Source organism: Moraxella sp. K23 (assembly GCF_041154765.1).
Lineage (GTDB): Bacteria > Pseudomonadota > Gammaproteobacteria > Pseudomonadales > Moraxellaceae > Faucicola > Faucicola tetraodonis.
Window position 1 is genome coordinate 1 of the sequence record NZ_AP031598.1, and the last position, 49,233, is coordinate 49,233.

43 protein-coding genes and 3 pseudogenes are annotated in these 49,233 nt (G+C 41.1%); 27 read left to right on the forward strand and 19 right to left on the reverse strand.

The genetic code is table 11. The annotated features are described in order from the left end of the window. Window positions 1–207: 207 nt before the first annotated feature. Window positions 208–2,583 carry an FdhF/YdeP family oxidoreductase gene (locus tag ACAM37_RS11585; protein WP_369626912.1) on the reverse strand — a complete coding sequence of 792 codons (2,376 nt, stop codon included), beginning with the start codon at window positions 2,581–2,583 and terminating at the stop codon, window positions 208–210. A gap of 119 nt (window positions 2,584–2,702) precedes the next feature. Here ACAM37_RS11585 and ACAM37_RS11590 point away from each other — a divergent pair. Continuing rightward, a pseudogene (locus ACAM37_RS11590) lies at window positions 2,703–3,398 on the forward strand (IS5 family transposase); the annotation flags it as partial. A 47-nt stretch (window positions 3,399–3,445) separates the two neighbouring features. Here ACAM37_RS11590 and ACAM37_RS11595 read toward each other — a convergent pair. Further along, window positions 3,446–4,755: pseudogene (locus tag ACAM37_RS11595) on the reverse strand (IS3 family transposase). Between the two features lie 101 nt (window positions 4,756–4,856). Here ACAM37_RS11595 and ACAM37_RS11600 point away from each other — a divergent pair. Continuing rightward, window positions 4,857–5,165 (forward strand): contact-dependent growth inhibition system immunity protein, encoded by a 309-nt coding sequence (locus ACAM37_RS11600; RefSeq protein ID WP_219333897.1) that lies wholly within the window; start codon window positions 4,857–4,859, stop codon window positions 5,163–5,165. A 232-nt stretch (window positions 5,166–5,397) separates the two neighbouring features. Further along, the gene (locus tag ACAM37_RS11605) at window positions 5,398–5,976 is read left to right on the forward strand and encodes a deaminase domain-containing protein (RefSeq protein WP_099808751.1); all 579 of its coding nucleotides are present in this window, start codon (window positions 5,398–5,400) and stop codon (window positions 5,974–5,976) included. Between the two features lie 144 nt (window positions 5,977–6,120). Here ACAM37_RS11605 and ACAM37_RS11610 read toward each other — a convergent pair. The 4 genes and pseudogenes from ACAM37_RS11610 to merR form a co-directional block, all read right to left on the reverse strand. Next, window positions 6,121–7,286, reverse strand: a protein-coding gene (locus tag ACAM37_RS11610; RefSeq protein ID WP_369626913.1) for an IS3 family transposase whose coding sequence is annotated in 2 segments (ribosomal slippage) — window positions 6,121–7,013 and window positions 7,013–7,286 — 1,167 coding nt in all. Because the reading frame shifts where the segments join, the coding sequence is not laid out codon by codon here. Window positions 7,287–7,368: 82 nt separating this feature from the next. Further along, window positions 7,369–10,212: pseudogene (locus tag ACAM37_RS11615) on the reverse strand (Tn3 family transposase); the annotation flags it as partial. Between the two features lie 39 nt (window positions 10,213–10,251). Then, window positions 10,252–11,214 carry a site-specific integrase gene (locus tag ACAM37_RS11620; RefSeq protein WP_007116059.1) on the reverse strand — a complete coding sequence of 321 codons (963 nt, stop codon included), beginning with the start codon at window positions 11,212–11,214 and terminating at the stop codon, window positions 10,252–10,254. Window positions 11,215–11,297: 83 nt separating this feature from the next. Continuing rightward, entirely contained in the window at window positions 11,298–11,705 is a 408-nt protein-coding gene (merR, locus tag ACAM37_RS11625) for an Hg(II)-responsive transcriptional regulator (protein WP_007116058.1), read from the reverse strand. A 71-nt stretch (window positions 11,706–11,776) separates the two neighbouring features. Between merR and merT the strand changes: the two genes are divergently transcribed. Together merT and merP are read left to right on the forward strand one after the other, a co-directional pair. Next, complete coding sequence (gene merT, locus ACAM37_RS11630; protein ID WP_040403539.1) at window positions 11,777–12,127, forward strand: mercuric ion transporter MerT; 351 nt, start codon at window positions 11,777–11,779, stop codon at window positions 12,125–12,127. A 13-nt stretch (window positions 12,128–12,140) separates the two neighbouring features. Further along, a complete protein-coding gene (gene merP, locus ACAM37_RS11635) occupies window positions 12,141–12,416 on the forward strand; it encodes a mercury resistance system periplasmic binding protein MerP (RefSeq protein ID WP_040403538.1) in 276 nt (91 codons plus the stop codon). A gap of 82 nt (window positions 12,417–12,498) precedes the next feature. On the opposite strand, the gene ACAM37_RS11640 is transcribed toward merP, so the two are convergent. After that, window positions 12,499–12,729: a hypothetical protein gene (locus tag ACAM37_RS11640; RefSeq protein ID WP_177343784.1), complete on the reverse strand. Its 231-nt coding sequence runs from the start codon at window positions 12,727–12,729 to the stop codon at window positions 12,499–12,501. On the opposite strand from ACAM37_RS11640, the gene merA reads away from it, so the two are divergent. From merA to ACAM37_RS11655, 3 genes are all read left to right on the forward strand, one after another. Further along, a complete protein-coding gene (gene merA / locus ACAM37_RS11645) occupies window positions 12,679–14,301 on the forward strand; it encodes a mercury(II) reductase (protein ID WP_076776533.1) in 1,623 nt (540 codons plus the stop codon). The two genes, ACAM37_RS11640 and merA, sit on opposite strands and share 51 nt — an antisense overlap. Before the next feature lie 11 nt (window positions 14,302–14,312). After that, window positions 14,313–14,948, forward strand: coding sequence for an organomercurial lyase MerB (gene merB, locus ACAM37_RS11650; protein WP_007116054.1), 636 nt, complete (start codon window positions 14,313–14,315; stop codon window positions 14,946–14,948). Window positions 14,949–15,137: 189 nt separating this feature from the next. Next, the gene (locus tag ACAM37_RS11655; protein ID WP_007116053.1) at window positions 15,138–16,160 is read left to right on the forward strand and encodes a DNA-binding protein; all 1,023 of its coding nucleotides are present in this window, start codon (window positions 15,138–15,140) and stop codon (window positions 16,158–16,160) included. 304 nt (window positions 16,161–16,464) lie between these two features. Here the strand turns inward: ACAM37_RS11655 and ACAM37_RS11660 are convergent, their stop codons facing one another. After that, the gene (locus ACAM37_RS11660) at window positions 16,465–16,917 is read right to left on the reverse strand and encodes a MerR family transcriptional regulator (RefSeq protein WP_036594787.1); all 453 of its coding nucleotides are present in this window, start codon (window positions 16,915–16,917) and stop codon (window positions 16,465–16,467) included. A 105-nt stretch (window positions 16,918–17,022) separates the two neighbouring features. Between ACAM37_RS11660 and ACAM37_RS11665 the strand changes: the two genes are divergently transcribed. From ACAM37_RS11665 to dsbD, 4 genes are all read left to right on the forward strand, one after another. Continuing rightward, a complete protein-coding gene (locus ACAM37_RS11665) occupies window positions 17,023–19,035 on the forward strand; it encodes a heavy metal translocating P-type ATPase (protein ID WP_007116051.1) in 2,013 nt (670 codons plus the stop codon). A 72-nt stretch (window positions 19,036–19,107) separates the two neighbouring features. Next, window positions 19,108–19,812 (forward strand): DsbA family protein, encoded by a 705-nt coding sequence (locus ACAM37_RS11670; protein ID WP_007116050.1) that lies wholly within the window; start codon window positions 19,108–19,110, stop codon window positions 19,810–19,812. Window positions 19,813–19,862: 50 nt separating this feature from the next. Then, window positions 19,863–20,405 carry a signal peptidase II gene (gene lspA, locus ACAM37_RS11675; RefSeq protein WP_007116049.1) on the forward strand — a complete coding sequence of 181 codons (543 nt, stop codon included), beginning with the start codon at window positions 19,863–19,865 and terminating at the stop codon, window positions 20,403–20,405. A gap of 73 nt (window positions 20,406–20,478) precedes the next feature. Further along, window positions 20,479–22,440 (forward strand): protein-disulfide reductase DsbD, encoded by a 1,962-nt coding sequence (gene dsbD, locus ACAM37_RS11680; protein ID WP_369626914.1) that lies wholly within the window; start codon window positions 20,479–20,481, stop codon window positions 22,438–22,440. A 131-nt stretch (window positions 22,441–22,571) separates the two neighbouring features. Here dsbD and ACAM37_RS11685 read toward each other — a convergent pair whose 3' ends face one another. The 3 genes from ACAM37_RS11685 to copM all read right to left on the reverse strand — a co-directional run bounded on the left by ACAM37_RS11685 (window position 22,572) and on the right by copM (window position 25,901). Continuing rightward, complete coding sequence (locus ACAM37_RS11685) at window positions 22,572–24,785, reverse strand: heavy metal translocating P-type ATPase (RefSeq protein ID WP_159675756.1); 2,214 nt, start codon at window positions 24,783–24,785, stop codon at window positions 22,572–22,574. A 112-nt stretch (window positions 24,786–24,897) separates the two neighbouring features. Then, on the reverse strand, window positions 24,898–25,110 hold the full coding sequence (locus ACAM37_RS11690; protein ID WP_007116046.1) for a heavy-metal-associated domain-containing protein: 213 nt from the start codon (window positions 25,108–25,110) through the stop codon (window positions 24,898–24,900). 41 nt (window positions 25,111–25,151) lie between these two features. Further along, window positions 25,152–25,901 (reverse strand): CopM family metallochaperone, encoded by a 750-nt coding sequence (gene copM, locus ACAM37_RS11695; protein ID WP_007116045.1) that lies wholly within the window; start codon window positions 25,899–25,901, stop codon window positions 25,152–25,154. Between the two features lie 108 nt (window positions 25,902–26,009). Between copM and ACAM37_RS11700 the strand changes: the two genes are divergently transcribed. Together ACAM37_RS11700 and ACAM37_RS11705 are read left to right on the forward strand one after the other, a co-directional pair. After that, a complete protein-coding gene (locus ACAM37_RS11700; protein WP_050325870.1) occupies window positions 26,010–26,402 on the forward strand; it encodes a MerR family DNA-binding protein in 393 nt (130 codons plus the stop codon). Between the two features lie 220 nt (window positions 26,403–26,622). Beyond that, a complete protein-coding gene (locus tag ACAM37_RS11705) occupies window positions 26,623–27,495 on the forward strand; it encodes an alpha/beta fold hydrolase (RefSeq protein WP_369626906.1) in 873 nt (290 codons plus the stop codon). A 497-nt stretch (window positions 27,496–27,992) separates the two neighbouring features. Here the strand turns inward: ACAM37_RS11705 and ACAM37_RS11710 are convergent, their stop codons facing one another. After that, a complete protein-coding gene (locus ACAM37_RS11710) occupies window positions 27,993–28,163 on the reverse strand; it encodes a hypothetical protein (protein WP_156652131.1) in 171 nt (56 codons plus the stop codon). 227 nt (window positions 28,164–28,390) lie between these two features. Continuing rightward, window positions 28,391–28,879 (reverse strand): hypothetical protein, encoded by a 489-nt coding sequence (locus ACAM37_RS11715; RefSeq protein WP_007117405.1) that lies wholly within the window; start codon window positions 28,877–28,879, stop codon window positions 28,391–28,393. A 156-nt stretch (window positions 28,880–29,035) separates the two neighbouring features. Between ACAM37_RS11715 and ACAM37_RS11720 the strand changes: the two genes are divergently transcribed. Then, window positions 29,036–29,278 carry a helix-turn-helix domain-containing protein gene (locus tag ACAM37_RS11720; protein WP_007117406.1) on the forward strand — a complete coding sequence of 81 codons (243 nt, stop codon included), beginning with the start codon at window positions 29,036–29,038 and terminating at the stop codon, window positions 29,276–29,278. Window positions 29,279–29,346: 68 nt separating this feature from the next. Here ACAM37_RS11720 and ACAM37_RS11725 read toward each other — a convergent pair whose 3' ends face one another. Both ACAM37_RS11725 and ACAM37_RS11730 read right to left on the reverse strand, forming a co-directional pair. Then, window positions 29,347–31,899, reverse strand: a complete 2,553-nt coding sequence (locus tag ACAM37_RS11725; RefSeq protein ID WP_099834583.1) for a relaxase/mobilization nuclease domain-containing protein — start codon at window positions 31,897–31,899, stop codon at window positions 29,347–29,349. Beyond that, entirely contained in the window at window positions 31,899–32,360 is a 462-nt protein-coding gene (locus tag ACAM37_RS11730) for a MobC family plasmid mobilization relaxosome protein (RefSeq protein ID WP_065253144.1), read from the reverse strand. Before ACAM37_RS11730 ends, ACAM37_RS11725 begins: the two co-directional genes overlap by 1 nt. A gap of 252 nt (window positions 32,361–32,612) precedes the next feature. Between ACAM37_RS11730 and ACAM37_RS11735 the strand changes: the two genes are divergently transcribed. Then, entirely contained in the window at window positions 32,613–33,179 is a 567-nt protein-coding gene (locus ACAM37_RS11735) for a hypothetical protein (RefSeq protein ID WP_099808775.1), read from the forward strand. 234 nt (window positions 33,180–33,413) lie between these two features. Here the strand turns inward: ACAM37_RS11735 and ACAM37_RS11740 are convergent, their stop codons facing one another. Together ACAM37_RS11740 and ACAM37_RS11745 are read right to left on the reverse strand one after the other, a co-directional pair. Further along, on the reverse strand, window positions 33,414–33,794 hold the full coding sequence (locus ACAM37_RS11740; RefSeq protein WP_369626907.1) for a hypothetical protein: 381 nt from the start codon (window positions 33,792–33,794) through the stop codon (window positions 33,414–33,416). Between the two features lie 34 nt (window positions 33,795–33,828). Further along, window positions 33,829–34,113 (reverse strand): hypothetical protein, encoded by a 285-nt coding sequence (locus ACAM37_RS11745; protein ID WP_227522814.1) that lies wholly within the window; start codon window positions 34,111–34,113, stop codon window positions 33,829–33,831. A gap of 177 nt (window positions 34,114–34,290) precedes the next feature. On the opposite strand from ACAM37_RS11745, the gene ACAM37_RS11750 reads away from it, so the two are divergent. Further along, window positions 34,291–34,530: a helix-turn-helix domain-containing protein gene (locus ACAM37_RS11750; protein ID WP_007116192.1), complete on the forward strand. Its 240-nt coding sequence runs from the start codon at window positions 34,291–34,293 to the stop codon at window positions 34,528–34,530. 110 nt (window positions 34,531–34,640) lie between these two features. On the opposite strand, the gene ACAM37_RS11755 is transcribed toward ACAM37_RS11750, so the two are convergent. After that, window positions 34,641–36,008 carry a replication initiation protein gene (locus ACAM37_RS11755; protein ID WP_076776949.1) on the reverse strand — a complete coding sequence of 456 codons (1,368 nt, stop codon included), beginning with the start codon at window positions 36,006–36,008 and terminating at the stop codon, window positions 34,641–34,643. A gap of 794 nt (window positions 36,009–36,802) precedes the next feature. Here ACAM37_RS11755 and parA point away from each other — a divergent pair. From parA to ACAM37_RS11805, 10 genes are all read left to right on the forward strand, one after another. Continuing rightward, window positions 36,803–37,435, forward strand: coding sequence for a ParA family partition ATPase (gene parA, locus ACAM37_RS11760; RefSeq protein ID WP_007117279.1), 633 nt, complete (start codon window positions 36,803–36,805; stop codon window positions 37,433–37,435). A 7-nt stretch (window positions 37,436–37,442) separates the two neighbouring features. After that, a complete protein-coding gene (locus ACAM37_RS11765) occupies window positions 37,443–37,661 on the forward strand; it encodes a hypothetical protein (RefSeq protein WP_157797051.1) in 219 nt (72 codons plus the stop codon). A 214-nt stretch (window positions 37,662–37,875) separates the two neighbouring features. After that, on the forward strand, window positions 37,876–40,737 hold the full coding sequence (locus ACAM37_RS11770) for a class I SAM-dependent DNA methyltransferase (RefSeq protein ID WP_369626908.1): 2,862 nt from the start codon (window positions 37,876–37,878) through the stop codon (window positions 40,735–40,737). Window positions 40,738–40,884: 147 nt separating this feature from the next. Further along, complete coding sequence (locus tag ACAM37_RS11775; protein WP_060996076.1) at window positions 40,885–41,175, forward strand: type II toxin-antitoxin system RelB/DinJ family antitoxin; 291 nt, start codon at window positions 40,885–40,887, stop codon at window positions 41,173–41,175. After that, window positions 41,172–41,441, forward strand: a complete 270-nt coding sequence (locus tag ACAM37_RS11780; RefSeq protein ID WP_082741501.1) for a type II toxin-antitoxin system YafQ family toxin — start codon at window positions 41,172–41,174, stop codon at window positions 41,439–41,441. The genes ACAM37_RS11775 and ACAM37_RS11780 overlap by 4 nt, the downstream gene beginning before the upstream one ends. A 50-nt stretch (window positions 41,442–41,491) precedes the next feature. Continuing rightward, complete coding sequence (darT, locus tag ACAM37_RS11785; protein ID WP_309593613.1) at window positions 41,492–42,142, forward strand: type II toxin-antitoxin system toxin DNA ADP-ribosyl transferase DarT; 651 nt, start codon at window positions 41,492–41,494, stop codon at window positions 42,140–42,142. Window position 42,143: 1 nt separating this feature from the next. Next, window positions 42,144–43,235 (forward strand): type II toxin-antitoxin system antitoxin DNA ADP-ribosyl glycohydrolase DarG, encoded by a 1,092-nt coding sequence (gene darG / locus ACAM37_RS11790; RefSeq protein WP_369626909.1) that lies wholly within the window; start codon window positions 42,144–42,146, stop codon window positions 43,233–43,235. Window positions 43,236–43,352: 117 nt separating this feature from the next. After that, window positions 43,353–45,575, forward strand: a complete 2,223-nt coding sequence (locus ACAM37_RS11795; RefSeq protein WP_369626910.1) for a DEAD/DEAH box helicase — start codon at window positions 43,353–43,355, stop codon at window positions 45,573–45,575. 9 nt (window positions 45,576–45,584) lie between these two features. Next, window positions 45,585–46,919: a GIY-YIG nuclease family protein gene (locus tag ACAM37_RS11800; RefSeq protein ID WP_369626911.1), complete on the forward strand. Its 1,335-nt coding sequence runs from the start codon at window positions 45,585–45,587 to the stop codon at window positions 46,917–46,919. Between the two features lie 355 nt (window positions 46,920–47,274). Beyond that, on the forward strand, window positions 47,275–48,207 hold the full coding sequence (locus tag ACAM37_RS11805) for a hypothetical protein (RefSeq protein ID WP_099808754.1): 933 nt from the start codon (window positions 47,275–47,277) through the stop codon (window positions 48,205–48,207). An 82-nt stretch (window positions 48,208–48,289) separates the two neighbouring features. Here ACAM37_RS11805 and ACAM37_RS11810 read toward each other — a convergent pair whose 3' ends face one another. After that, complete coding sequence (locus tag ACAM37_RS11810) at window positions 48,290–48,856, reverse strand: recombinase family protein (protein ID WP_201666660.1); 567 nt, start codon at window positions 48,854–48,856, stop codon at window positions 48,290–48,292. Between the last annotated feature and the right edge of the window lie 377 nt (window positions 48,857–49,233).

Here is a 49,233-nt window from a genome sequence, read left to right on the forward strand (position 1 = left end):
TTAATATTTAAAGAAAATCTATAACATTTATTTATGGGTTTAATTTTCGACAGTAAGTTTATTACTCATCTTAAAAAACGCGTAAATATTCAATTTTTCAGCCTGTTTTTTCAATCATCACTTTTTTATTCAATGATACTTTTTTATTTAATGATACTTTTACATTTAACAATCATCCATAGGGTTTTTTAAGCAACCCTATGATCATTAAGCACATTTTCTCAGTCTAACCGACACGGTTTTAAAGGCAGGCATGCCTGATTTTTTATCAAAATCTGTCATCGCAATCAGTGGATTGGCTTCAGGGTAGTACATGGCTAGATTGCCTTTAGGGATATCATACAAAATGACTTGAAAGCCTGTGACTTTTCGCTCAATACCATCGCCGTATTCACTTTGGATAGTCACCTTATCACCTGCTTTTAAATCCAATCTATCAGCATCATCAGCATTCATAAAAATTACTTGCCGCGTGTCAAAAACGTTGCGATAGCGGTCATCCAACCCATAAATGGTGGTATTGAATTGGTCATGAGAACGGATACTGGTGAGTGTTAATAAATCATCGGGCTGAGCCGTCAATTTATCTGCATAAATCTCGGTTAACGGTGTAAAGAAAAAGGTGGCTTTACCAGATTGGGTCTGCCATTCATAACGGTTGGCAGGATGCGGTAGATGAAAGCCTTGTTTGGTATAGACTTTTTGGTTAAAGTTATCAAAGCCTTCAATGGCTTTAGCAATGTCATTACGAATTCGGTCGTAATCTTCTACATACCAAGCCCAACGAATCGGGCTATGCCTAAGTGTAGCCGCAGCGATACTTGCGATAATCTCAGTTTCAGCGCGCAATTTATGTGAAACAGGCTGACGCGCTCCTTGTGACAACACCACATTACACATGGAATCTTCAATACTAATGTATTGGTTATTGTCGCCTTGCTTATCAATTTCAGTTCGTCCTAAACAAGGTAAAATAATGGCTTCTTTACCATGAATCAAGTGGCTACGATTGAGCTTGGTCTGTATCTGTACCGTTAACTCACAGCCGCGAATACCCGCTTCTGTACGTGCTTTATCGGGGGTTGCCACTGCAAAATTGCCCGCTAGGCTCATAAATACTTTAACCTTGCCTTGTTGCATGGCTTCAAGGGTCTCTACAACGTTATAGCCATGCGCTCTAGGGGACTTAATGCCAAAAACTTTGTCGATTTGATCAAGTAGCTTATCTGAAGGCTTGTCCCATACACCCATGGTACGGTTACCTTGAACATTACTATGCCCACGAATCGGCGCAAGTCCCGTCCCTGTCTTGCCAATATGCCCCATAACCAAGGCTAAATTTGCCAACATATGCACATTGTCCGTACCATGACGATGCTGGGTGATGCCCATACACCATGTTAAAATAGGACGTTTACTCTCTCGATAAAGCTGGGCTAGTTGCTCAATTTGCTGCGCGTCTAACCCTGTAATATGATAAATGGTTTGCCAATCGGTCGCCCTTACCCCTGCAATCATTTCATCAAAGCCTACGGTCTGGGCTTGAATAAAGTCATGATCAAAAATAGTGGCTTTAACGTTATCCCGTGCCTCGCGATCCCAATTATCTAAATGCTTGAGTATGCCCGTCATTAACGCATAGTCTGAGCCAATGTTTAGCTGGAAAAAATAGTGACTAAGTGGCGTGCTACCATTTGTCAGCATTTGGCTTGGGCGTTTTGGATCTTGAAAACGCGTAAGTCCCCGCTCTTTAAGCGGATTAATCACAATGATTTTGCCACCACGCTCAGCGACATTTGCCAATGTTTCTAGCATACGTGGGTGATTGGTACCTGGATTATGCCCAAAACTCCACACGCTGTCACAATGCTCAAAGTCATCCATTACGATGGTTGCTTTACCTAAGCCGATACTATCTTTTAACCCCACACTGCTTGCTTCATGGCACATATTGGAGCAATCTGGCATATTGTTCGTGCCATAGCATTTGGTAAATAACTGATACAAAAACGACGCTTCATTACTGGCTCGACCAGAGGTATAAAAGACAGCTTCATTCGGGTCATCCAATCGATTGAGATGACTGGCAATCAACTGATAAGCAGCTTCCCATTCGATGGGTTCGTACTCATCAGTCGCCGCATTGTACTGCATAGGCTCAGTCAAGCGTCCTTGGTTTTCCAAGAAATAATCACTTTGCGCGAGCAGTTCAGTGACGGTATATTTGGCAAAAAAATCAGCCGTCACAGTTTTTTTGGTGGTTTCAAATGCCGTTGCTTTAGCCCCATTTTCACAAAAATTAATGGGCTTTTTTTTGCCGTTTGGAAATGCACAACTTGGGCACTTAGTGCCAAATGGCTGATTTAGGTCTAATAATGTGATTGGCGCACGGGTCAATGCCTGCTGCTTTCGCATATTACCTTGCACGGCTATCAACGCACCCCAACCCCCAGCTGGCCTAATAAGCGCATCAAGTTTATTATCGGTTTGGTTCAAATCGGTGGTATGAGTCAAACCATGAGGAAGATTGACATAGTCAAAAATTTGATTCGTCAACGTATGGAAGGGTTGCATTAATCGCATGGCGTTTTCCAAAATATTTGAGGAGAGATAAATTAGAAACCTTTGCACGAACAAATAAACAAAAGTTTGTAAAATTGATATAATAAAGTAAAATTAACCAGATAGCGAAAGATACCAATATAGCATGGAAACAAACAGGGCAACTCTCCCTAGCAGACAGTCTCATTAACGCTCACAAAGCCATCAAAGAATTAGATGAACTACATAACCTAATCAACTGGCAAACTATCGAGCAAACCTTACGCCACGTTCATAGCAGTGATCGTGGCGAAAGTGCCTTTCACCCTGTCATCATGTTTAAAATCTTACTACTACAAAAACTCTATAACCTATCCGACCCAGCCATGGAAAAACAACTGGCAAGAGATTTACTATTTCGTCGCTTTGTTGGTCTATCGCTTACCGATAACGTACCCGACCACAGCACCATCTGGCGATACCACAAACACTTAGGTGAACTTTGACTCATTGAACCCTTATTCAACCAAATCAATGAGCAACTAGCCGAGCAAAATATCATCATCAAAGCAGGCAGTGTTAGCATCATTGATGCCAGTATCGTTGAAGCCAAAAACAAACGAGCTAAAAAAGGCAAACATACCGACAATACCCAAGATAACGAAGCTGCATACGTCAGTAAAAAAGACAGCACAGGCAAAGTAAAAACCACCTACGGCTTTAAAATCCATCTTAATTGTGATGAAGACAGCTTTGTCAAAAAGATTCAAACTACCCCAGCCAATGTCCATGATTCACAATGTTTTACCACGCTTTTAACAGGTGATGAATCTGCCGTTTACGCCGACAGTGCGTATAATGACCCCTGCTGTCAACAACGGAATAAAACACTTGGTAGATTATGTCAGGCAGCCTGACGATAAAAGTCTTGGAAACCCCCGCAGGTGATTTAAATCCTAACCCTTTTTGTATTCTCTGACGGTTGTAAAACATCTCAATATATCGAACGACATCTTTAATGGCTTCATTCCGAGTTTCATAGACTTTGTGGTAAACCAGCTCGTTTTTTCTTGTGAAGCAGTGCTTCTCACCCAAGAAGCTCTCAATCGGAGTGTTATCATAGCATGAACGAGGAATAGCAAAGCACTGCTTTACCCGAGTGCAAGGCGAAGGCTATGCCTGAGTACCTTTTCGGCTCATAGAACTAGCCAAGGTATGTTTTTGAATGATTTGGCGGTATTGATGACTGCAATACTGACTTCCTCGATCAGAATGCACGATAAGCCCCCTAGCAGGTCGTTTATACTTAATCGCATTTTTTAGAGCCTTACAAACTAAATCAGCGGCCATACGTTTATTTAACGCATATCCCACAATTTCTTTGCTGTACAAGTCTTTGACTGCTGACAAGCACACCCAGCCTTCATTGGTCCAAATGTAGGTAATATCGCTGACCTGAGGAGCACTGCTCCGCAAGAATCTTTTCGATGTTAGGAGCTGCCACGTCAAACTGCTGTTCTAGCAGATTTGGATAAACAGGCTTATTATGATTTGAGTCAGTAGTCGTTTTAAATCGCTTGTGACGTTTGCAGTAAATACCATGTTCTTGCTTGATTTGCCGTACCATGTATAAGCTGATATTATGTCCTTGATTGGTTAAGTGCTGATTCAAGCGCTCATGACCATAGCTTTGCTTTGTATCTATGTGAGCGGATTTGACCAATAGTTCACAGCGATTGTGGTGCTGTTTTCGCTTGCTGATGCCTCGCTTTAACCAATCATAGTAGCCTGATAGGCTGACTTCAAATAACCTTGCCATGCGTTATATGCAGTATTTCAATCGATTCTCTTGCATAAAGGCGTACTTGGCTATTGGTACTCAAGCATAGCTCTCACTTTGCGTCGGGGCAAAGCAGTGCTTCGCTTATTCCTCCTCATTGGCAAAATACGCCGTTGCCTTTTTTAAGATTTCTCGTTCTTCTTGAGCGATCTTGAGTTGTTTTTTAAGGTCTTTGATTTCATCCAAGGCGGCTATAATTTCAGGGTTATAGTTTTGTGCGCCTGCAAGTACACCGCTTTCAGCCTTTCTGTGCCAGTTCGCTAATGTGTTCATCGGTATGCCGAGTTCTTTGGCGTTTTGGCTGATATTGTTTTGATTTTGGCAATGGCTTCGGCTTTAAAGGTGTCGCTGTATTCTACTCTTTTCTTACTCATGGTAAATTCCTGTTTAGGTTGTTAGTTTACCAAATATTTTCTTCCGTTTTTTTCAGCATACATCATATTGACCGCATATCCAGAACCTTAAGGAAATTTATATAAGCAACTATAAAACTTTTGATTATTTTGTAAATGCATATTTTCACCAAGACTGGAGAGAAGAAGCCAAAAATTCAGAAGCAATATTAGAATTATTTCTAACGAGTGAAGATATAGAAAATATTAGAAGTCTAAAAAAAGATGTTGAAAATATAATAGAGAATGAAGACATTAATCAATTTTTTACTAAGAATGTAAGATACTTTGATCCAAAATATGATTTGTTAGAAAATGGAATATGGCAAGGGGTAAGCAATGAGGCTTGGCTCAAATTTGTCGACAATAAATTGGATATATTTTTATCTTAAGCGGGGTCAGTACTTAATTCGTGTAAAATAGCATACTAAGGACTTTAGTCGAGTTTCTTAAGGTGGTTTATATTTGTCTAAAAAACGCTAGTTTTCTAGACAGTTCCATTTCCACAAAAAATCAGGGGCAAAAAGCCCCCATTTTTGTAAATTAACTTGTCTATTAAATAGTGTCTAACAAACCCACTCATCTAGCTTTAAAACAAAAACTTGGGTCAGCCGGTATCAATCAATGAATGATGCCCTTATTAACAATAATATTAGTAGAGATGATTCAAATTTCTTTTCAGAAACCTATACTAAATTAAGAGATAGAGCAGCTGAAATCAGAACCCATTCTCCTTACTTATATGAGAATGGTAAACTTCTAAGTAATGTTGCTACTGCTACAATTAGAATAGATGGTCAACTCCCACAAAATGTTCAATCAGTGTCCATGTATGGAAATCCAAATAACGGTCAAGTATTTCAAAATGGCTATAAGAATTTAAATAGAAGTCAATTAATTAGAGATGGCTATGTTGCATTAGATAATAGTCAACCAATTTTAAAACCTGTTAATAGTCCTACTTCTAATATAGAGAGAGCAAATGATACAGAATATAAAATTTTAGAGAATTTCGCTCAACAGCACAAAGATAATACGAATATTAGCGGTTCAATTGATATATTTACGGAGCGACCACCTTGTAAAAGTTGTAGCAATGTTATACAAAAACAATTTAGTCAAATATATCCTAATAGAGGGTCGGCTGGGATTCGCGTAAAATTCCGCAAAAACAAGTATAACCTATTGAATATTATCCTATAAAATGCGGATTTTATAATTCATTGGTGGGACTTTCTGATCTAAGTTCAGCGTGTAATCACCATAGCGATTAATGTGCTCTGTGCGATATGGTGCTAAACCTGCCAGTATCTCTTTAAGGTACTCCCCAATGTCTAGACCAAATAATCACAAAATTAAGATAGAATTGGGTTGATAAAGCACAGTATTAACCGAACTATTGTTATCTAAATAAACCTGTGCAGGGGTATGGTAATCAAGCGACTGATGCAATCGCTCATAGTTGTAAAACTCAAAATAGTCTTTCAAACCAACTCTGGCTTGACTGACCGTATCAAACTGGCGTAAATACACACATTCGTATTTCACTGATCGCCACAGTCTTTCTACAAAGATATTATCCAACGCCCTGCCGCGACCGTCCATGCTTACAGCAATGCCCGAATCAATGAGTGGCGTGGTAAATCTTGGACTGGTAAACTGCGAGCCTTGATCCGTATTAAAAATCTCACAGCGTAACCCATTGTGCAGTAGTTTACCCACCGTATCAATGCAGAAATCTGCCTCAAGCGTGGTAGATAGCGACCAACCTAAAACATAACGGCTGTACCAATCAATCACCGCCATCAAATACACAAACCCTTTAGACAGGCGAATGTATGTGATATCGGTACTCCACACTTGGTTACAGCGGGTGATGGGTACATTCCTAAGCAAATAGGGATAAACTTGATGCTCAGGATTGGGTTTACTGGTGTTAGGACGCTGGTAGATGGCATCGAGTCCCATTTGCCGTAATAGTCTGCGTACTCGCTTGTGATTGACATTATAGCCTAATTGTCTCACATATGCTGTCATGCGTTTAACCCCGTAAAATGGGGTTCTGGTATATTGCTCGTCAAGCAGGTTCATCAAGGTAACACCAAGCTCACTGATGGGCATTGGCTGATAGTACAGGCTTGAGCGGTTAATACCCAGTAGTTCACATTGCTTACGGGTACTGAAATCTTTATTGTCAGGCTCTAGCAGTTGTTTACGAGACTCTAAGTGAGCTGTGAGGACTTTTTTTTAAGCCAGTCTCGTTCACTAATGACTTGCCCCAGTTGCCGATGCAGTTCATCGATGATGGCTTGCTGGGCTTGTTCGTTGTCGTGCTGCTTGGTGCTAAAGGCACTGGGTATGACAGCCAAGGCTTGCTTTTTCCAGTTGCTGATTTGGGTTGCATGAACGCCATATTCTGCGGTCAGCTCATTGATTGTCTTGTGCTCTTTGATGGCTTCAATGGCAACTTTACTTTTAAATTCAGCATTATGACGTTTACGAACTTTTGTCATTAGATAGACCTCTTTTCTTAAGGGCTATTCTATCTTATTTGCTACGAATTTTTGGTCTAGTTTTCGGGGAGTATTATACTTCATTGATCGGAACGCCCTCTTCCTGCATTTTTTTCAATGCTCCCGTCATTGCTTCAACGTTATGTAAGATAGCTAAATTAGCAACCAACTGATTGTATTTAACAACTTTGCGTTGCTCATGGCGTACATTCTCGGCAATTACACCCTGATTACCAAAAAACAGCCATTTTATAAACTGATTAAATTCTTAACTTTTGTTGGTTGCAGCATTGATGGTTTTGCGCAACTCAACATCACCGATATATTTCAGTAAAAATTCAGTTCGCACCACTCTTCCCAGTTCGCGGAAGGCAAAATATAATTTATTTTTGCGGCTTGCTGTTCCAAGGCGACGCAATATGGTTGAAGGGGTAATTTTTCCAGCTTTGATTGATAAAGCAATTCTGAGCATATCTGGCAAATGAGTTTCTATGAGCTCCCAATTAACCGCTTCGCTAAACAATCCGTTGATATGTTCATATCGCACGCTACGATCAGGTTTGAAGAACACTAATTTTTTAAGATTACGAATCCGTGGCATTAAGTTTATACCCAGTAGATAAGCCAATCCAAATACAGGTGCGCTTTGTGCGTGTGTGTCGCCATGCAAGGTGTCTGGCTGAATATCGGATTCATTCTTAATCAAACCATCAAGAATGTAAATCGCCTCGTAAACACCGCATGGAATGAAGTGGCTGAATAACGCAATATACATATCTGAGACATGGTAGTAGCCTATACCACCGTATCCGCCATAGCGAATATGATACTCAGACAGCAGGTTTTGTTCATACATATTCCACTTTGTGCCATCAGCGGAAGCACTTTTCCCTGTGCCCCAGTATTTGGGTAACAAGAATTTATTGTACGCATTGATGACTTGAACAATCGCTTTTTCCAGACGCTCCTCAGTCATATGATGCAGGTTAAGCCAAGCAACTTGTTTTCGGCTAATTCCTTTAACTGAACGAGCGGTTTGAGTTGGGCCTAAATTACAGCCATAACAAAACAATGTTGTGACAAAGCGCTTACGGGGATCATCTATTTTTGCTTCAAATCCAGAGAGTGGGCCAAATTGTTCATGAAGATCCAACCAGCCTTCTGCTTCTACTAAAATATCGAGGATATTTTTCTCAGGTAATCGAGAAGCAAACTGTTTGTCTACATAATCAAGCGCAGCGGGCTTTGTATCAGAATGTTGTTTCCGCAAAATAAGTTCGGTACCATTTAGGTCAACATGCTCATTTTTTGGAAAACCTTGATCAACGCGCGATGCAGTATCAGACAGCCAAACTTTCAATCCCTCAACAAATTCTTTTGGTTCGGTTGAAATATTTAGCATTTCACCATATTCAGCGACTTGAGTTTGATACGTTTCCCAGTCTACTAATTGATCTCTGTAATCGCTATATTGATCACTATTTGACACATAAAGATCACCAGATTGCAATTCCCGCATTGTTTCGGTTAGCACACAGAGCTCAAAATACTTACGGTTTACTTCTACGACCGCACCAGATCGTTGGCCTGTCACTAATTTTCGCCATTTCTCTGGAATCCATTTGAGACTAATATCAGTTCCTGTAAGTGGCAGCCATAGTTTGTGACTTTGTCGATGAGCAAGGACAAAATGAATCGCATTAATTAACGATAAATCCGCAGACGTTGACTTCAGGTCAAGTAAACTCAAACAGTTGAGTAGAAATGGCCGCTGATTTTGATAGGGTACAACCATAAATGGTAGGTAGTTATTGCCAGCGTATGCCATGTGCTCTTCGCATTCAGCTAAGAGGAGTGCTGGCTCACTATGCATGGCCGCTGCAACACGTTGACCGCGTTCTTGATCCGATTCACCTTCTTGAAAAGCTTCTAATACATCCCGTAATTGTGAGACCAGTTTTTCTGCCCGTTTTTGATGTTCTAAATAATATTGCTGGAGTTTTTCTTCAGCACCAGAATGCAGTTTTCGTAACTTACGCACAAACATCTCAACCGCATCATCAAGCACTCGACTCAACTGTGTATGAAATAAAATCACCATCAGCGCATAACGTTTATTTTTCTGAGTATTCCTTAAATCACCAGCTTCCAGTGCCCGTGCTTCATGCATATATTGGTTACGTTTAACCACAGGAATATGAGTCACTTCGGGGAGGTCAACTGAATAAGTTTTCAACCAAGCAACATGGTCTAGATATTGTCGAACCTCACTATTCGTAGGCTTCTTTGGTTCTTGTTTTAATTGTTGCCAACCGCTGAATGTTTGGTCTGGTGCAACGATGAGCATCGTATCAAACTGGTCGATTATTTGTGGAGAAAGTGCATCCGTCAAACTTCGGAAATAGCGCTCATTGACTTGATTACGAATACGCTGGGCGCTTCGATTTAGTGTACTAAAGGCTGGAAGTTCAAAACGTTGTCGAATGAGCTCTTCAATAATAACATTGATGATATCTGCCAATTCTTGTTTGGTTTGCGCCGCTAAAGTCGCAGCTTGCTCTGTGGCGGCTGATGTTTCAGAGGAAATTGGTTTAATGTTTAAGTAAGATCGAATTGCCTCCATGGAACGTTGACGAAAATCGGACTTTTCTTCGGCTAGTAGATCACGCATAGGGATTATTCGTAAATCTAATTTTTTGTTCAGAAAGGCTATGATGACAGGCGGTATTTCAGCGAGCATTGGAAAGTATCCAAGTCGCTGTACAGTCTTGAGTAAGATGATTAAATATAACTTTGCTGGTGCCCTACGAGTAATTCCTTTTACAAATTTGAGTTCTTCGGCTGTTGGCGTGTAAATGTCATGTAGGTCACGTGAGGTCAATTCTTGTTTAAAGCGTGGATAAGCTGTTTCATGAATGCTGGTCACGCTTTATTTCCTCTTATCTGGGTAAGTTTTATACAAAGACTATAATTGAGTGACCAACTGCTCTGAAGGCGTCAACATTGACTCAATACGATGCTGCGCAAATGGATCGACACTTTCAAGATAACGCATTGCTGAATTTATATTTTTCCAACCTACATATTCCATTAGCATTTTTAAATCCCAACCATTGGAAGTTGCCCAGTTTGCAAAGCCACGACGTAATGAATGAGCACTATAAAGCATAGGCGAATCAATTTTTGCTTCTGTAAACAGTGAACGCAGTAATGGAATAAGGCTATCTTCGTGCAGGCGGTTTTGGCCGATATGTCCCCATTGGTTCACAGAGCGAAACACGGCACCGCTTGTTAAGCCACTGACTTCAATCCAGTCGGTATATGCTGTAACGGGGCATAATTGAGATAATGCAGGTGCTTTAAAACGAGTACCTTTAAGTTGGCGATCTCCTTTGGTTTGAGGAAAAAAACAGATCATCCCTTCATTTGGGACGATTTCAACATGTTCCACGTGCAACCGTGTCAGTTCATCACCACGGAAGCCACGCCAAAATCCAAGTAAGAGCATGGATTTATTGCGGGTATGTCGTAATACGTCGCCATGGCTATCCGTAAGTCTAGCCGATTCAATAGATTGATCAAGCCAATTTATAACCAGCCTTAATTGCTCAATTTGAAATGGTTTTGCTCGCTTTTCTTGTGCGGGATGAAGGGTTTGAATGCCGCGAAATACCTTGCGCACAATAGGGGCTTTTGTGGGATCAGGAAAGCCTTGATCAAGATGCCACTGCGCTAATGCAGCCAGCCGTTGCCTTAGTGTATTGATCGACAACAATCCCACATGATCAACTAAGTATCGTGCAACACCATCGGCAGTTGCAGGTAGAAAGCCACCCCATTCAGTTTCAAAGTGCCGAATAGCAGATTGATAACTGCGACGAGTATTATCACGTGTCGCGGCATGAACATATTGATCTAGTTTAGTCACGGATACTCACCTGATATTCTTATTAGCAATCGTTGAAGGTTTGCTAATTTATCGACTACTAAATTCTAGGATTGAAAGAGATATTACTCTCCATGGAGTGCTGCAATTAGCGGGCATGAAACGTTTTCCCCCTGTGCATGGCAGGCACATACAAGCTCAGACAGCACTGCTTCCATACGCGTTAGATCGGCCATTTTTTCACGGACGTCTTGGAGCTTGTGTTCGGCCAGATGACTAACTTCATCGCAGTGGGTACCATCGTCCAATCTGAGTAATTCAGCAATTTCATCCAGACTAAAGCCTAATCGTTGGGCTGATTTTACAAACCTCACTCGCGCCACATCAGCCTCACCATATCGACGAATACTGCCGTAAGGCTTATCTGGCTCAGGCAATAAGCCTTTGCGTTGGTAAAACCGAATGGTCTCCACATTGACCTTAGCTACCTTGGCAAAAGAGCCTATGGTTAAGTTCTCCAAAATATCTCGCATACCACTTGACTCCGTACATAACTACGGAGGTAATCTTACGCTATCCACTCAAGATTTGAAACGAGAAACTTATGTCTAAATCACCAAATGGACGCGGTGCTCTTTTCGCTGGCGGATTGGCAGCGATCCTTGCATCTACTTGTTGTTTAGGTCCACTGATTCTGGTCGCATTGGGATTCAGTGGTGCTTGGATCGGGAACTTAACCGCATTGGAACCGTACCGCCCGATTTTCATCGGCGTGGCACTGGTGGCGATGTTTTTCGCTTGGCGGCGAATTTTCCGACCAGTACAAGCCTGCAAGCCAGACGAAGTCTGCGCGATCCCACAGGTACGAACCACGTACAAGATCATTTTCTGGGGAGTATCTGTACTGGTACTGATCGCACTTGGTTTTCCTTATGTCGTACCATTTTTCTATTAGACTGGAGTTCATCATGAAAAAGTTGTTAGTTTCTATGGTTCTTGCAGCCGCTGTTTCCCCTGCATTGGCAACCACTCAAACCGTCACGCTCTCTGTGTCAGGTATGACCTGTGCAGCCTGCCCAATCACTGTAAAGAAGGCGCTCACCAAAGTCGATGGTGTCAGCAAAGTAGGCATCGTCTTCGAGAAACGCGAAGCCATCGTTAGCTACGATGATGCGAAGACCAATATCCAGAAGCTAACCAAGGCAACCGAGGACGCTGGCTATCCATCAACTGTCAAACAGTAGAAATCTCTGGAAAGGCAACAGCTTGGGGGCATAAACATGAAAGCATGGCTGATCTCGAAGAAAACCGATCTCATCATCATCGTTACAATCGCCAGTGTTGTAACGCTTCTGATTGTCGGTGGGATTTGCTGCTGATTGTCAGACTGGCGAGGTCATTACATTCGTCAGTCTGACTGGGTGGTGCAGCCTGATAACTACAATCTATGAATAAATTGCGAACGGCGGAGTTAGCCGTTGCCATCAAAACCACAGGAGCAATCACATGACCCAATTGCGAATTACAGGCATGACCTGCGAATCTTGCGCAGTGCATATCAAGGAAGCTTTGAATAAAGTGGCAGGCGTGCAGTCAGTGGATGTGTCCTACGCCAAGGGTACGGCGCAACTTGCAACCGAGCCAAGCACATCTCTGCCTGCACTGATCGCTGCCGTAGCAGGACTCGGCTACAAGACCACACTCGTAGATGCCGCGCCAACAGAGAAGCACGAAGAGCTACATATCGCCGTCATTGGTAGTGGCGGCGCTGCAATGGCGGCAGCGCTAAAGGCCGTCGAACAAGGCGCGACGGTCACGCTGATTGAGCGCGGCATCATCGGTGGCACTTGCGTCAATGTCGGCTGCGTACCGTCCAAGATCATGATTCGTGCTGCCCATGTCGCCCATTTGCGCCGCGAAAGTTCGTTCGACGATGGTATCGCCGCGACTGTACCAGTGATTGATCGCCGTAAACTTCTGAGCCAGCAGCAGACTCGTGTTGATGAACTACGTCACGCCAAATACGAGGGTATTTTAGAAAGTAATTCATCCATCAACGTGCTACACGGCGTGGCCAGTTTCAAGGATGGCCAAAGTCTCATCGTGCGCTTGAATGACGGCGATGAGCGCGTTGTGGCATTCGATCGCTGCCTGATCGCCACGGGTGCCAGTTCATCCATTCCGCTCATCGCTGGCTTGAAAGACACGCCGTACTGGAATTCCACCGAAGCCTTGGTCAGTGACACCATTCCCAAACGCTTGGCTGTGATTGGTTCGTCTGTAGTCGCGCTGGAACTGGCTCAGGCATTTGCCAGATTAGGTAGTCAAGTCACGATTCTGGCACGCAGTACGCTGTTCTTTCGTGAAGACCCCGCTATCGGTGAAGCGATCACCGCCGCCTTCCGTGCCGAAGGGATCACGGTGCTGGAACACACGCAAACCAGCAACGTCGTACATCAGGATGGTGAATTTGTACTTACCACGGGACACAGCGAAGTACGTGCCGATAAGCTATTGGTCGCCACGGGCCGAACACCGAACACGCGCAGCTTGGCATTGGATATGGCAGGTGTTGCCGTCAACGCGCAAGGAGCTATCGTCATCGACAAAGGCATGCGTACCAGTGCCACACACATTTATGCCGCTGGCGACTGTACGGATCAACCACAATTTGTCTATGTAGCCGCCGCCGCTGGCACCCGTGCGGCCATTAATATGACAGGCGGTGATGCTGCAATCAATCTAACAGCTATGCCAGCGGTGGTGTTCACCGATCCACAAGTCGCTACCGTGGGCTACAGCGAAGCGGAAGCGCATCACGACGGGATTGAGGCCGACAGCCGCCTACTTACGCTGGATAACGTACCGCGTGCGCTCGCCAACTTCGACACGCGCGGCTTCATCAAATTGGTCATCGAAGAAGGTAGCGGACGACTCATTGGCGTACAGGCTGTGGCACCTGAAGCGGGCGAACTAATTCAAACGGCAGCGCTTGCGATACGTAACCGCATGACCGTTCAGGAATTGGCTGACCAGTTGTTCCCCTACCTGACGATGGTCGAGGGACTGAAGCTCGCGGCGCAGACTTTCTCCAAGGATGTGAAGCAGCTTTCGTGCTGCGCGGGGTAAAGGGAACAATTATGGATATCACACGCTACGTTACAGAGATTGCCAATCGTCTCATCCCAGCCAATCAGCCTAAAAACTTAGCAAGTCTATTTAGTGTATTGCTGCATGAACTGATTAAAGGGCAATCAGTTTCACCCACAATCCTGGCAACGGCTTTAAATTGCGACCTTGAGCAATTAGCGTCGATACTTAAAGAAATTCCTGGTATCGAATATGACAATACGGGAGATATTGTCGGGTATGGTCTCACGCAACGCGAAACCATGCACACCGTTGAAATTAATGGCCAACGGCTATACACATGGTGCGCACTCGATACCTTGATTTTTCCACCGCTGCTTAATCAAACCGCTTATGTGCATTCACGTTGTGCGAGCACCAGCGTGCCTATATTACTTACTGTTACACCCGATGAGGTGTTGGACATCACTCCATCTGATGCCGTGGTATCACTGATACTTCCGCAGAATAAAACTGATATTCGTTTATCATTTTGCTGTCATGTACATTTTTTTGCCTCCAGCCGTGTAGCTCACGACTGGGCTTTAGAGCACCCACGAGTTGAAATAGTGACTGTCCAAGAAGCATATGAATTGGGGCGTAAACTGGCTAGGCATTTGTCGGCAGTAGGTCAAGCAACAAATTAAAGAAGTCTTTGGCAGCATGTAATATTTCTTATAAAAACTCCCATCTTATTTATATAAAACGCCATAACACAGGATAACGGCTAGTTATCCTGTGTCATTTATCATCCAAAAATAACTTGATTAATTGAAATTGTTAGTATGTAATTACGTGGTATGTAATATATTACACTATAGAGTGGGAGTGCTGTTATGGCGCGCACGGGACTGTATAAATCTGAAGTTAAGAAGGCTCGTGAGTCTTTACTGGCACAAAGTAAATACCCCTCCGTCGATGCGGTGCGCGTAGAACTCGGCAATACAGAGTCAAAAACGACCATTCATAAGTATTTGAAAGAGCTTGAAGAGGAGGACGGCGGAGCCACTAGACACAAAGTTGACATCAGTGAGGCTTTACAGAATCTCATTTCGAGACTCTCTAGCCAATTGCAAGATGAGGCTAATGTTCAAGTCAATGAAATACGTGCTGAAAGTACCGTAAAGGATCAACAACATGCTGAACAATTATTAGCTTTACATACTGAAATTGAAGCATTGGGTAATCGAGTGCGGCTGTCAGAAAGCACTCTGCTTCAGGAAAAGTCGTCTCATCACGAAACGCATATTGCCCTACAAAAGGAAACGATAGCTCGTCATACGTTAACGCAACAAGTTGCCGACTTGAATGATCGTCTGGCCGAGAATGAGGCGCATCGTCAGTCACTTGAAGAAAAACACCAGCACGCACGAGATGCTTTAGAACACTACCGCCAATCCGTTAAAGAGCAACGAGAGCAAGATCAACGACGCCATGAGCTACAGATACAGCAATTACAAGCAGAACTGCGTCAAGTACAGCAGACAGTCATCATCAAACAAGATGAATCAACCAAATTGAATCAAGAGAGTACGCGTTTGGCCGCAGATTTATCCCATGCTCAAAGAGGCTTGAGCGATGAGTTACATAAGAATCAGCGACTGGCTCAGCAACTACAAGCCAATGAGCAACATAGTAAAGTGTTGGAAGTTCAACTTGTAGATAGAGAAATCATGATCGCAAATCAAAATGATCAACTGGTTGAAGCAACAAATCAAATGGAATCATTCAGCGCTAAAGTGCATGGTCTTCAGCTAGAATTAGCAACTGCAAATGCCAAGTTGGAAGCGCAGGACTCCATTTTAGGTGAATTGCGCGATTTTATGAGCAAAACGAACTTCAAGGCATTGGTGGAGTAAATTTCACCCCAAAATTTACATCGTAAAGCTAATTCGGGTAGTGCAGTGGATAAAGAGAAATATTAAATAAAAAATTTAAAAACAATTATTTACTTCTTATTTTGCGGAATTTTACACGAATCCCAGCCGACCCTCAAGCTGTGCCGTCCGTCTGAGGTGGTGCTAGATTTGATTGATATGCCTTTAACTCAAACTTTTGTCAAGGAAGACGGGGAAAAGATTGAGCCGAAATCTTAAGTAAGAATTGGCAGTAAGCTGTCCTATTATGAGCTACATATAGATACCCAAGTATTATATGTTACCTCTACCGTATTGCCTCTAGCTCTGTCGTAGATAGTTTAATTCCTTCTTCTATTAAAGTGGGTGCGAATTGTAATGAATGAATTACTTTGCACTTATCGACAGAATCTTGTTGACAATTGCTCATTGTGTGTAATAAGGCTCGAATAGTTTGTAATTGCTGTATTTTTTGTTCAATCTGTGCCAAATGGCTAGCAACTAGCTTATCCGCTATCACACAGCTTTGGTTGGGATTTTGCTTAAGTTGATTAAAAGCCTTAATTTCTTGCATTGTAAAACCTAATGAACGACAGGTTTTAATAAATTCTAATTGTTCAATAGCATGCTGGTTAAAATAGCGGTACGCATTTTCGCCTCGACTGGCTTTATTTATCGCCCCAATTTTCTCATAGTAACGGATAGTTTCGATATTAATCCCTGTTTTTTTACTTAACTCGCTGATTTTAAATATAGACATAAGTGACCTTTTCGTATGACTTGGATTATTATTACTTGACCCTGTAGTGACTACAGGGTTTATAGTAACAGGTAATCTTTAATAAAACCATTAGAAAGGTGTCGTATGTCAAAAAATTGTTGCTGTACCGACGAGGAAGAAAAAATCATAACCGCTAGCCATGGCAACCATGAGGGTCACAGTAATGAAGATGGGCATGACCAGTCGCATGACACAGGTGACAAAACCACGTTTCAGCTTTTTTTACCAGCGATAATTGCCTTTGTGGTATTAGCCATTGGGCTAGTGCTTGACCATGTGATAAAACCTGTATGGTTCACGGAAATACCACGCTTTATTGTATATGCCATTGCTTATATTCCTGTGGGCTTTCCTGTGTTAAGAGAGGCTTTTGAAAGTATCAAGTCTGGCAATTGGTTTTCAGAATTTTTTCTGATGGGTATTGCGACCATTGGGGCATTTGCCATTGGCGAATACCCCGAGGGTGTTGCCGTCATGCTTTTTTATACTATAGGGGAAATCTTTCAAGCAATGGCAGTACAACGTGCAAAGGGAAATATCAAAGCTTTGCTTGACCAACGTCCTGATGAGGTCACCATCATTGAAAATAACCAACCCAGCATTGTTAAAGCTATATCCGTGGGTGTCGAACAAATTATTCAGCTAAAAGCAGGTGAAAAGCTAGCACTGGATGGGGTCTTACTTTCTGATACCGCTTCATTTAATACCTCGGCTTTGACAGGGGAAAGTAAACCCGATACCAAACGTCAAGGCGATGTGGTATTGGCAGGGATGATTAATTTACAAAATGTGGTGCAAATTAGAGTTACGACTGCTTATCAAGATTCCAAGCTGTCTAAAATTTTAGCCTTAGTGCAAGATGCGACCCGCCAAAAAGCCCCGACTGAGCTTTTTATCAGTAAGTTTGCCAAAATTTATACCCCGATAGTAGTTGCCTTAGCGATTGCTATTACCCTTGTACCCTATTTCTTTGTGGCTGATTATGTGTTTAGTAATTGGCTGTATCGGGCTTTGGTATTTTTAGTCATATCTTGCCCTTGTGCTTTGGTGATTTCGATTCCGCTTGGCTATTTTGGTGGTATTGGGGCAGGTAGCCGTAATGGAATTTTATTTAAGGGCAGTAATTTTTTAGATACCCTAGCGACCATTGACAATGTGGTGATGGATAAAACGGGAACGATGACTGAGGGGGTGTTCAAAGTCCAAGAGGTAAACATTGAGCCAGCCTTTGACCCAAATATGATGCTAGGCTATCTAAATGCTATAGAAAGCAAATCTACGCATCCCATAGCTACCGCAGTCCACGAGTATGTTGGGCAAGTCGATAGCACGATTGCCCTAGACAATGTGCAGGAGATTGCGGGGTATGGTTTAACCGCTAGTATCAAGGGGCAATCTTTTTTAGCAGGAAATGCAAAATTATTGGATAAATTTAATATTCAATATCCTAGCGAAGTGGCTCAAAGTATTGATACTGTCATCGTTATGGCGTATGCAGGGCAATATGTGGGCTTTCTTACCATTGCCGACCAAATCAAAGCAGATGCTTCTCATGCTGTTGATACCTTAAAACAGCTTGGGGTCACGACTACAATGTTAAGTGGTGATAAAACCGCCGTAGTAAAGTCAGTCGCCGACAAGTTACACATTGAACGTTATTTCGGTGATTTATTGCCTGAAGATAAAGTAACCCACTTAAAAACTATCAAAGACCAACCTTCTAATAAAGCCAATAAAAAACAAACCGTGGCATTTGTGGGAGATGGAGTGAATGATGCTCCTGTCGTCGCTTTAAGTGATGTGGGTATTGCTATGGGAGGCTTGGGCAGTGATGCCACAATTGAAACCGCTGACGTGGTCATTCAAGATGATAAACCATCAAAAATTCCAATGGCGATTAATATTGGCAAACAAACCCGTAAAATTGTTTGGCAAAATATTACCTTGGCATTTGTGGTCAAAGCTATTGTACTAATATTGGGTGCTGGCGGTGTGGCGACGATGTGGGAGGCAGTATTTGCTGATGTGGGTGTGGCTTTATTAGCCATTATCAATGCCATGCGAATTCAACGTATGGACTTTGTGGATAAACGCTAATGTGGTATATCCATTTAATTATTTAATCAAAATTTTAACTAAAAATGGCTACTCGTCTATAAGGAATTTTTCATGAAAAAAACTACACTTACCCTAGTGACTACGCTACTTGCTCTTTCAGCCACGTTGGTTGCTTGTGGACAACAAACCACCACTAATTCAAATAATAGCCAAACTCCCACTACAACTAATGCCCAATCTACACCACAAGGCGAATCTGATACTATTACTGCCAAGCAAGTCGCTACAGATACCTTAGTACGCTCGCATTCACCTATTATTGGTAAGGTAGATGCCCCTGTAACTATAGTAGAGTTTTTTGACCCTTCATGTGAGGCGTGTCGGGCAATGAATCCGTATGTTAAACAAATCATCAATGAGCATAATGGTAAGGTAAGGCTGGTGCTACGTTACACCTTATTTCATAAAGGCTCTGAACAAGTGGCTCGTATTTTAGAAACTGCCAAAGAACAGGGTATATACGAACCAGTTTTAGCAGCGGTATTTGAAGCCCAACCGCAGTGGCATGACGACGAAACAGTTAAAGCGGCTTGGCAAGCGGCTATCAAGGCTGGGCTTGATGAACAAAAAGCTCGTGCCAGTATGAATAGTGATAAAATTAACCAAGTACTGAAACAAGACATGGACGATGCCAAAACTATTAAAATCTCAGGTACACCGACTTACTATGTCAATGGCAAGTTGCTAACTAAACTATCACCCGATGGGTTACAGGCAATGGTTGCCAATGAAGTCAAAACCACAGCCAAACCATAAAGAGTTCGTTAAGTCGTCATTTACCTAATACCTAAATTTATCGAGTTGTTATGCAGCCGTCGAAAAACACCTTAAGTGATATTAAAAATCCCCAAACTGCTTGGCTATGGTATGGCTTAAGTGCGTTGGTGGTTGGGATTGACCAACTTTCCAAGGTATATTTTGAAAATAACTTTCAGTTATACCAAACAGTATCGGTCATTGAGCCAATCTTTAACTTTACCCTAGCCCATAACTATGGAGCTGCCTTTAGCTTTCTTGCTGACCAAGGCGGTTGGCAACGTTTCTTTTTTAGTGGGTTAGCATTTGGCGTATGTGGATTTATTATTGTCTATTTAAGGCGTTTACCCCGTGATACAGGGGTGTTATCAGCAGGATTGGCATTGATAATGGCAGGGGCGTTAGGTAACTTGATGGATAGGGTGCGTTTAGGCTATGTGGTTGATTTTCTACATGTGCACTATGCGAATGTGTGGAACTTCCCGATTTTTAATTTGGCGGATGTGGCGATTAATCTTGGCGTAGTATTGGTATTGATAGATAGCTTTTTTTTGGAAGCTAAACGTCGAGAACCACCTATGATAGATGCTTAAATAATATCTATAAATTCAATTAAGCTACAAACCGAAAATACGAATCAAGATATGAGTTATAAGTGCCAGCAATATGATAACTAAAAATATAATTTCCTCCTATCAACGAAGTTATTTTATTTCGTTAGTTCAACTATTAGCTATTGTTTTTATCATAGCTATCAAGGTAACTCCAGCCCATGCTATAAATTTGTCTGGTATTTTTAGTTCAAATAACGCCAATACGACCAATCCATCCAAACCGTTGCCCGTTCAAGAGGCATTTGCGATAACAACGACCCAGCAAGGTAATCAGCTCACTATTCAGGCAGATGTCAAAGATGGCTATTTTGTATATCAAGACAAGCTCAAACTTGAATTACCTCAAGGTGTGAATGCCACACCTTTGGTTTTTGACCAAACTGCCACGTTTGTGAATGACCCCAGTTTCGGGCGTGTACCTATTATTGATAAAAGCTTTACTGCTAAAACGACACTTTCTGTATTAAAACCTATGCAAGCACAGCCTGCTATTGTGAAGTGGCAAGGCTGTGCTAAGATGGGACTATGTTACCCTCCTGAAAAAGTAAATTTCACCTTACAGCCTATCACGCCACAAGCCGCTAGTGCTGTGCCTACGACCCTACGTCCATCGCCCAATAATACCACTCCTGTTATCACAGACAAGGCCCCACTCTCGCCACCTATCACGACCGACATCACAGCTCAACATCCCTCACAGGGTGACAATGATATTTTTGGATTGAGTCGGCATACAGGCTGGGCATTACTATTGTTATTTTTGGCAGGGTTGGGTTTATCATTTACGCCATGTGTACTACCAATGCTACCTATCGTGGTGAATATTGTGGCACGTCAGCATAGTCCTTCTGCTAAAAAAGGCTTGTTATTAACAGGTAGCTATGGTGTGGGTGTAGCAACCAGTTATGGATTAGTGGGGGCATTGGTTGCAGTATTTGGGCAATCGCTTGGCTTGATGAATATGCTCCAACAGCCAATTATTTTACTAAGCTTTGCAACGGTGTTTGTGCTTTTGGGCTTGTATATGCTTGATGCCATACCATTTCCCCTCTCTGCTCGATTGTCACGCTTAGGTCAAACAATAAGTAATATAGGTACAAGCCGTCTAGGAAGTATGTCGGGCAGTTTCATTACAGGATTTTTTTCAGCCATGGTTGTGTCGCCTTGTGTATCCGCCCCGCTTGCAGGAGCATTGGCAGGGGTAGCTACTTTGGGTAACCCTGTAATTGGGTTTTTTGCTTTATTCCTGTTAGGGCTTGGACTTTCTACACCTTTGATTATTTTAGGTGCAACACAGGGAAATTTTATGCCAAAAACAGGAGAATGGATGGTATGGGTAAAAACAGGTTTTGCTTTGATGTTATTCGCTGTGGCTTTAGTAATGATAGAAAGGGTGTTGATATCTCATTTCATGTTAGGGATATGGGCGATATGGTTTATGGTCGTGGCAACATGGCTATGGCATTGGCAAGGTATTGGACAAAAACAAGAACCATCACACGGACGAATAGTAATCAAGGCAATTGCCCTTATAACGGCAATTTGGGCAAGTATTTTATTAATTGGAATGGCATTGGGTAGTCAAGATAGCTGGCAACCCCTAAAAACCATCAAAACATCAAGTGTTGCAAGTAGCATCACAGACCAATCACCAAAAATCACTAAGATATATAAAATGAGCGAGTTAAACCCTATTTTAGCGAACAATCCAAAGGTTTTAGTTGATGTAACTGCTGATTGGTGTATTACTTGTCGAACTATGGATAAAACGTTATTTGAAACACCACCAGCCCAGCTTAATGATTGGCAAGTAATAAAAATGGATGTCACCGATGATACAGTGGATAGTAAAGAAGTGTACCAAGCATTGGACGTATTTGCTCCGCCTGCTTTGTTATATTATCAAGAAGGTAAACTTGTTGCTCGTCAAGATGGTAATGTAGAACGGGAGGTATTTGAAAAACAATTAGCTCAATTAAATGATAAGCTAAGAATACCAAATATAGTACGATAAGAATGAACTAGCCCAAAATTCGAACCATATAGGGCGGTAATGACATTTGTTTAGTTTCTTACCCAATTTACCATAATAAGAAAAACACATCATTAACAAAACCTGTGGAAAACATTAATTTATGAAAAAGTTTATCCTTTTAACCGTGTCAATCGCAACGCATTCATTAATACCGAAATCGAACTTAACGCCATCGCCCCTGCCGCTAACATCGGATTAAGCAAGCCCACCATGGCAAAGCCAATGCCTATCATATTGTAAATAAAAGCAAAAAACAGGTTTTGCTTAATATTTCTTAATGTGGCTCGGGCAATCGTTACCGCTGACAACACATGGCTAATAGAGTGACTGCCATCGCCCATCAAACGAGCCGAAGCACTGTGTTGGGCGATATCCGTGCCATTTTGTACCGCAAAGCTAGCGGTAGCCGTTGCCATGGCAGGGGCATCATTTACGCCATCGCCAACCATCGCCACTTTTTTGCCATTTTGCTGTAGTTCGCTGATTTTTGTGGCTTTATCCCGAGGTGAAAGTTCGCCAATCGCGATATCAATTTTGACTTGTCCACCTATATAATCGGCAACCGATTGTTTATCACCGCTTAACATTATTGTGGTTAAGCCCAGTTTTTTAAGTGAGGCAATGGCGGTCATACTGTCCGCTTTCAAGCTATCTGCAAGGGCAAACATGGCAATCGGTACGTCATTCACGCTAACGGCAACAAGGCTTGCAACTTGCCATGTTTTTTCTGCCAAAATCTCTTGCGGTAACGTCATATTGGTAAAAGCAGGGCTACCGACTTTTACCAAGCCAATATCTGCAATGTCGCCTTGTATGCCTTTGCCTGTCACATTTTCTACGTTATTGACGGTAAAGGTATTTTCCAAGTTAAAGGTTTTAGCATAGTCAAGCATGGCAGTCGCTAATGGATGATTGGCATGGGTTTCAAGCGTGGCGGTGATTTGAGCGATTTCGGCTAAATTTAACTCTTCATCAAACAGATAATGTGCTACGACTTGCGGTTTGCCTTCGGTAATCGTACCTGTTTTATCCAAGGCAATGGTATCCACCGAGCCAGTCGCTTCTAAGGCTTGGGCATCTTTAAACCACACCCCATGCCGAGAAGCAACGCCCATCCCTGCCATAATCGCAGACGGCGTGGCAAGCCCCATGGCACACGGACAGGCAATCACCAACACCGCCACGGCTCGCATTAAGGCGGTATCAAACGAGCCAAGCACATAAAAATTGCCGATAAACGTGAGTATCGCAATCACCACCACCACAGGCACAAACACCCCTGCCACACGGTCAGCGATACGGGCGATATTGGCTTTACTGCCTTGGGCGTCATTGAGGGCGGTAATCATGTCGCCAAGCTGGGTTTGGCTCCCAATGGCGGTTGCCCGATATTCGAGTGTACCGCTGGACAGCATTGCCCCTGCCATCACGTTGTCGCCGTTTTTTTTGGGAATCGGCAAGGATTCACCTGTGAGATGACTTTCGTCACACCACGCTTCGCCCCCTGTAACAGCAGTCACCACACCATCACAGGCAATACGGTCACCGTGTTTTGCCAGTAAAATCTGCCCGATTTTGACCTTGGATAACGGCGTTTGTTGCCAGTCATTTCCCACTTTTAGCAAAACATTACTTGGTGTGAGTTCTAGCAACAGATTAATGCTGTTTAAACTGTGTTTTTTGGTGCGTTCTTCCAGATATTTGCCCAATCGCACAAAGGCTATGACCATCACCCCTGCCTCAAAATACACATCAGGCATAGCGTGAGCCGTATCGTGCATGGCGTGCGAACTCTCCATAGTTAGCCACACATAAGTCGAATACGCCCAAATGGTCAGCGTTCCCAATACCACTAATACGTCCATATTGGCAAGTCCACCTCGAATACTCGCCCACGCACTTTTATAAAATGGCAATGCCAAACCAAACTGAACAATCGTGGCTAAAATAAACTGCACCCAAATCGCGGGCATAAAGTCGTGTTTGCCAATCATCATGCCCAGCATACCCCACAAAAACGGCAATAAACACAGCCAAATCAATATCAGCCGAAGTGGCGGTGTGACGCTTTCTGTGGCTTTGTCTTGGGAAAACATCGCATCGGCTTGCTGAATGTGGGCGGTATAGCCTGTTTTCTTAACCCAGTCTAGCACTTCATCGGCATTGGTTTGGCTGTCGTCAAAACTCACATGGGCGGTTTCATTGGCATAATTCACCGTTGCTTCAAGAATGGCAGGTTTTTTATTCAGCACCTTTTCGATACGATTGGCACAGGCTTGGCAAGTCATACCACCAATATCAAGATTGATAGTTTCGGTCGTCATGGCAGTTTTTATTTCCTTAAAACATTCATTGCTAAAGGTAAAATACGCCTTTTAAATGAATTAAAAGGCGTATTATTGGTATTTTGATAAAAATAAGAAATTGATGATACTTTTAACTCGCTTCAAATCCTGCATCTTCAATGGCTTGTTTTAAGGCAGTTTCATTGGTTTGGCTATCATCAAAGTTAATCACCGCATTGTTTTGCTCTAGGCTCACATCGGCTTGCTGTACGCCTGTCACTTGATTAAGGGCGTTGGTGACGCTTTTGACACAGCCACCACAGGTCATGCCGTTAATGTTTAGGGTAGTGGTTTGATTACTCATAGTCGTTCCTTTGGTTTTATTAAAGTGGTTTAATTATTTAATTATTTAGTTTTTTTACTGTCAAGCCATGCTTGCATTTGCTTAATTTCAGGGTCTTGGGCAGATTTTATCTGCTTGGCAAGTTGTAGCATCTCTTTGTCTTTGCCCATTTTTAATTCCGTATTCGCCATGTCAATTGCCCCTTGATGATGTGGTATCATACCTTTGGCAAAGGCAACATCGGGGTCACTGTCCATAATGCCTTGCATCATGGCATCATGGCTTTTCATATCCATTTCAGGCATAGCGGTATTAGTAGGGGCTTTGTCATCTTTGTGTTTGCTAAGCCACGTTTGCATTTGTGTGATTTCTATTTGTTGGGCTTTAATAATATTTTCTGCCAAGGCTCGCATTTCGCTGTCTTTGCCGTATTTTAGCTGAATTTTTGCCATATCAATCGCCCCTTGATGGTGGGCAATCATACCTGTAGCAAAAGCAACATCAGGGTTAGCAATATGGCTGGCAGACATCATCTGTTCGTGCATGGTGTTCATGGATTGCATATACTCGGCAACGTGGGCAGGTTGGCTAGCAGTAGGACTGCTTGCTGTTCCCATGCCATTCATTTTGCTCATATCATGTCCTGCATGGGCGGTTTCATTTGTCTTTGTGGATGCTACTACGCTACTGGCGCTACTTGCGGTTACTGGATTAGTTGATTTCTCAGTTTTGGTAGGCTGATTGCAGGCGGTTAATAGGGCGATAGAACTGAATAAGGCTAAAGCTTTGAATTTGGTAGAAAGTACGTTCATACGTTTTTCCTTTTGTTAGTCGGAGATTTAATTTATACTCAGTATAAAGCTTAACACTATGTTAGGGTCAAGCTATTTCTTTGTTATTCTTTTGTAAAAGGAAATATAGTGAATATTAAACAGGTAGAACAAACCACAGGCTTGACCGCTCGCCAAATCCGAGAGTATGAAAAAATCGGGCTAATTCCTGCGATTACTCGCACACCGTCAGGTTATCGGGACTATTCACAGGATAGTATTGAGCGTTTACAATTTATTAAACGAGCGAGAGACGTAGATTTTTCGTTAGCAGAAATCAAGGTATTACTGGCAATGCAGGACAATCCATGTCGTAATAATAGTGAGGTTAAAGCCTTAACCGCACAGCATATTGTGACATTAAACGAAAAAATCGAGCAATTACAAGCCATGAAAAGCACATTACAAGTTTGGCATGATAGTTGTAAAGGGGATGGGACGGCAGAATGTGGGATTTTAGATAAATTGGTTATTAAAGAGTGAATATTGCTTATTAGGGGTCATCTAAGAATTCGAACCATATTGTACGCTAAGGAATTTTGTCGAGTATTTTCAAAATTGAGACTATCTCATTCGCCTAAAAAACACCGCCCACTACCATCGTCTTACTTCATTTAACAACATTATCAAATAAGTCTAATCTAACATTCGTCACCCAAACTGTCAGAGACCCACAATATTAAGCCAAAAACGAGACCCAACTATGCCTACTTTATCGCCCCAACATCATAAGATTTTTACCACGGATAATCACCAACTTGCCGCATTTACGTATGGTGATAGCACTTTACCGCCTTTGGTATTGGTGCATGGCTATCCCGACCGCCATACGGTTTGGGAAAAAGTCATACCCCATCTCATTGCCGATTTTTTTGTGATAGCCTATGACGTGCGAGGGGCAGGGGAGTCAGACTGTCCGACATATATAAAAGCGTATCATTTATTACAACTCAGTGAGGATTTGCAAGCCGTGGCAAAGCAGCTGCTTGGTGATAAGCCGTTTCATCTTGCTGCCCATGATTGGGGTTCAATTCAGGCGTGGGAAGCGGTGACTGACCTAAAATTGGCGGGCAGAATTTTATCATTTTCTACCATTTCAGGTCCTTGCCTTGACCATGTGGCACTTTACTTACGCAGTATTGGTTCTCAGCCTGCCAAGCTGTTGTCGATACTGAGTAAATCCTGGTATATCGGCATGATGCACTTGCCCTTTCTCGCACCTACTTTTTGGCAAACTTACTCACCTAAGCAATGGCAAAAACACGTTCAAAAGCTAGAAAACACCCATGATATTCCGCTTGATACTTTGGTACAAGCGGATGGTAAACATGGGATAGCCCTGTATCGGGCGAATTTTTTACCCAGAAACTTACGCCCTCGGCAGCGTTTTGCCCATAGCCCTGTGCAAGCGATTGTTTTAACCCAGGATAAATTCGTTAGTTCAGACTACATTGATGCCATGCCACAATGGGTCAAAAATTTTCAAAAGGTTAGCGTCAATAGCAACCATTGGGGCATATTAAGCCAGCCCAATGTGATTGCCGAACATATTCGCCACTTTGCTAGTCAGTTTTAATTAGCCCAACCAAATAGCAGTGCCTATTAGGATTATTTTTCAGTTGTGATATGTCTAAAAACGCTGGTTTTTTAGACAGTTATCCCATTATCAATTTTAGAAATACTCGACAAGATTCTGTAGCGTACTATTTTCTCCGTTTTCTGTGCTGACCCCTATGTAAGCATCCGACCATCCCATCTACCACCATTCTAAAAAATGAACCGTCCTGGTTTTCTCGGAGACAGGTTTGCTTGAGTCAGGCAGCATAGCCTGACGAAATTAATGAACAATAGTAGATATTTTCCGCGTCAACAGGCGATACATATCCATTAGTCGAGTGAACTGTTCTGGAGTTGTCGGAAATATCAACATTTGGTAAAAAACAAATATCGCAGCAAAATAATATCAAGCAAAGACTATTATTACGAATTCGCCAAACTTTGATTATGTTAAATATTCAAATTCAAACGCATCGCTTATCAAGGGATATAAATGCTTAGCACTTGCTTGAGCGTTTAGTCTTTTACATGATTGGTTTTTTTAGCTCGATGTTGAAATGCTTTCTTGAAGTACTCTGCCCCTGCTTTGTTGTAAGCGATCAATTCTTGTTCTTGTTTCTCGGTTAATTTGAGATGTCGAGTATATTTATTATTGTTCGGTACTATAATTTTCGGTTGCTGTTTCATGTTGATTTCCCTTAAGCTGTTCTAAGGCTTGCCTTGCTTGCTTAAAAATTTCTTTAGTTTGTGCTAATCTTAATTTTTAAGAGAATGTTATGGCTAGCTCTGAAGATTAATCAATAGCCATAGATAGTCAAAATACTAAGCTTAGACAAACCTTAACCCAAACATACCAATCAAATCAACCACGAAAATATTTTTAAAAATTTCGCCTATTCATACCATCATGGTATTTAACTTGTCGCAAACAGCCATCCTAAAACACTTGCAACAATATACCAAACGATTGCCAGAAAACCAGGTGCGAGAAATAAAGCAAATAAATTGCCCCAAGTTAATTTAAGTTTTTTGAGAATATAGCCCAGTGACAGTGGAATAATCACAAATAGTGTTAGAAAGCTATACAGCGCCATCCCGATCAAACCAATAAGGCCATTTAAGTTCGGAAAAGGGGTAATATGGATATCCATCATCCAGTCCCATACATCCACAAAGCTATGTACAGGCACAAAGATGGCGTAAAAATAAAATGCGAGCGCATACTTATAGGGTGCACTAACCGTAGGCCACGACATAATAAGGCCATACAACCAGTAGCCAACAGCACCAATAATGGCTAGACCAATCACCACGGTAACATTATTGACCTGCATCCTTGTCTGTCTGGCTCTTGCATCTAAATAAGGATTTTGAACCGCCACCACTATTTTCTTTTCTTCCATCGTACACAATACCAATCACTATCGAAGTAGAAACACCGAAGTTTGTTAACTATTTCATCGCGCAATTTCAAACAAGTTACTGACTCGATGAAGCAAATAACCGCATAAGTTGCACCTAAAACAGGTTCATAATAGCTTAAACCTAAAATAGGTGCAATGAATTTTCGTACCTCTATACACTCGACTAAACAGCAGCAATTACGGGCGATCTTTAAAAGTCAACGGGAAGCATTGGGTTTAACGCAGCGGCAATTAGCTGACCAAATGGGCGTTATTTATTCGCTGATTGGTAAAATAGAGACTGGTGATCGACGCTTGGATGTCTGTGAATTTATCACCTATTGTCAAGCTTTAAAGCTCGATCCTTGTCAGGTGATAAAATTATTAGACAATAGCTAGGGATGGTTGATTTTGAAGATAAAGGTAAATCAACCGCATAGCTTAATTCTACCCCTCAATTAAATTGCCTAAAACCCAGGTCCTCTACTACTTGGCTGCCTAGGCTCAGGCGCATCGCTAGATTTACCTTGCCCTTTTACCCGATCCACCGTCGACACAAGCTTGGCATACCCTGATAAATTATAAGGCGTTTGGTGTACATACGCTTCGGCTTGATCCGGTGTTACTGTTTGGACATGACTGCTATCAGGCGTTGCAACCGTTAAACGCCCTGCCTTTGCATGCCCCACTAACTGATCACGAACCCCCTCAAACATTCTTTTAAACATTGCCTTTAGCATCTCAAGCACTACCCCACTAATGGCTTGAGCTTCGCTAAGTACGCCTCGAAGGTGGCTTGCGTTTGTTCTAACGTCGTCTGCGTCTGTGTTAATACGCCAGAAATGTGGTGTATAGAAAAAAGTTCGTCGGATTCGTCGGTTACGGATTTCTCGAGTTTTTCCATGGCTGTCTGCAATGATTGGACTGAGATGGTTACTGTCTGCATGGAGCTCTTTAACTCGCTCAGCGTACTGTCGATGCCGCTGTCGTCGATTGCTGAGATGTCCTGCAATTTGGTCAAGGCTGCTTGTGTCTTTTTTTCCAAGAGCCGAAATTCGTCCCTGCGTGCTTTCAACATTTCCAATTGTTGTTGATTGGTAGTCATTAATGCGCTCAAGCAAGCTTCGATCGTTTGGGTTAGGCTGCTCGTCTTGGCGTCGATCTGCTGGTCGATATGCGCCGATAATTTCGTCAATAAGGTCTGACACAGTGTCGTGATTTCTGTGCTGATCGTCTGATCGATATGCTGCTGTAACTCGCTTTGAATCTGATTGATCCGTTCCTCGAGCTGGTTGTGCAAATCGCTCGATAGTCTGTCTAAAAGTTTGGTGATGAGTTCGGTAGGCGTCGGTTGGTTCATGGCTAATTACTTCTGTTTGGAAGATCTGTTTTGCTGGGCTGGGGTCGGTAACATCGAGTTGTCCGGTGGCGTCAGTAATAAGATCTTGTTGTTCGCTTCTGACTTGGTCCAGTACGCGGTCAACTGATTTTTCGGCATAATGATTACCCCATCTGGGTTGTGCTTGTTCGGATAAATATCCATCATAGAAAATGCCTTGACCTCTAAGGGCGTTCGGCTGATATAGTGCTGCAGCGTGTCCAACTGCTGTTGGGCCTGATATACCTGTTTGCCCAGATAATAATGGTATCCGAACAAACCGATAGCGGCGAAAATCCCTAAAGCGGTGACTACCCAGGCGGTTAATCCTAGCCGGTACAATCGGTTCAATTGACGTTGATGCGCTATCATCGTCTGCTGGGTATCTTGCATCAGCTGCTCGCTGACCTGCTTGATTTGGCTTGGAATCGACTGCAACGTCGTCTGGCTGGTCGCCACCGCTTGATCGCTCGCTTCGCTCACCGCTGCCTGTAATGTGGTCAGGGCGGCGTTCACCTGTGTGTTCACGTCCGTCACGCTCGTGGTGGTGGTTTGGCTCAATGTACTGACTGTCTGCGTTAAATTCTTCAACGCTTGGGTTAACTGACTCAGCTGCTGTTGGGCCGCGGTTATCTGCTCGTTGCTCAGATTTTTCGAGTTTTGGATCAAGGTTTGGCTTAAAGCCTCGATCTCGCTCACGGTGGCTTGCAAAGCGTTTTTCCAATCGCTGCTGGCGCTTTTCACGCTCTCGCTGATTGATGCTTTGAAGTGCTGCTCGATCGCTTGGTTGTCTTTTTTGCGTTGTGCCAAGCGACTCGAAACGCTGTCGGCTAAATTCTCGCTCATAGAGCATCCCCTTTAATTTAATATTACGGCCACCGTTTGGATTTTTAATGGAAATCGATTGGCCATCCTTAGCAATACGGGTAATCTCAAACACCTCACTAATGAGCCCAATCACATCCGCTTGGGTTTGGATAGCATCATTACTGGCAATCTCATCAATCAGCCAGTTGCCGATATTCTCCTCATCAAAGACTCGAAGCGGTGGCGGAGTTTTACCCGAAACGACTGCATGCTGCTGCCTTTCTTGTTGCTTTTTAAGGCTATACTCATACCCCTTTAATCGATAAGCCCGCGTACGACTCGGATCATCAGGGTCTACCAAACCATAATCATGATTGGTCAAATCTTTCCAGCTATCCACCAACTTTAAATCAAGATTATGGTAATATACCGGCAGCGCCTTACCGCTGGGCAAATGGATCTCAGCAAATACAAAATGCAGCTCTTGGCGATCTTTATCTTTGTGCTCAACCCAATAGCCGCTATACTCCCCAGGCATTAAACCAGGAAATAAATTTTGTTCAAACGACTCAATGATCTCAATTTTTTGGGCATCGGTGATCGACTCTTCTGGGGCAAACGACAACACCCCTGAGGTATAAATCTTATTATTTTTAATACCATTAATCACCTCCGTGGTTTCAACTTCATTACCATAAATCAGCCTTGCCCCCTCACGCGGTTTGGTTTTATCCTCTGACGCAACCAACAAATAATTGCGTACTGCCCCGCCCCCACCTGTGCGTGTCAAAGCGCCTTTACGCACCCGACCATGATTAAAAAAACGCACCAGCATTAACAACGCTCATCACGGTTGATCACATCGGCAGTATCAATCGCGGTATCAAGCACCGGCGCATCGCTCACACACGCATCCAATTCTTTAACCAATTTTAGTGAATACTGTTCACGTAACTGTGCCAACTCATCACCCAATTTTTGTAGTGCAAACGATAGGGATAGCACATCTAATGTTTGCTTGGGATCATTAGATACCGTATGTGCATAACGCGTTAACTGATTTACATTATTACCAATACTCACCAGCTGCCTTAATAGCTTAGGATCAACCATCGGCAAATCATGCACACGTTTCGCGGGTTTAGGTAATTCTAATAAAAACACCCGAACAAACTCCGCCATTGGCAAACCAAAACCCTCTGCGCGACTTTTAAGCATTGCATGTTCTGCATCCGTCAGCCGTAAATTTAACCGAGTCTGTCGTTTCTCACCATCAACTTGTTTGTTTTCTGCCATTAACACAATCCCATTTGCCAACGTGATTGGGGGTTTTAAAAGGGGGCTTTGCCCACTTTTACCAGCGACAGGTTAGTACAGCACGAAGTGGCGTGGTAACGCTGTCTTTGCTGGCTATCGAAACGTCTGCTGTCTTTTACTATTTTCTTTTGATTATACGCATTTGTTGATCTTTGACAATAGGTGGCTATTTATTTTTTTACCAGATGTTGATATGATTTTTAGTATTAGTCACAACATAGGGGGTATTAGATGTTAGCGTTAAGTAAAAAGGATCAAAGTTATTTAGACAAGTTATTGAAAAATCTTGCAGGTAAAAAGAAATTATCGAGCATACAACAGCAAATTGTGTTGATTTCTGAAATTGATCCTAAGTCAGAAGAGGATGTTAAAAAGTTGCGTTTGTTGATTAATGCGGATCGTAGTAAAACGGTTGCGCGTGAAAGCTCTAAGCAAGCGTTGCAGATTGATAAGGATAGGCTAATAAAAGCACAGGCGCTTCTTGAACAAAAACAAAAACGCGTCGGTGAGGTATTTTTGTCAGCAATTATGCAGGATGCGAAGTTTAGTGATAAGTTTAGTTATGCTAAGTTTTTAACGAAGATGTTTGAGCAAGGTCATTTTACCGCTGAGGATCGGGTGTTGTTGTCTGAGTATTTGGCAAAGGATGTGGATCAGGTGGTGCCGGTTCAAGATCATATGTCTAAGCCAGTTGCGACAATTGGTCAGCCTGTTTTTCATCAAGAGGTTGGTAGTATTAATTTAGGATTATCGCCAAGTGGTATGACAGAAGGTTTGTCATTGCCGCAGCATGATTAATGATTCAAGTGTATCGGGCGCTGTGATAGAAAATTGTTTCGCGTTGGGTTTGGCATTGCTTGTTTTTTGATTGCTTGTTTGATAATTGGTAGATTACGTTTGTTTAAAAGTTGCTAACGCTATTTTTTGTGTTGTGTGGTATTTGTTTTTGCGGTTTGGTTTAGTCGGTTAGTGTTTGTTGGTTCCCCAACTGCTGGGGAACGATTTTTTTAGACTTTTTTATTAGCGGTTGTTTTAATATGGCAAATCATCAATGATTGCTTTGCTAGCTAGCAAGGGAATATTGGCAAAATATTGGGATTGGTTAGATGCATGGATAAATGATTGACAATAATCGCAGATATAGTCAAGTTGTTGTAGGTGTCGAATGTCGTGGTAGTCAGGTTCGATGATTCTTTCGGCAACGTGGCAAGCGATGCAATGGGTATGCGGGTGATACGCTTTGACCTTTTGGGTGATGGCTGCAAGTTGTTCTAGTGTGATGTGATACTGGCTGCAAAGCTGCTGTAAGTGTGCCAAGGGTGTGGTGTGCCTGTTAGGGTTTTCGTAGTAGGCTTGGCAGATTTGAAATTCAAAGGGGTTTAGGCTGTTTTGTTGGATGTAGTGTAGATGCATAAGTATTTCCTTTTTTTATTATCATTAAGATGGGTTATAGGAGTTCTGGCATTAGGGCTAAGAATTCGTGCTCAAGTTTTCGGTAGGTTTCTTGATAATCACCCGTGTCAATCGCGTCATAAATAGTTTGAACCCACTTTTGAATCGCTTGGGTGTTGCTACAGCGTTTGGTTTGACCAAGATGTAGGTACAGTCCATCGCCCAGTTGAATACATTGTTCTTTGATAAGTTTGCTGGTCAATAGGTTGATTTGTTGTTGGCGCTCGTGTCTAAGGTCAAGTTGATTATAGAGGTGTTGAATGACGGGATTTGGGTGCATTTTTCTTTTCTCCGTTTGGGATATTTTGGTAAAAACAGTAGTTATATGGCATAATAACCTTACTTTTAGATGGTGATAAATTACTCTATAAAGCAATAATATTACCGCTAGTGGAATTTATTATAAATACTTATTATTCCACTAGCAATAACTTTGTGTTAATTTGTGGAAATATTTATGATTAAGCTTAATCTGCCAGTGTTATTTGCTCAAAAAGGGATTCGGGTTGCAGATGCGGACCGTTTGACTGATATGGGGCGAACCACACTTTATCGTTTATATAATAACGAGGTGACACGCATAGACTTTGCTTCTTTAGAACGCTTGTGCAAGCTGCTTGACTGCACCCCTGGCGATATCATTCTGTATGAAGATGACGGCCAAACCGATTCACAAAAAAAAGAGCCAACTAATTAATTGGTTGGCTCTTTGCTGTATAGGTAAGTAGGATTACCAGATCTGCCATAGTTATGTTTATTATTTCAAAATATCAACAATTTTTTGCTTAGGCTAACATGGCGGTTGGCTTAATTTTTTTTACGATCTAGCAACTCCTGAATTTTATGAAATGTATTAACCTGCTTAGGGTCTTTGAGCATGGCTTTCCAATCTTCGAAAATTTCAGGATAGTCACGATGATCATTTGGGCTTATTTTATTTGTGTTGGCATCGATGAGTTCTTTTTGGTAAACAGCGATTTTTTTGATTTGAGCATCGGTTAAGCCTTTGGTTTGCCATCCAAATAATTTTTTATCTTCCGTAGTGATGGCATCATTTTTCGCCGAAATATTTTCTTCTAGTTGTTCCTTTTTGACACTTGAATCATAGAAACTAAATAGTAGCTCTGTTACCTTTTTCCCAGTTTTTTTCTGTTCATAATTGATTCTAAGCGGCGTATTCGATTCAATATCTTTAATTGCTTTATCGATTACATTCCTTTTGAATTCTGCAATTGGCAAATAAGTATCACGACAATTAAATTTTTCTCGTAGGTATTCTATTTCATAAGATTTACTTTTGAATAACTGGTGCATACAGCTTGATATTAATTCAAATAAGATAATGCCATGGCTACCTAAATTAGCAATGTGCTTACGCTCATATTTGGTAAAAGGATTGGATTTATCAAATACCGTGAGCATTTGTATGACCTCATCAAGCAGCGATACTTCCACCATACCTTCTCGATCTTTATATTCTGCTGTACCGATCCAAGAAACGCCTTTTAAATTAGCTTTCTTATTTGCCCTAAAATTCCAATAATAAAAAACTTTACCATGAATACTTTTAGAGATTTTCTTTAATTTATCATAGACATGCTTTTCAGCGATGTCGTATTCTTTTGCAAAATCTTTTGCTACTACGGTAAAGGTATGTTGATTTGGATTAATATCGACTGCTTTTCGCACCAATGGGGATAGGAATATAACAAATCTTCTTTCATCCTGATTGAGATCACTAATTGCGTTTAATAAACGATTTTGCAATACAATCCAGTTTTCACCATAAATTTTTGAAATTTTGTCATTCTCGCTAGTAGCATTTTCACTAACATATAACTCGTTTAACTTGACTGACTCTGTAGGCGCTAATGATGCCTCCTCTATTTCCAAGTCTAATGACAGTGAATCCAAGTTTTCTCTTTGCGAAATAATTTGATTATTTTTAGCAATAATTTCAAAGTCAAAATTTGGTTTTTCATATTCTAGTGGTTGTATTATTTGAATAGTCGCATCAGGATCGTTGTGAACAACACGAATATAACGGATTAAATTTTCTGCTTCCTCTTGAGTTAATATTTTACCTACTTCTACCGTATAAGTATTACCTATTGCTGCCCTTAAATTATCTTGAAATTCTTTAAACTCTTCTGGGGTCATATCTCCTGACAACATTTTTCACCTTCAAATTAAATATGTTTTCTACAAGATTATATATGTAATATTGACATTTATAAATACACATAAACCCCAAATTTCTACATGTTAAACCCCAAATTTCTACATGTTTACCCCAAATTTCTACATGTTAAACCCCAAATTTCTACATGTTTACCCCAGTTTTTTACATATATCTTCTTAAAAAAACTTCACCTAGCCCAGTTGTACCAACGGTTCTAGCGTTTTTTATTTTTTGGACAAAAGCTTTAAAAAGAAGAAAGCTTTAAAAAGAAAAAAGAAAATTTTTTTTTGAAAGATGTAAATTTTAGGGGTAAATTTTATAAACAGGATTATTTTTCGAGTAATAGAATTAAAAAACACGTCAACTGCGTAAAATTTTGGGGTTAAATTCAATCAATTTATACTTTTTGGGATATAAGATTAGGTAAACATAGATAATATAGCCCTAAAACCGCATAGGATGTGTTTTAACAGGCTACTGGAATTAAAATGGTACTTAGGTAGCCAATCGATAGTAAAAGCTGTTAAAACGCTTAAATTTTGTAAATTTATTTTTTGAACATAACTATAGGTTTTGAAGGTGTATTTTTTTGGGGTAAAGATTTAAGGTGTTTAAGAAATAGCTGTAAAATTCTGGGGTATGCAATAAGATGTAAAAATTCGGGGTTTGTAAGTAAGAGGTATAAATAACAAGTGTAAAAATTTGGGTAGATTAAATTAATACGATTGTCTCTGAAGTTTTTTACCTATATACTTACATAAGTACATAATCTTTTAAGGATATAAGTATGAAAGTGATTGCAGTGTTAAACCAAAAAGGAGGCAGCGGCAAAACTACCATAGCCACCCACTTAGCCCGAGCATTACAACTACAAGGCAGCAGTGTTTTGCTGGTTGATAGTGATAAACAAGGCTCTGCTCGAGATTGGAGTGCCGTTGATGAGAGTAACCCTGTAACTGTTATTGGACTTGATCGCCCTACCCTAGACCGAGATTTAAAAAATATTTCTGATAAGGATTTTGTGGTAATTGACGGCTCTCCGCAAGCAACTGATCTTGCAGTGTCTGCTATTAAAGCAGCAGATTTTGTGCTGATTCCTGTGCAGCCGTCACCTTATGATATTTGGGCAACCAGTGATTTGGTGGATTTGGTTAAACAGCGTATTGAGATGACCGATAATAAGCTCAAATCAGCGTTTGTGGTGTCTCGTGCCATTAAAAACACTAGAATCAGCGGTGAGGTATCAGAAGTACTAACGGAGTATGGCTTGCCTGTATTAGATGCCAAAATCGTCCAGCGTATTGCCTATCCTAACAGCGCGGCGATTGGTAAAACGGTATTTGAGACAGAAAGTAAAAGCAGCGATGCGGTGGCAGAGATGAATGCCCTAGCTACTGAAGTTAAAAGCTATTTGGAGTAAGGAGTAAATGATGAGTAATTTAATGGCAGGCAGACCGAGTCAAAAGAAAGCCGAACAAGAGCTAAGTTTAGCCGATGTAACAAATATTGAACCTAAAAAAATAAAAGCCAATTTTAATATTGATGAAGATTTATACATTAAGCTTAAGCAACACGCGTTAGACAGCCGTAAAACAGTGACACAGATTTTAATTGAGTTAATCGAGCAAACGGTAAATAAACGATAATAGGTAAATACTTATTTACTTGAATAAGTAGATAAGTATGAAATAATTTTTAATAGGTGTAAAAATTCGGGGTTGAGATTTTGAGTTTTATTACATGTAGAAATTCGGGGTCACAAGTTCAATTTTAATTATAAGCAAGGTAGAATTTTTGTAAGTATATAAGTATTTATATCAATACTTATATAAGCAAATATTTACTTTTTTTGAGGTAAGAATGGCATTTAATCAGGCGCAATTTTTTGATGGACTCGAAAAAATCACACAAGCGATTGCAAATGGTCAGCAACCGCAAAGCAAGTTTATTTTAGATTTTTTGGCATTACTTGATATTTCAAAAACGACCCTGAACGATATAAAAAGCCAAAACACCCGTACCAATATCGCCAAACACCCAGAGCTTGGCGAAGTCGCCCTAAAACAGAAAATCTATTTTAAGCCTGTGGGCAAAAACTATGGCGATTTGTTGTCCGATAGTGGTTTAACCGGCAGTGAGCAACTCGAAAATGCCCTACAAACGCTCAAAACTGACCCACTGATTAAAACCCACAAAATCCGTCTACTTGTCGTCACAGATTTTCAGACTTTATTGGCTTACGATGTCAAAACCGATGATACGCTCGATGTTGAGTTTGTCGAGCTGGATAAAGATTATGCATTCTTTTTGCCCTTGGTGGGGCTAGAGCGTGCCAAAGATTTTAGCGAACACCCTGCTGATGTCAAAGCATCCGAGAAAATGGGGCGGTTATTTGATTTTATCAAGCGATATAACGAGTTTGACACCAAAGACGATATCCATGCGTTAAACATTTTTTTAACCCGTTTGCTGTTTTGTTTTTTTGCCGAAGATACGGGTATTTTTGATAAAGACAGCTTTTGCCAAACCTTACAAGCCACCACACAGACGGATGGCTCGGATACCAATACCTTTTTGCATGATTTATTTGAAGTGCTCGATTTGCCGATGGATAGCCCACAGCGAGCAAACAAGCCTAGCCATTTGACCAAGTTCCCCTATGTGAATGGTGAATTGTTCCGTGAGCAATATTGGATACCTGAGTTTAACGCTCGCACACGGCGGATTTTGCTTGATTGTGCACGGATGAATTGGGCAGAGATTAACCCCGATATTTTCGGCTCTATGTTCCAAGCGGTGATTGATACCCAGCAACGGGGTAATTTAGGGCAGCATTACACGTCCGTTAGCAATATCATGAAAGTGATTGAGCCGCTCTTTTTGCAAGGCTTAAGAGCAGAATATGAGCAATTGGCTAGCCTAAGCAATGACAATGCCCACAAAAACCAAAAAGCCAAACGCTTAGACGAGTTATTGACCCGTTTAGGCAATATCAAGGTGTTCGATCCTGCGTGTGGCTCAGGCAATTTTTTGATTATCGCCTATAAAGAATTGCGAATGCTTGAAATCAAGGTATGGCAAGCCAAATTGGACATGATGAAAGGCAATAGCCAAAATCTGTCATGGGACTTTGGGTTTGACAGTGTGGTTAGTTTGGACAATTTTTTTGGCATTGAGATTGATGATTTTGCGGTACAGATTGCTCGCTTGTCGCTGTGGCTTGCCGAACACCAGATGAATGTCAAATTCCGTGAAGCCTTTGGGCAAAGTCGTGCCACGCTACCCCTTAAAGACAGCGGTCATATCGTGCATGGCAATAGTTTACGCTTGGATTGGCAGACGGTCTGCCCCAATGACGGTGAGCAAGAAATCTATGTGGTGGGCAATCCACCATTTGGTGGTTCGGGTAATCGCACGGATGAGCAAACCGCCGATATGGAAAAGGTATTTGTCGGGTTTAAAAAGTTCAAATTTTTGGATTTTGTCACCGCTTGGTTTTGGAAAGGGGCAAATTATCTCAAAGATAGCCATGATAAAGGCAGTCAAGCCAAAATGGCGTTGGTATCGACCAATTCGATTGCCCAAGGTGAGCAAGTGGCGATGTTATTTCCGTATATTTTTGGGTTGGGTGTTGGCATTGGTTTTGCGTATCAGTCGTTTCCGTGGAAAAACAATGCCAAGCACAATGCAGGCGTTCATGTGGTGATTATCGGGCTTGAGATGATGAATGAGGGGCAAAAGACGATTTATTCACAGGTGGATGGGATTTGGCACAGTGAAAAGGTAAAAAATATCAGCCCGTATCTTATCGCTGGGTCAAATATTACCGTAGAAAGTCGGGATAAGCCTTTGTATAGTGGTTCAAAAATGGTGTATGGAAATAAACCCACAGATGATGGCAATTTCTTTTTCAATAGTAAAGAAGAAAGAGATAAATTTTTATTACAAGAACCATTGGCTGAAAAATATGTGAGAAAGGTTTTAGGTGCAAGAGAATTTTTAAATGGTGAACAAAGATGGTGTTTATGGTTCGCCGATGAAAGTCTAGAAACTTTAGAAGAAATGAAAAATGTTAAAGAAATTTTAGAGAAAGTGAAGTTATTTCGTTTAGAGAGTATATCGCAAGCAACAAAAAAAATCGCTTCTGAACCCCACCTTTTTCAACAAATTTCACAGCCCAAATCTGACAATTATATTTTAGTACCAAGTGTATCTTCAGAACGACGTAAATATGTACCAATTGGTTTTTTTAGTCATAATATAATATCTACAAATCTAAATCACATGATTCCAAATGGCACAATGTTCGAATTTGGCATTTTAACATCATTAGCCCATAATGATTGGATGCGATTAGTTGCTGGAAGATTAGAAAGTCGTTACCGCTATTCAGGAACGATTGTTTATAACACCTTCCCCTTCCCCACCGTCACGGATGACCAAAAAAAGCATATCGAACACTTAGCCGAAGAAATCCTACTCACCCGTGAAGACTTCGCAGGCGAAACCTTAGCCAAACTCTACGACCCAGATACCATGCCAGAGCCGCTTAAAATCGCCCACCAAAACCTAGACGATGCCGTGGACAAACTCTACAACCCCAAAGGCTTTGCCGATACTGCAAGTCGTTTGGCTTATCTACTCGAACGCTACGAAAGCCTAATCAATACCGAAAAAAAGCAAGCCATTGACAACAAAGCCAAAAAGAAAAAGAGTAAATAATTAAATAAGTATTTAAGTAAATATATTTATAATTATTTATATATTTACTTATATACTCATCATATAAATAGCTTGCTTTTATTAATTGTCAGCCTTAAGCAGTTGTACTATACTTAACGTATAACTAACGTATAAAGGATTAATAGTATGACCGCTGTTACCTATAATATTCGACTTGACCAAGAACTGCGTGATGAGGCGTTTGCAGTATTAGATAGCTATGGTTTGACACCTTCACAAGCCATCAAGCTATTTTTAAAACAAGTTGCCAAAACTCGCACCGTGCCATTGACCTTTGATTATCAAAAAGAGTATCAATTAAGCCCACAAGGTGAAAATCTACTACGCCAAACCATTCAAGAATTTGAAAATGGCGAATATGAAACATTTACCACGGTTGATGATTTTAATAAGTCAGTGGCGGAGCTCGCTAAGTGAAACGTAAAATCTCGATTGCTAAAAGCTTTAAAAAAGACATGGCAAAACAAGTCATACACTTAGCCACCGCAGAATGGGCGGAAGTATTAAATTGTTTGGTACAAAAAATCCAACTGCCAGAAAAATACCGTGACCATGCCTTGACTGGTAACTTTAGAGGTTATCGAGATTGTCATATCAAACCAGACTTGGTGCTGGTATATAAACTGCATGACGATGAAATTGAACTGCACCATCTAAAAACACATTCTGAACTATTTGGATAATTATATAATTATTTATATATTTACTTAAAAAATTATATAAGTATTTACTTATGACTTATGATTATAGTAATACATTAAACCCAAACAAAGGACTGATATGGCGGATTGTCCATATTGCGAATTTACCATGGATTTTTGCCAATGGCTTGCACAGTGGCAATAGCCCTATCCAGTCACCCAACTGGCAACATATCGGCAATCCAGAACTGATTCAAAAACGAGCCAATCACCCTGTGCCTGTTGGACGGCAAGGCTATCTTAATGACTATGTGCCGTTTTATTTTACCCCTTTTTCGCCCATGCTACTTAATATCAAATCGGGTCGGGGTGTGATGCAACGACCCATGCAAGATATCGTGATTTTGGTATCATCGATTGATGCGGTAGAAAGCCAGCATTTGGACTATGTCTTTACCAATAGCCATGCTTATTACCAATGGACGAACTTTTTTACCGACAGAAAAGACCTAGACAAAATTGACTGGGCATTATTGCAACGTCGAGATTTTAGCCGTGAACCTAACGACTTGGCAAAATTTGAGCGTTATCAAGCCGAATTTTTGATTTATCAGCATTGCCCTATATCGGCAATCATCGGTATCTGTTGTTATAATGACAACGTCAAACAAAGCATTCAACAATTAATCAATACGTCTGGCATTACATTGGACGTGCATAGCCGACCCAACTGGTATCTTTAATATGATTACATACACCCAAGGCAATTTACTCGAAGCGGATACCCAAGTATTGGTTAACACCGTCAATACGGTCGGTGTGATGGGCAAAGGTATCGCATTAATGTTTAAACAACAATTTCCCGAAAATTTCAAACGCTATGCCAAAGCGTGCAAATCAGGTGATGTGCAAGTCGGTAAAATGTTTGTGGTTGATATTGATACCCCACCCACACAACATTCTCAGCCCCAACTTAAGCAAAGATGGATAGTAAACTTTCCGACCAAACAGCATTGGCGAGCCAAATCACAAATCGAATGGATACAAGCAGGATTGCAAGATTTGCGACAATGGTTAATTGATAATCGTATCGAATCGATAGCCATTCCCCCATTGGGAGCGGGTAATGGCGGACTGCCTTGGCAACAGGTGAAGCCACTTATCAAACAAGCCTTGGGCGATTTGCCAAATATTGATATTCAAATCTTTGAACCATCGGGTAGTTATTATACGGTCGCGACTGCACCAATAACTGATAATCTCACCCATGCTAGAGCCTTGTTGTATCAGGTAGTTGACCGCTATTGGGTGCTTGGTATGGAATGTAGCTTGCTTGAAGTGCATAAACTGATGTGGTTTTTGCAACGAGCCATTGAGCGTCATCGTCTAGCCAATCCGCTACAGTTATCATTTATGCCCCATTATTATGGTACTTATGCCCCAAATCTACGTCATTTACTTAACAATCTAGATGGTAGCTATTTATTGGCTGAAAAGCGTCTGCCAGACTGCAAACCATTGGATGTTATTTGGACAAATCAAACTAAACAAGCTGAAGTTGAGCAATATTTGCAAACATCAATGTCAGATTTTTTACCCGTTTTGACAGAAGTTGATAATGTGATAGCAGGATTTGAGTCGCCGTTTGGCTTGGAGTTACTATCTACGGTGGATTGGCTAATCTATCAAGAACAATATCCTGCTACGGCGGAAGGTATTAAGCAAGGCATGGCAAATTGGCAAGCAGGGGAAATCTGGGCAAAACGTAAATTGGAATTATTCAATGACCAGCATATTGATATTGCATTACAACATTTGAAAACTATTTATCAGTAAATACTTAAATACTTAAATACTTAAATACTTAAATACTTAAATACTTAAATACTTAAATACTTAAATACTTAAATACTTAAATACTTAAATACTTAAATACTTAAATATGGAAAAATTATGACCAAGATGGTTCAGCTACTCAATCAAACCTACGCCCAGACAGGCAACAGCACCGCCATGAATGACATGGGGATGCGTGAAATGCAGTCTCGTGCCTTTGCTAAACGCCAAAGCCAATATTTACTCATCAAATCACCACCTGCGTCGGGAAAATCTCGAGCCATGATGTTTTTGGCACTCGATAAACTCATCAACCAAGGTATCAAAAAGGTGATTGTGGCTGTGCCTGAAATGAGTATCGGTAAATCGTTTAAATCAACGGCATTGAGCCAGTATGGATTTTTTGCCGATTGGGAAGTCGATGATAGATACAACCTTTGCTTAAATAACTACCAAAGCGACAATAGCAAAACCGAGATTTTTAGCGAATTTTTGCGTGAGATAGGGGAGGGCGCTCCAATGGTGTTGGTATGCACTCATCATAGTTTACGCTACGGCTATGACAAAGTGGCGGATGTCAGTTTATTTAATGATGTACTGCTAGGTATTGATGAATTTCATCATGTATCGGCAAGTGACAATAACCGACTTGGGGCGATTATTGATGAAATTATGACGCAGTCCAATGCACATATCGTGGCAATGACAGGCTCGTATTTTCGGGGCGATGCCGTACCAATTTTGCTCGAAAAAGACGAAGAAAAATTTGATAAGGTAACTTATACCTATTATGAACAGCTTAATGGCTATAATCACCTAAAATCGTTGAGCCTAAACTATTGCTTTTATACTGATTCCTTTTTTGATGCCCTGCCAGACTGCTTAGACACTAGACTTAAAACCATTATTCATATTCCTAACGTCAATGCCCTATCTGCCGAAACGGATAAATACGAAACGGTAAGAAAAATCATTGGCTATATTGGGGAAACGGTGAATGTTGATACAGATACAGGGGTTTTAACGGTCAAAACCGATGACGGCAGACTGCTTAAAGTGGCTGACTTGGTCAATGATGATGCCACACGGGTCAAAACGCAAGCGTATTTGGCTAATATCACAGAACGTGATGATATGGATATTATTATCGCACTGGGTATGGCAAAAGAAGGCTTTGACTGGGTATATTGCGAGCACGTTTTGACCATTGGCTATCGTGGCTCAATGACAGAAGTTATTCAAATCATTGGCAGAGCAACACGGGATGTGGCAGGCAAAACCCATGCTCAATTTACCAATCTCATCGCAATGCCCGAAGCCAGTCAAACCGAAGTGACCAATGCAGTTAATGACATGCTCAAAGCCATTTCATTATCACTATTGATGGAGCAAGTCTTAGCCCCGAATGTCAATTTTAAACCCAGAAGTGAAGCCAAACCTGATGAAGTATTACCGATTGGGACGATTATCATTGAAGACAGTGTTAATCCGCCATCAAAACGGGCTTTGCAAATTCTGAATCAAGATAGCAATGAAATCATCGCCGAAATTAGCCAAAATACCCAGTTAGCCAAACAATATATTCAAGCCACGCCTGAGTTTAAGAATGGTTTAGACGCTGATGAACAAGCCGAAATTATCTCAGACACGGTATTGCCGACTATGCTTCGTATTCGTTATCCATACTTGGATGATGATGAAATCGGACAAGTCCAGCAAGGTGTTATGACGAAATTGCTGATTAATAATAGTGGTGGAATAGTTGAAATTAACCAAATCCCTAATGATGCTGATATTGAAGGCGAGCGCCAATATATTGAGCAAAATGGCAAATATATTGATATCACCCATTTACCAGCTGCTCAAAGGGAATCGCTTGATCCAGTCAATATTATTAAAGAACGACATTTGCCGTATAACGTCACAATTTTTGACCCAACTACCAATCAAGATAGCCGACGAACGACGAATACTACCAATGAACAGTTTGTCAAAATTGGCAAAAAATTCATCAATGTGGCTGATTTGCCTATTAATCTCATTAATGCGGTCAATCCATTCCAACGCGGTTATGAGGTATTGTCCAAAAATCTTGATAGCCAAGCACTGCATACTATCAATGAGGTTGTGCTGGCGACACGCTCGACTATGACCGAGCAAGAAGCGTTTGGATTGTGGGAGCGTATAAATGATTTTATTGCTCGTACAGGCAATGAACCCAATCGCAATAGCAACGACGCTCAAGAAGTCCGTATGGCGGAAGCGTTAAACTTTATCCGTATCAAAGTTGCAGAACAAAGAAACAGCCAGTCAAATAGTGAAGCACAAAATAATGGATAGGGCTAAATCATGAATTTGAATGCTCGCAACCAACAACAAAAAAGCCGTCCGTATCAATCGTTGGCAGACATTTTAGCAAATGATAACAATGGCTTACTGGCTAATATCATTGCCAGACCAACGCTAAGTATTGATGATAACTTGGTCAGCCAGTTTCAAGAAATTAATGAATTTGTTAAACAACATGGACACTCACCTAGCGAGCAAAATCCCAAGTCTAACGGATTCGAAGAGAAAAAGTTAGCTAGGCGATTGGCTTCTTTAAAGCAGGACACTGAAAAATTAGATATATTAAAACCCTATGATAACTTCAGTTTGCTAACTGAATTAAAGCCGAATCCTAATGCTGAACCTTTGAAGCAAACGCAAGTCAAACAAACCCCAACGTCAATTGACGATATTTTACGCATGGATAGTCAAGGTTTACTGGCACAATTAGGCGATATTGATAGCAGTTTATTGGCTAAAACTTACAATCGTTCAATTTTAGATAGAGCAAGCCCTGACCAGTTTAGTGATGAGTTGGTGGCAAAGCGTAAAATTTGTGAAGACTTTGACAAATTTTCACCTATTTTTACCTTGATTCATGATTCAATGCGAACCAAACAATACCATAAAACGGCATTTTCTTCGGTCAAGGATATTCGAGAGGGTAGTGTCTTTGTATTAAATGGGCTGGTATGCTATGTCGCTAGTATCTATCAGGCTGAAACCCGCAAAAATGAACGCAACCAACAACGATTACGCTTAATATTTGCTAATGGCACAGAATCCAATATGTTAATACGTTCATTGGCATCTGCCCAGTATCGCCATGATGCCGATAGCTATCAATTACTTATCACTGCGCCAGAATGGCAAAATTTGGATTTGATTAGTGGTTTTAGTGACACTCCAACGCAGGATATGGCAACTCTGCAAAATCAAAATGGGAGAAAACTGACAGGTATCATCTACGTGGCGAAATTAAAAAAACCAAGAGATGAGCTAAAAAGATTTCACCACTTACACAAGATTGGTTTTAGTAAAAATAGAGGAGAATTGCGAGCCAAAAGCTCGCAAATGGATGCTACTTTTTTATTTTCTGAGGTGGATATTATTGCAGAATGGGCATTATATGATAGTAACCCACAGCAGGTTGAATATCGTTTACATCAATTCTTTTATGAGCAACGATTAAATATGACTCTTAAAGTAGGAAGTCAAGATTATAAGCCCAGTGAATGGTTTGATGTGGATATCATCAATATCGAAAAAGCTTTGCAACTGATTTTTCAGGGCAAAATCAATCAATATCAATTTGACAGTGCTTCTAAGAAAATTCTATTATCAGTAAATACTTAAATACTTAAATACTTAAATACTTAAATACTTAAATACTTAAATACTTAAATACTTAAATACTTAAATACTTAAATACTTAAATACTTAAATATTTCTTGATTCTGATTAAATAAATGTTTGCTAAATTTAGAGATGTTTTGTTATCACGAAAACCTATTGTTTTTCATAGATTTAATTTTCCTTGCTTACTATCGCTTAAAGCTACTATTCACACTCCAAATAAACCAATAAAAAAACAAAATATGAAAAAAGAAATAGCAATGGATTTGTCATAAGACAGCTGGATACGCTAAGATTAGAAAATTGTTTATTATAAATTATTGCAATAATCTAATTTGTATCTTTTGAGACCAGCATGAGCAAAGAACTTCAAGAAGAAATTAAACTATCACAAGTCTTAAATATTAACTTAGCTGAAACACTGGCACACATGCAAGAAAAAGAGCTTGCGTACCTACAGATTGTGCCACCTAGCTGGATGCTCAATAATGACCCGCTTATCGAACAAATCAATCATCTTGGTAAACTCTACAGTGAGGGACGTCTTGTCTGGGCAGCCATTGTACAAGCTAACAAATTTCTGTTTGATGAAGATAAAGCTTTTTCCTGTCCGGCTGATATCGTATATGACCCAACTGGGCGCACCCCTTCCTATCAACTAACTAATGTAGCAAGTCAACTGTACGCCCTAAAACATACCACCCCTGATGACCCTGAGCTAAGACGCTATGCGGAACATGTGACCGATGAACAAGAGCGCCATATACAGCGAGTCCCATCCGCATTAAGCGCATTACCACTCATAACAACAGGTACTTTTCTATGGCGCCCACATCTGCCCAATGGCAAATTATCCATGAATATCATTCCTATTTTGGTACATGATGATTGCGAAGGCATTGTCACCATACTACCAGCTAGATTTTGGGAGGGCAGTTATTTATACCAGCAGTGGCTTTATTACGGTGACAATGATATTGAAACCAGTCCTGCCTTTTATCAGCTCAATGCCAACGGACAATATTGGCAATCATTTAAAAAACAAGTAAGACCAACCCAAGAAGAATTACCTGGGTTTGCCAATCAGCCAAAACCTTATCATTCTAAAAAAGCTACCGCTGCTAGCTTAGCTTTCATCTCACAATGTCTGGAAATGGTCAAGCTTGATCATAAAGAAAATGTTCAGGGTAGAGGGCTGTTAGCCAAACATAACCACCTTTTAAGTCTAATTATTTTATTTGCCGTGGTGGTAGGCGTCTTATTAGCAATACAGAAAGTGTTGAGTTAGTGATGTGGCTTTATTAGGTCTTCTTCTCTATTTTTTTCAGCATACATCAATATTAGTATTAGACCTACTTGGAAAGGCCTAGTCATTGGATCTCTAAACTTTTCACCGGCACCAACCGATACAACGTCTGCGGATGCACCCCTAGAATCCTTGCCACCTCAGGATAAGTCCGTCCAGCAGACAACTCCCGACGAGCCAGTTCCAACTTCTCCTCACTCACCCTAGGCTTACCCGGGACTTTACCACGGCGACGCGCTGCCGCAAGACCCGCCTTTACCCGCTCTTGAATCAGCTCACGCTCCATCTGACCCAGTGCTCCTAAAATATTAAAATACAACCGACCGGCAGGTGTGCTGGTATCAATACTCTCGGTAATACTCACAAGCTGTGCACCCGCCGTCCGAATTTGCTCACTGATTTTAATCAAATCGGGTAGGGAGCGACACAACCTATCTAACTTCCAAACCACCAAGGTATCACCGTCGCGTAAATACCCTAACGCATCCGTTAACCCTTGGCGTTCTTTTACACTACTTAGCTTATCAGTAAAAATTCGATCACAGCCATATTTACTCAAAGCATCAAGCTGCAAAGACAAATCTTGCTCCTTGGTTGACACCCGAGCATAACCAATTACCTGAACCGTCAAAATACCCTCCTAAAAAAATAGCCAACGACGCAGTAACGAAATAGTCGACAAATACCCACCCTCTGAAAAATATCGACTAATTTTAACTTACTTTATAACCATAACTAAAAGTTATCCAAACACACGAGATAATATCTAAAAAGCATCAATTAAAATTTAGAATAAAAATATTATTGTCAATACATAAATTACAATAAAATACAAAAATAAATGACCAGCATAATATTATTGATAGGTTTTTATTGAAATAAATAATAGACAATATTATTGAATAAAATCAGGGAAAAAACAATTAAAATTGCTCATCCTGATTTATTCAACAATAACAGGTGTTTTCATTGAATTAATATTTAAAGAAAATCTATAACATTTATTTA

Excerpts from the sequence above, each read along its gene's own strand:
- ACAM37_RS11770 (WP_369626908.1), top strand. The coding sequence starts at position 37,876 with ATGGCATTTAATCAGGCGCAATTTTTTGATGGACTCGAAAAAATCACA.
- ACAM37_RS11745 (WP_227522814.1), bottom strand. The coding sequence starts at position 34,113 with ATGCACCCAAATCCCGTCATTCAACACCTCTATAATCAACTTGACCTT.
- ACAM37_RS11795 (WP_369626910.1), top strand. The coding sequence starts at position 43,353 with ATGACCAAGATGGTTCAGCTACTCAATCAAACCTACGCCCAGACAGGC.
- ACAM37_RS11775 (WP_060996076.1), top strand. The coding sequence starts at position 40,885 with ATGACCGCTGTTACCTATAATATTCGACTTGACCAAGAACTGCGTGAT.
- darG (WP_369626909.1), top strand. The coding sequence starts at position 42,144 with ATGATTACATACACCCAAGGCAATTTACTCGAAGCGGATACCCAAGTA.
- merT (WP_040403539.1), top strand. The coding sequence starts at position 11,777 with ATGTCTAAATCACCAAATGGACGCGGTGCTCTTTTCGCTGGCGGATTG.
- dsbD (WP_369626914.1), top strand. The coding sequence starts at position 20,479 with ATGATAACTAAAAATATAATTTCCTCCTATCAACGAAGTTATTTTATT.
- ACAM37_RS11705 (WP_369626906.1), top strand. The coding sequence starts at position 26,623 with ATGCCTACTTTATCGCCCCAACATCATAAGATTTTTACCACGGATAAT.
- ACAM37_RS11725 (WP_099834583.1), bottom strand. The coding sequence starts at position 31,899 with ATGCTGGTGCGTTTTTTTAATCATGGTCGGGTGCGTAAAGGCGCTTTG.
- ACAM37_RS11660 (WP_036594787.1), bottom strand. The coding sequence starts at position 16,917 with ATGTCTATATTTAAAATCAGCGAGTTAAGTAAAAAAACAGGGATTAAT.
- lspA (WP_007116049.1), top strand. The coding sequence starts at position 19,863 with ATGCAGCCGTCGAAAAACACCTTAAGTGATATTAAAAATCCCCAAACT.
- ACAM37_RS11805 (WP_099808754.1), top strand. The coding sequence starts at position 47,275 with ATGAGCAAAGAACTTCAAGAAGAAATTAAACTATCACAAGTCTTAAAT.
- merB (WP_007116054.1), top strand. The coding sequence starts at position 14,313 with ATGGATATCACACGCTACGTTACAGAGATTGCCAATCGTCTCATCCCA.
- ACAM37_RS11765 (WP_157797051.1), top strand. The coding sequence starts at position 37,443 with ATGATGAGTAATTTAATGGCAGGCAGACCGAGTCAAAAGAAAGCCGAA.
- ACAM37_RS11670 (WP_007116050.1), top strand. The coding sequence starts at position 19,108 with ATGAAAAAAACTACACTTACCCTAGTGACTACGCTACTTGCTCTTTCA.
- ACAM37_RS11710 (WP_156652131.1), bottom strand. The coding sequence starts at position 28,163 with ATGAAACAGCAACCGAAAATTATAGTACCGAACAATAATAAATATACT.
- ACAM37_RS11715 (WP_007117405.1), bottom strand. The coding sequence starts at position 28,879 with ATGGAAGAAAAGAAAATAGTGGTGGCGGTTCAAAATCCTTATTTAGAT.
- ACAM37_RS11685 (WP_159675756.1), bottom strand. The coding sequence starts at position 24,785 with ATGACGACCGAAACTATCAATCTTGATATTGGTGGTATGACTTGCCAA.
- ACAM37_RS11755 (WP_076776949.1), bottom strand. The coding sequence starts at position 36,008 with ATGTTGTCAGGAGATATGACCCCAGAAGAGTTTAAAGAATTTCAAGAT.
- ACAM37_RS11750 (WP_007116192.1), top strand. The coding sequence starts at position 34,291 with ATGATTAAGCTTAATCTGCCAGTGTTATTTGCTCAAAAAGGGATTCGG.
- copM (WP_007116045.1), bottom strand. The coding sequence starts at position 25,901 with ATGAACGTACTTTCTACCAAATTCAAAGCTTTAGCCTTATTCAGTTCT.
- parA (WP_007117279.1), top strand. The coding sequence starts at position 36,803 with ATGAAAGTGATTGCAGTGTTAAACCAAAAAGGAGGCAGCGGCAAAACT.
- ACAM37_RS11735 (WP_099808775.1), top strand. The coding sequence starts at position 32,613 with ATGTTAGCGTTAAGTAAAAAGGATCAAAGTTATTTAGACAAGTTATTG.
- ACAM37_RS11740 (WP_369626907.1), bottom strand. The coding sequence starts at position 33,794 with ATGCATCTACACTACATCCAACAAAACAGCCTAAACCCCTTTGAATTT.
- ACAM37_RS11720 (WP_007117406.1), top strand. The coding sequence starts at position 29,036 with ATGAATTTTCGTACCTCTATACACTCGACTAAACAGCAGCAATTACGG.
- ACAM37_RS11655 (WP_007116053.1), top strand. The coding sequence starts at position 15,138 with ATGGCGCGCACGGGACTGTATAAATCTGAAGTTAAGAAGGCTCGTGAG.
- darT (WP_309593613.1), top strand. The coding sequence starts at position 41,492 with ATGACTTATGATTATAGTAATACATTAAACCCAAACAAAGGACTGATA.
- ACAM37_RS11640 (WP_177343784.1), bottom strand. The coding sequence starts at position 12,729 with ATGCACTGCGCAAGATTCGCAGGTCATGCCTGTAATTCGCAATTGGGT.
- ACAM37_RS11585 (WP_369626912.1), bottom strand. The coding sequence starts at position 2,583 with ATGCGATTAATGCAACCCTTCCATACGTTGACGAATCAAATTTTTGAC.
- merR (WP_007116058.1), bottom strand. The coding sequence starts at position 11,705 with ATGCGAGATATTTTGGAGAACTTAACCATAGGCTCTTTTGCCAAGGTA.
- merP (WP_040403538.1), top strand. The coding sequence starts at position 12,141 with ATGAAAAAGTTGTTAGTTTCTATGGTTCTTGCAGCCGCTGTTTCCCCT.
- merA (WP_076776533.1), top strand. The coding sequence starts at position 12,679 with ATGACCCAATTGCGAATTACAGGCATGACCTGCGAATCTTGCGCAGTG.
- ACAM37_RS11605 (WP_099808751.1), top strand. The coding sequence starts at position 5,398 with ATGAATGATGCCCTTATTAACAATAATATTAGTAGAGATGATTCAAAT.
- ACAM37_RS11800 (WP_369626911.1), top strand. The coding sequence starts at position 45,585 with ATGAATTTGAATGCTCGCAACCAACAACAAAAAAGCCGTCCGTATCAA.
- ACAM37_RS11730 (WP_065253144.1), bottom strand. The coding sequence starts at position 32,360 with ATGGCAGAAAACAAACAAGTTGATGGTGAGAAACGACAGACTCGGTTA.
- ACAM37_RS11690 (WP_007116046.1), bottom strand. The coding sequence starts at position 25,110 with ATGAGTAATCAAACCACTACCCTAAACATTAACGGCATGACCTGTGGT.
- ACAM37_RS11665 (WP_007116051.1), top strand. The coding sequence starts at position 17,023 with ATGTCAAAAAATTGTTGCTGTACCGACGAGGAAGAAAAAATCATAACC.